At 73.4% G+C, this 55,182-nt stretch carries 49 protein-coding genes and 1 pseudogene (1 of these 50 only partly in view); 25 read left to right on the top strand and 25 right to left on the bottom strand.

Annotated features, from left to right (window positions below; all coding sequences use genetic code 11):
- From ACZ7GJ_RS09695 to ACZ7GJ_RS09675, 5 genes are all read left to right on the top strand, one after another.
- Positions 1-219, top strand: partial view of a LacI family DNA-binding transcriptional regulator gene (locus ACZ7GJ_RS09695; protein ID WP_470750602.1) — the 3' end only. Its footprint begins 825 nt before the window's first position; 219 of the gene's 1,044 nt are visible here — the last part of the coding sequence; the start codon falls outside the window, past its left edge; the stop codon is at positions 217-219.
- Positions 220-365: 146 nt separating this feature from the next.
- Positions 366-1,673: an ABC transporter substrate-binding protein gene (locus tag ACZ7GJ_RS09690; RefSeq protein ID WP_470750601.1), complete on the top strand. Its 1,308-nt coding sequence runs from the start codon at positions 366-368 to the stop codon at positions 1,671-1,673.
- Between the two features lie 126 nt (positions 1,674-1,799).
- Complete coding sequence (locus ACZ7GJ_RS09685) at positions 1,800-2,699, top strand: carbohydrate ABC transporter permease (protein WP_470750789.1); 900 nt, start codon at positions 1,800-1,802, stop codon at positions 2,697-2,699.
- The gene (locus ACZ7GJ_RS09680) at positions 2,696-3,535 is read left to right on the top strand and encodes a carbohydrate ABC transporter permease (protein WP_470750600.1); all 840 of its coding nucleotides are present in this window, start codon (positions 2,696-2,698) and stop codon (positions 3,533-3,535) included. Before ACZ7GJ_RS09685 ends, ACZ7GJ_RS09680 begins: the two co-directional genes overlap by 4 nt.
- Positions 3,536-3,599: 64 nt before the next feature.
- Complete coding sequence (locus tag ACZ7GJ_RS09675; RefSeq protein WP_470750599.1) at positions 3,600-5,015, top strand: GH1 family beta-glucosidase; 1,416 nt, start codon at positions 3,600-3,602, stop codon at positions 5,013-5,015.
- Positions 5,016-5,059: 44 nt separating this feature from the next.
- Here the strand turns inward: ACZ7GJ_RS09675 and ACZ7GJ_RS09670 are convergent, their stop codons facing one another.
- Genes ACZ7GJ_RS09670 through ACZ7GJ_RS09660 form a run of 3 tightly spaced genes read right to left on the bottom strand, consistent with a single transcriptional unit; the run spans position 5,060 to position 7,772 of the window.
- Positions 5,060-5,881: a DUF4097 family beta strand repeat-containing protein gene (locus tag ACZ7GJ_RS09670; protein ID WP_470750598.1), complete on the bottom strand. Its 822-nt coding sequence runs from the start codon at positions 5,879-5,881 to the stop codon at positions 5,060-5,062.
- Complete coding sequence (locus ACZ7GJ_RS09665) at positions 5,878-6,534, bottom strand: response regulator transcription factor (protein WP_470750597.1); 657 nt, start codon at positions 6,532-6,534, stop codon at positions 5,878-5,880. The genes ACZ7GJ_RS09670 and ACZ7GJ_RS09665 overlap by 4 nt, the downstream gene beginning before the upstream one ends.
- Positions 6,522-7,772, bottom strand: coding sequence for a sensor histidine kinase (locus ACZ7GJ_RS09660; RefSeq protein WP_470750596.1), 1,251 nt, complete (start codon positions 7,770-7,772; stop codon positions 6,522-6,524). Before ACZ7GJ_RS09660 ends, ACZ7GJ_RS09665 begins: the two co-directional genes overlap by 13 nt.
- A gap of 177 nt (positions 7,773-7,949) precedes the next feature.
- On the opposite strand from ACZ7GJ_RS09660, the gene ACZ7GJ_RS09655 reads away from it, so the two are divergent.
- Complete coding sequence (locus ACZ7GJ_RS09655; RefSeq protein WP_470750595.1) at positions 7,950-8,363, top strand: hypothetical protein; 414 nt, start codon at positions 7,950-7,952, stop codon at positions 8,361-8,363.
- 94 nt (positions 8,364-8,457) lie between these two features.
- Here the strand turns inward: ACZ7GJ_RS09655 and ACZ7GJ_RS09650 are convergent, their stop codons facing one another.
- The 7 genes from ACZ7GJ_RS09650 to ACZ7GJ_RS09620 form a co-directional block, all read right to left on the bottom strand.
- A complete protein-coding gene (locus ACZ7GJ_RS09650; protein WP_365915888.1) occupies positions 8,458-8,790 on the bottom strand; it encodes a TcmI family type II polyketide cyclase in 333 nt (110 codons plus the stop codon).
- Positions 8,791-8,825: 35 nt separating this feature from the next.
- Entirely contained in the window at positions 8,826-9,305 is a 480-nt protein-coding gene (locus ACZ7GJ_RS09645) for an SRPBCC family protein (protein ID WP_470750594.1), read from the bottom strand.
- A gap of 1 nt (position 9,306) precedes the next feature.
- Positions 9,307-9,561 carry an acyl carrier protein gene (locus ACZ7GJ_RS09640; RefSeq protein ID WP_365915892.1) on the bottom strand — a complete coding sequence of 85 codons (255 nt, stop codon included), beginning with the start codon at positions 9,559-9,561 and terminating at the stop codon, positions 9,307-9,309.
- 30 nt (positions 9,562-9,591) lie between these two features.
- Positions 9,592-10,830 carry a beta-ketoacyl synthase N-terminal-like domain-containing protein gene (locus ACZ7GJ_RS09635; RefSeq protein WP_470750593.1) on the bottom strand — a complete coding sequence of 413 codons (1,239 nt, stop codon included), beginning with the start codon at positions 10,828-10,830 and terminating at the stop codon, positions 9,592-9,594.
- Positions 10,827-12,134: a beta-ketoacyl-[acyl-carrier-protein] synthase family protein gene (locus tag ACZ7GJ_RS09630; protein ID WP_470750592.1), complete on the bottom strand. Its 1,308-nt coding sequence runs from the start codon at positions 12,132-12,134 to the stop codon at positions 10,827-10,829. The genes ACZ7GJ_RS09635 and ACZ7GJ_RS09630 overlap by 4 nt, the downstream gene beginning before the upstream one ends.
- Complete coding sequence (locus ACZ7GJ_RS09625; RefSeq protein WP_470750591.1) at positions 12,095-12,538, bottom strand: cupin domain-containing protein; 444 nt, start codon at positions 12,536-12,538, stop codon at positions 12,095-12,097. Before ACZ7GJ_RS09625 ends, ACZ7GJ_RS09630 begins: the two co-directional genes overlap by 40 nt.
- Before the next feature lie 77 nt (positions 12,539-12,615).
- On the bottom strand, positions 12,616-13,737 hold the full coding sequence (locus tag ACZ7GJ_RS09620) for a SchA/CurD-like domain-containing protein (protein WP_470750590.1): 1,122 nt from the start codon (positions 13,735-13,737) through the stop codon (positions 12,616-12,618).
- Between the two features lie 273 nt (positions 13,738-14,010).
- Here ACZ7GJ_RS09620 and ACZ7GJ_RS09615 point away from each other — a divergent pair, with 273 nt between their 5' ends.
- Positions 14,011-15,645 carry an FAD-dependent oxidoreductase gene (locus tag ACZ7GJ_RS09615; protein ID WP_470750589.1) on the top strand — a complete coding sequence of 545 codons (1,635 nt, stop codon included), beginning with the start codon at positions 14,011-14,013 and terminating at the stop codon, positions 15,643-15,645.
- A gap of 103 nt (positions 15,646-15,748) precedes the next feature.
- On the opposite strand, the gene ACZ7GJ_RS09610 is transcribed toward ACZ7GJ_RS09615, so the two are convergent.
- Positions 15,749-15,979 (bottom strand): acyl-CoA carboxylase epsilon subunit, encoded by a 231-nt coding sequence (locus ACZ7GJ_RS09610; protein WP_470750788.1) that lies wholly within the window; start codon positions 15,977-15,979, stop codon positions 15,749-15,751.
- Positions 15,980-16,259: 280 nt separating this feature from the next.
- Positions 16,260-16,919, bottom strand: a complete 660-nt coding sequence (locus tag ACZ7GJ_RS09605) for a DUF4360 domain-containing protein (RefSeq protein ID WP_470750588.1) — start codon at positions 16,917-16,919, stop codon at positions 16,260-16,262.
- A gap of 218 nt (positions 16,920-17,137) precedes the next feature.
- On the opposite strand from ACZ7GJ_RS09605, the gene ACZ7GJ_RS09600 reads away from it, so the two are divergent.
- On the top strand, positions 17,138-18,958 hold the full coding sequence (locus tag ACZ7GJ_RS09600) for a galactose oxidase-like domain-containing protein (protein WP_470750587.1): 1,821 nt from the start codon (positions 17,138-17,140) through the stop codon (positions 18,956-18,958).
- On the opposite strand, the gene ACZ7GJ_RS09595 is transcribed toward ACZ7GJ_RS09600, so the two are convergent.
- The 3 genes from ACZ7GJ_RS09595 to ACZ7GJ_RS09585 form a co-directional block, all read right to left on the bottom strand.
- Entirely contained in the window at positions 18,939-19,544 is a 606-nt protein-coding gene (locus ACZ7GJ_RS09595) for a HutD/Ves family protein (RefSeq protein WP_470750586.1), read from the bottom strand. The two genes, ACZ7GJ_RS09600 and ACZ7GJ_RS09595, sit on opposite strands and share 20 nt — an antisense overlap.
- 73 nt (positions 19,545-19,617) lie before the next feature.
- On the bottom strand, positions 19,618-20,544 hold the full coding sequence (locus tag ACZ7GJ_RS09590; RefSeq protein WP_470750585.1) for a MerR family transcriptional regulator: 927 nt from the start codon (positions 20,542-20,544) through the stop codon (positions 19,618-19,620).
- A gap of 94 nt (positions 20,545-20,638) precedes the next feature.
- Positions 20,639-22,183 carry an aldehyde dehydrogenase family protein gene (locus ACZ7GJ_RS09585; protein ID WP_470750584.1) on the bottom strand — a complete coding sequence of 515 codons (1,545 nt, stop codon included), beginning with the start codon at positions 22,181-22,183 and terminating at the stop codon, positions 20,639-20,641.
- 283 nt (positions 22,184-22,466) lie between these two features.
- Between ACZ7GJ_RS09585 and ACZ7GJ_RS09580 the strand changes: the two are divergent.
- Positions 22,467-22,910: pseudogene (locus tag ACZ7GJ_RS09580) on the top strand (formate dehydrogenase accessory sulfurtransferase FdhD); the annotation flags it as partial.
- A gap of 112 nt (positions 22,911-23,022) precedes the next feature.
- Here the strand turns inward: ACZ7GJ_RS09580 and ACZ7GJ_RS09575 are convergent.
- On the bottom strand, positions 23,023-24,573 hold the full coding sequence (locus ACZ7GJ_RS09575) for an MFS transporter (protein ID WP_470750583.1): 1,551 nt from the start codon (positions 24,571-24,573) through the stop codon (positions 23,023-23,025).
- Positions 24,574-24,710: 137 nt separating this feature from the next.
- On the opposite strand from ACZ7GJ_RS09575, the gene ACZ7GJ_RS09570 reads away from it, so the two are divergent.
- Positions 24,711-25,151, top strand: coding sequence for a MarR family winged helix-turn-helix transcriptional regulator (locus ACZ7GJ_RS09570; protein ID WP_470750582.1), 441 nt, complete (start codon positions 24,711-24,713; stop codon positions 25,149-25,151).
- A gap of 16 nt (positions 25,152-25,167) precedes the next feature.
- Here the strand turns inward: ACZ7GJ_RS09570 and ACZ7GJ_RS09565 are convergent, their stop codons facing one another.
- Positions 25,168-25,554, bottom strand: a complete 387-nt coding sequence (locus tag ACZ7GJ_RS09565) for a hypothetical protein (protein ID WP_470750581.1) — start codon at positions 25,552-25,554, stop codon at positions 25,168-25,170.
- A 141-nt stretch (positions 25,555-25,695) separates the two neighbouring features.
- Here ACZ7GJ_RS09565 and ACZ7GJ_RS09560 point away from each other — a divergent pair, with 141 nt between their 5' ends.
- The 3 genes from ACZ7GJ_RS09560 to ACZ7GJ_RS09550 all read left to right on the top strand — a co-directional run bounded on the left by ACZ7GJ_RS09560 (position 25,696) and on the right by ACZ7GJ_RS09550 (position 27,721).
- Positions 25,696-25,890, top strand: a complete 195-nt coding sequence (locus ACZ7GJ_RS09560; protein ID WP_470750580.1) for a DUF5302 family protein — start codon at positions 25,696-25,698, stop codon at positions 25,888-25,890.
- Positions 25,891-26,207: 317 nt separating this feature from the next.
- Positions 26,208-26,618, top strand: coding sequence for a rodlin (locus ACZ7GJ_RS09555; protein ID WP_470750579.1), 411 nt, complete (start codon positions 26,208-26,210; stop codon positions 26,616-26,618).
- A 185-nt stretch (positions 26,619-26,803) separates the two neighbouring features.
- Positions 26,804-27,721: a glycoside hydrolase family 19 protein gene (locus ACZ7GJ_RS09550; RefSeq protein WP_470750578.1), complete on the top strand. Its 918-nt coding sequence runs from the start codon at positions 26,804-26,806 to the stop codon at positions 27,719-27,721.
- A gap of 3 nt (positions 27,722-27,724) precedes the next feature.
- Here ACZ7GJ_RS09550 and ACZ7GJ_RS09545 read toward each other — a convergent pair whose 3' ends face one another.
- The 3 genes from ACZ7GJ_RS09545 to ACZ7GJ_RS09535 form a co-directional block, all read right to left on the bottom strand.
- The gene (locus ACZ7GJ_RS09545; RefSeq protein WP_470750577.1) at positions 27,725-30,487 is read right to left on the bottom strand and encodes a helix-turn-helix transcriptional regulator; all 2,763 of its coding nucleotides are present in this window, start codon (positions 30,485-30,487) and stop codon (positions 27,725-27,727) included.
- Positions 30,488-30,709: 222 nt separating this feature from the next.
- Positions 30,710-32,479 carry a S8 family serine peptidase gene (locus tag ACZ7GJ_RS09540; RefSeq protein WP_470750786.1) on the bottom strand — a complete coding sequence of 590 codons (1,770 nt, stop codon included), beginning with the start codon at positions 32,477-32,479 and terminating at the stop codon, positions 30,710-30,712.
- Positions 32,480-32,902: 423 nt separating this feature from the next.
- Positions 32,903-33,652, bottom strand: a complete 750-nt coding sequence (locus ACZ7GJ_RS09535; RefSeq protein WP_470750576.1) for a DUF1838 family protein — start codon at positions 33,650-33,652, stop codon at positions 32,903-32,905.
- Between the two features lie 191 nt (positions 33,653-33,843).
- Between ACZ7GJ_RS09535 and ACZ7GJ_RS09530 the strand changes: the two genes are divergently transcribed.
- The 3 genes from ACZ7GJ_RS09530 to ACZ7GJ_RS09520 all read left to right on the top strand — a co-directional run bounded on the left by ACZ7GJ_RS09530 (position 33,844) and on the right by ACZ7GJ_RS09520 (position 36,238).
- On the top strand, positions 33,844-34,842 hold the full coding sequence (locus tag ACZ7GJ_RS09530) for a DUF1996 domain-containing protein (RefSeq protein ID WP_470750575.1): 999 nt from the start codon (positions 33,844-33,846) through the stop codon (positions 34,840-34,842).
- A gap of 83 nt (positions 34,843-34,925) precedes the next feature.
- Positions 34,926-35,516 (top strand): sigma-70 family RNA polymerase sigma factor, encoded by a 591-nt coding sequence (locus ACZ7GJ_RS09525; protein WP_470750574.1) that lies wholly within the window; start codon positions 34,926-34,928, stop codon positions 35,514-35,516.
- Positions 35,513-36,238 (top strand): anti-sigma factor family protein, encoded by a 726-nt coding sequence (locus ACZ7GJ_RS09520; protein ID WP_470750573.1) that lies wholly within the window; start codon positions 35,513-35,515, stop codon positions 36,236-36,238. Before ACZ7GJ_RS09525 ends, ACZ7GJ_RS09520 begins: the two co-directional genes overlap by 4 nt.
- A gap of 421 nt (positions 36,239-36,659) precedes the next feature.
- Here ACZ7GJ_RS09520 and ACZ7GJ_RS09515 read toward each other — a convergent pair whose 3' ends face one another.
- Positions 36,660-37,391, bottom strand: a complete 732-nt coding sequence (locus tag ACZ7GJ_RS09515) for a DUF7873 family protein (protein ID WP_470750572.1) — start codon at positions 37,389-37,391, stop codon at positions 36,660-36,662.
- 140 nt (positions 37,392-37,531) lie between these two features.
- On the opposite strand from ACZ7GJ_RS09515, the gene ACZ7GJ_RS09510 reads away from it, so the two are divergent.
- From ACZ7GJ_RS09510 to ACZ7GJ_RS09490, 5 genes are all read left to right on the top strand, one after another.
- Complete coding sequence (locus ACZ7GJ_RS09510; protein ID WP_470750571.1) at positions 37,532-40,903, top strand: hypothetical protein; 3,372 nt, start codon at positions 37,532-37,534, stop codon at positions 40,901-40,903.
- Positions 40,904-41,028: 125 nt separating this feature from the next.
- Complete coding sequence (locus tag ACZ7GJ_RS09505) at positions 41,029-41,991, top strand: ATP-grasp domain-containing protein (protein ID WP_470750570.1); 963 nt, start codon at positions 41,029-41,031, stop codon at positions 41,989-41,991.
- Complete coding sequence (locus tag ACZ7GJ_RS09500) at positions 41,988-42,803, top strand: ATP-grasp domain-containing protein (RefSeq protein WP_470750569.1); 816 nt, start codon at positions 41,988-41,990, stop codon at positions 42,801-42,803. Before ACZ7GJ_RS09505 ends, ACZ7GJ_RS09500 begins: the two co-directional genes overlap by 4 nt.
- A gap of 101 nt (positions 42,804-42,904) precedes the next feature.
- A complete protein-coding gene (locus tag ACZ7GJ_RS09495) occupies positions 42,905-43,786 on the top strand; it encodes a DMT family transporter (RefSeq protein ID WP_470750568.1) in 882 nt (293 codons plus the stop codon).
- A 50-nt stretch (positions 43,787-43,836) separates the two neighbouring features.
- Entirely contained in the window at positions 43,837-44,871 is a 1,035-nt protein-coding gene (locus ACZ7GJ_RS09490; protein ID WP_470750567.1) for a zinc-dependent alcohol dehydrogenase family protein, read from the top strand.
- Between the two features lie 115 nt (positions 44,872-44,986).
- Here ACZ7GJ_RS09490 and ACZ7GJ_RS09485 read toward each other — a convergent pair whose 3' ends face one another.
- Positions 44,987-45,463: an ATP-binding protein gene (locus ACZ7GJ_RS09485; RefSeq protein WP_470750566.1), complete on the bottom strand. Its 477-nt coding sequence runs from the start codon at positions 45,461-45,463 to the stop codon at positions 44,987-44,989.
- 240 nt (positions 45,464-45,703) lie between these two features.
- Here ACZ7GJ_RS09485 and ACZ7GJ_RS09480 point away from each other — a divergent pair, with 240 nt between their 5' ends.
- The gene (locus tag ACZ7GJ_RS09480; RefSeq protein WP_470750565.1) at positions 45,704-46,696 is read left to right on the top strand and encodes an alpha/beta hydrolase fold domain-containing protein; all 993 of its coding nucleotides are present in this window, start codon (positions 45,704-45,706) and stop codon (positions 46,694-46,696) included.
- Between the two features lie 114 nt (positions 46,697-46,810).
- Positions 46,811-47,593, top strand: coding sequence for a phosphatase PAP2 family protein (locus ACZ7GJ_RS09475; protein ID WP_470750564.1), 783 nt, complete (start codon positions 46,811-46,813; stop codon positions 47,591-47,593).
- Between the two features lie 51 nt (positions 47,594-47,644).
- On the opposite strand, the gene ACZ7GJ_RS09470 is transcribed toward ACZ7GJ_RS09475, so the two are convergent.
- The 3 genes from ACZ7GJ_RS09470 to ACZ7GJ_RS09460 form a co-directional block, all read right to left on the bottom strand.
- Positions 47,645-48,652 (bottom strand): LacI family DNA-binding transcriptional regulator, encoded by a 1,008-nt coding sequence (locus ACZ7GJ_RS09470; RefSeq protein WP_470750563.1) that lies wholly within the window; start codon positions 48,650-48,652, stop codon positions 47,645-47,647.
- An 83-nt stretch (positions 48,653-48,735) separates the two neighbouring features.
- Entirely contained in the window at positions 48,736-50,298 is a 1,563-nt protein-coding gene (locus tag ACZ7GJ_RS09465; RefSeq protein ID WP_470750562.1) for a carboxylesterase/lipase family protein, read from the bottom strand.
- Between the two features lie 98 nt (positions 50,299-50,396).
- Positions 50,397-51,107, bottom strand: coding sequence for a phosphatase PAP2 family protein (locus ACZ7GJ_RS09460; protein ID WP_470750561.1), 711 nt, complete (start codon positions 51,105-51,107; stop codon positions 50,397-50,399).
- A 1,765-nt stretch (positions 51,108-52,872) separates the two neighbouring features.
- On the opposite strand from ACZ7GJ_RS09460, the gene ACZ7GJ_RS09455 reads away from it, so the two are divergent.
- Positions 52,873-54,135: an MFS transporter gene (locus ACZ7GJ_RS09455; RefSeq protein ID WP_470750560.1), complete on the top strand. Its 1,263-nt coding sequence runs from the start codon at positions 52,873-52,875 to the stop codon at positions 54,133-54,135.
- A 40-nt stretch (positions 54,136-54,175) separates the two neighbouring features.
- Positions 54,176-55,081, top strand: a complete 906-nt coding sequence (gene surE / locus ACZ7GJ_RS09450) for a 5'/3'-nucleotidase SurE (protein WP_470750559.1) — start codon at positions 54,176-54,178, stop codon at positions 55,079-55,081.
- The last annotated feature ends 101 nt before the right edge of the window (positions 55,082-55,182 follow it).

Raw genomic sequence — 55,182 nt, 5'->3', positions numbered from 1 at the left:
GCCGTACCGGACGACGTGGCGCTGGTCGGCTTCGACGACGCCGAGGACGTGGCGGAGACCGCCGATCCGCCGCTGACGACCGTACGCCAGGACATCGAGGGCATGGGCCGCCTGATGGCCCGTCTGCTGCTGCGCACCCTCGACAAGGCGCAGGGCGGGCGCAGCGTACCGGGCTCGGTGATCACCCCGACGTCCCTGGTGCGCCGCGCCTCGGCCTGACTCCGCCGAGGCTGGAGCCCGGCCTTCCGGAGCCCGCCCGGAGCGCGTGCACCTCTTGACGGGGACCCGTCATGGGGTGCACGCTCCAGTCGCGTTCTGAGAGCGCTCTCAAGCACCGAGCGCGCCGATGCCGAGGAGGCCGTTGCATGTCCATACCCCGAGCCGTCGAGAGAGCCGCGATCCGCCTCGGCGCCGTCGCCCTCGCCGGATCCCTCCTGGCCGCCTGCGGAGGCTCCGGTCCGGACGCCGACTCCTCCGACGGCGCGGGCGGCGACATCACCTTGAGCGTCGACCTGTTCGGCGCGTTCGGCTACCAGGAGGCCGGGCTGTACGCCGAGTACGAGCAGCTCCACCCGAACATCAAGATCAAGCAGACCGACACCGAGGACGAACAGGACTACTGGAAGGCGCTCCAGACCCGGCTCGCGGGCGGGGGCGGGCTCTCCGACGTCCAGGGCCTGGAGGTCGGGCGCATCGCCTCGGTCACGCAGAAGCAGTCCGACAAGTTCGTGGACCTCGCCGAGTTCGGCGCCGGCGCGCTCAAGGAGGAGTTCGCCCCCGCCAAGTGGTCGGCCGCGACGACGAAGGACGGCAAGGTGCTGGGTCTCGGCACCGACGTCGGCCCCGAGGCCATGTGCTACCGCAGCGACCTCCTGAAGGCGGCGGGCCTGCCCACCGACCGCGCCGAGCTCGCCGCCCGGTGGTCCACCTGGGACGGATACCTCGAACTCGGCAGGCAGTACAAGGCGAAGGCCCCGGCCGGCAGCGCCTGGCTGGACAGCGTCGGGAGCCTGAACGCGATCATGACCGGCCAGGAGAAGGAGCGGTACTACGACGCCTCGGGCGCGCTGGTCTACGAGAGCAGCCCGGCGGTCAAGGCCGCCTGGGACGCCTCGGCCAAGGCCGCCGCGGACGGGCTCAGCGCCAAGCTGGACCAGTGGTCGCCGCCGTGGAACCAGGCGTTCTCCTCCGGCTCCTTCGCCACCATGCCCTGCCCCGCCTGGATGCTCGGCTACATCAAGGGCCAGGCCGGGGAGGCGGGCAAGGGCAAGTGGGACGTCGCGAAGCTGCCCGGCGGCGCAGGCAACTGGGGCGGCTCCTACCTGGCCGTCCCCCGCGCAGCCAAGCACAAGAAGGAGGCCTACGAGCTGGTCAAGTGGCTCACCGCACCCGAGCAGCAGACCAAGCTCTTCCGCAAGCAGGGCAACTTCCCCTCCAGTACCAAGGCCATCGCGCAGGTGGCGGACGCCAAGGACCCGTACTTCTCGGACGCCCCGATCGGGCAGATCTTCGGCGACGCCGCCGAGCAGGCCCCCGTCCAGGTGCTCGGACTGCACGACAAGGACATCGCCGACCAGATCGCCAACGCGCTCAGCGAGGTCGAGCGCAAGGGCACGCCGCCGGACGCGGCCTGGTCGAACGCGAAGAAGGCCATCAAGAACGCCCTGGGCTGAGCCGCCGTGACCCTGACCGCACAGCCGCTCCGCCGGCGCGGCCGGCGGGGCCAGCGGGGCCAGCGGGGCCAGCGGGGCCAGCGGGGCCAGCGGGGCCAGCGGGGCCAGCGGGGCCAGCGGGGAGCCCTGTCCCCGTACGCCTTCCTCGCGCCGTTCTTCACCCTGTTCGCCGCCTTCGGGCTGTTCCCCCTGATCTACACGGCGTACGTCTCCCTGTACCGCGTCGAGCTCCAGACCCCCGGCGAGCTGGAGTGGCGGGGCTTCGGCAACTACACGGCGCTCTTCACCGACACGTTCTTCTGGACGGCGCTGCGCAACACCTTCACCATCGGGGTGCTCTCCACGGTTCCCCAGCTGCTGATGGCCCTGGGACTCGCCCATGTCCTCAACTACCGCTTGCGGGCACGCACGTTCTTCCGTACGGCGCTGCTGCTTCCGTACGCGACCTCGGTCGCCGCGGCTTCGCTGATCTTCGCGCAGCTCTTCGGGCGGGACTTCGGGCTCGTCAACCACCTCCTCGGACTGGTCGGTTTCGATCCCGTGGACTGGCAGAGCGGCACGGCGGCCTCGCAGATCGCCGTGTCGTCCATCGTCGTGTGGCGCTGGACCGGCTACAACGCGCTGATCTACCTGGCGGGCATGCAGAGCATCCCGGGCGAGCTGTACGAGGCGGCCGAGGTCGACGGGGCCTCGCGCCTGCGGCAGTTCGTCCATGTGACCCTGCCCGGGCTGCGCCCGACGATCGTCTTCACCGTGGTGGTCTCGACGATCGGCGCCACCCAGCTCTTCGGGGAGCCGCTGCTCTTCGAGGGCTCGATGTCCGGGGGCATCTCGCACCAGTACCAGACCCTCGGGCTGTACATGTACGAGCAGGGCTGGGGCTTCTTCCACCTGGGCCGGGCGGCGGCCATCGCCTGGGTGATGTTCCTGCTCATCGTGGCGCTGGTCGGGGTCAACGCCCTGGTCGCACGCCGCCGTTCCGGGTCCCGTGCCCGGACGGACGCTGGGAAGGGGGCGGCCCGATGAGCGCTTCCGTCACCGCCGCCCGGCACCGCGGCGGCAGGCTCACGTACGCCGTACTGGTCTGCGCCGTACTGGTCTCCGCCTTCCCGCTGTACTGGACACTGGTCGCGGCGAGCCGGTCCAACGCCGAGCTGGCGCGGCCGGTGCCCGCCCTGCTGCCCGGTCCACGCCTGCTGGACAACCTCCAGGCCGTCCTGGACGAGGCGGAGATCGGCAAGGCCCTCGTCAACTCCCTCATCGTGTCCACCTCGATCACCGTCGGCACGGTGCTGTGCTCCACCCTCGCCGGGTTCGCGTTCGCCAAACTGCGCTTCCGGGGGCGCGGGGCGCTGCTGAGCGTGGTCGTCGCCTCCATGATGATCCCGCCGCAGCTGGGCGTGATCCCGCTCTTCATGCTCATCGTCGAACTGCACTGGGTGAACCAGCTCCAGGCCGTGGTCCTGCCCGGACTGGTCTCCGCGTTCGGGGTGTTCTTCATGCGCCAGTTCCTGGCGCAGTCGCTCCCGGACGAGTTGATCGAGGCGGCCCGGGTCGACGGTGCCTCGTACGCCCGGATCTTCTGGTCGATCGTCGTTCCGGTGGCCCGGCCGGCCATGGCGGTGCTCGGGCTGCTCACCTTCATGACGGCCTGGAACGACTTCTTCTGGCCGGTCGTCGCCCTCTCCTCGCAAGAGCCCACCGTGCAGGTCGCGTTGCGCCAGCTGGGCGGCGGCTACGTCCACGACCAGTCCGTGATCATGGCGGGCACGCTGCTCGGCACCCTGCCCGTACTGCTGGTGTTCGGGCTGCTCGGCCGCCAGATCGTGGGCGGCATCATGCAGGGCGCGGTCAAGGGATGAAGCGGCTACACGAGCACGGTCGAGCGCGGCCGGGCCTTTCCTCCACCCCATCGGGAGTCTGTCCATGACCACCATCGACGCGTCCCCCGCCACGGGGGCGGCGGCGCGCTTTCCCGCCGGGTTCCGCTGGGGCACGGCGACCGCCGCGTACCAGATCGAGGGCGCGGCCTCGCTGTACGGGCGTACGCCCTCGATCTGGGACACTTTCAGCCGTACGCCCGGCAAGGTCCTCAACGGGGACACCGGGGACACCGCGGCCGACCACTACCACCGGATGGCCGAGGACGTGGGCCTGATGAAGCGGCTCGGCGTGAGTGACTACCGCTTCTCGGTGGCGTGGCCCCGGGTGCAGCCCACCGGGCGCGGGCCTGCCGTCCAGCGCGGTCTGGACTTCTACCGCGAGCTCGTGGACCGCCTGCTCGACGCGGGGATCCGGCCGGTCGCCACCCTCTACCACTGGGACCTGCCACAGGAGTTGGAGGACCTCGGCGGCTGGCCGCTGCGGGAGACCGCCGAACGGTTCGCGGAGTACGCCGGGCACGTGGCCGGGGCGCTCGGGGACCGGGTGGCCGACTGGACCACCTTCAACGAGCCCTGGTGCGCCGCCTTCCTCGGGTACGGGTCCGGCGTGCACGCTCCGGGCCGCACCGATCCGGCGGCCGCGCTGTGCGCCGCGCACCACTTCAACCTGGCCCACGGACTCGGCGTGCAGGCGCTGCGCTCGGTGCTCCCGCGGTCGGCGCGGGTTTCGCTGACCCTCAACCTGCACGTGGTACGGGCGCTGACGGACTCCGCGGCGGACCTGGACGCGGCGCGCCGGATCGACGCGCTGGGCAACAGGATCTTCCTCGACCCGGTCTTCCACGGGCGGCTCCCCGAGGACCTGGTCCGCGACACCGCCGAGGTGACGGACTGGGCGTTCGTACGGGACGGCGACCTGGCCGTGGCGGCCGCGCCGGTGGACTGGCTGGGGGTGAACTACTACTCCCCCACCCTGGTCGCGGCCGCCGACCCGGGCACACCGCCCGCCGGCGACCCGTCGCCGTGGCCGGGCGCGGAGGGGCGCGTACGCTTCGTGCCCGCGCCCGGTCCCCGTACGGCCATGGACTGGCCGGTCGACGCGGACGGCCTGTACGAGCTGCTGACGCGGCTGCGCGACGAGCTGCCCGGCGTGCCGGTGCTGATCACGGAGAACGGGGCGGCGTACGAGGACTACGCCGACCCGGAGGGCGACGTCCACGATCCGCAGCGCATCGCCTACCTGCACGCGCATCTGGCGGCGGTGCACCGGGCCATCGCGGACGGGGCGGACGTGCGCGGGTACTTCCTGTGGTCCCTGCTGGACAACTTCGAATGGGCGTACGGATACAGCAAGCGCTTCGGCATCGTGCACGTCGACTTCGCCTCGCAGCGCCGCACGCTGAAGGACAGCGCACACTGGTACGCCGAAGTCATCGCCCGCGGCGGCCTACCGCGCTGACCCGCGGGGGCATCAGGGGCCCGCTCCGGGCCGGGCCTGGTCCGTTAGGGCGTCAGGTCCGGGTAGCCCGCCGCGACGCGGCCCGCGGCCACCGAGAGGTCCAGGACGCGGGGGGAGGCCGGGTCGGCCAGCTCCTCGGCCACTTGGCAGCGGCCCCAGCCGGTGCGGGTGGCGACCCGGAACCGGGTGGCCTCCGGCACGGTGAGGGCGAGGCGGCCTTCGCCGACCTTGGCGGTCACCCGGTCCGGCGGGGCGACGAAGTCGGCGGCGGCCCGGCCGGAGCCGATGCGCAGGTCGGCCTCGGGCGAGGTGATTGCGGTGGCCTGCAGGGTGCCGGAGCCCACGTGGGCGCGCAGCGGGCCGCGCAGCCCGCTCAGGTTCATCCGGCCGGAGTCGACTTCGGCGTCGACGCTGCCGCCCAGGCCGCTGATGTGCACGCTCCCGGAGCCGGCCGTGACCTTGACCGGGAGGTCGACGGGCACGCTGACCCCGAGCCGCACGGAGCAGCCGAGGCCGGAGGTGACCCACGAGTCCTCGGCGGGGCAGTGCGGGGTGAGCCGCAGGGTGTCGCCGTGCCAGCTCTCCTCGATCGTGGGCGTGTGCAGCGACCAGCTCACCTCGGCGCGGTAGCCGACCTCCTGGTCCGCGCGGGGGGTGACGGTCAGGTTCGCGGCGCCGGCCTCGATCTCCAGGGCGGTCACGAGGCGGCCGCCGCTGCCGCCGCGGAGGGCTCCGCTGCGGGTGGTGCCGTACGCGCTCGCCTGCCAGAGCGCCGGAACGACGACGAGGACCGCGCCGAGCAGGGCGGCCATCGTCCACGCCACGCGGCGCCGGGGGCGGGGACGCTCGGCGGCGGTGGGCGTCACGGCGTACCGTCCAGGAAGCGCAGGACGGCCAGGACGCGGCGGTGGTCGCCGTCGGCCACGGGCAGGTCGAGCTTGGCGAAGATGTTGTTGATGTGCTTGGCCACCGCGCTCTCGCTGACGACGAGTTGCGCGGCGATGCCGGCGTTGGAGCGGCCTTCCGCCATGAGGGCCAGTACGTCGCGTTCGCGCGGGGTGAGGCGTTCGAGCGGGTCCGGTCCGCCGCCGCGGCGCAGCAGGAGCTGGGCGACGACCTGCGGGTCGAGTGCGGTGCCGCCGGCCGCGACGCGGCGCAGGGCGTCGATGAACTCCTCGACGTCAGCGACGCGTTGCTTGAGCAGGTAGCCGATGCCGGAGCCGCTCTGGCCGGCCAGCAGGTCGGCGGCGTAGCGCTCCTCGACGTACTGGGACAGCAGCAGCACCGCCGTCCCGGGGCTCTGCTGCCGGATGACGAGGGCCGCCCGTACGCCTTCGTCGGTGAAGCCGGGCGGCATCCGGACGTCCACGAGGGCGAGCTCGGGGCGGTGTTCCTCGACGGCGGCGAGCAGGGCCTCGGCGTCGCCGGTCTCGGCGGCCACCTCGAACCCGGCCATTTCGAGGACTTTGACGAGTCCGATGCGCAGCAGGACGGAATCCTCGGCGATCACGGCGCGCACGGCAGCTCCACGGTTACGGTGGTCGGGCCCCCGACGGGGCTGTCGATCCTGATGGTTCCGTCGACCGACCCTACGCGCTTGCGCAGGCCGACCAGGCCCGTGCCCCCGCCCGGGTCGGCGCCGCCCACCCCGTCGTCGGTGACGGTGAGGCTCAGCAGCTGCGGTGCGGTCCGGGTGACGTGGACCGAACAGCGTTTCGCGCGGGCGTGTTTGGCGACGTTCGCGAGGGCTTCGGAGACGACGAAGTAGGCGACGGCCTCCACGGTGGGGCCCGGCCTGGTCCCGATGTCCACGGTGAGTTCGACGGGCAGGGGGGCGCGGGCGGCGATGCCGGAGAGCGCGGCGTCGAGGCCACGGTCCTCAAGTACGGCCGGGTGCAGGCCGCGTACCAGGTTGCTGAGTTCCTCGATGGCCTCCTTCGCCTCGCGGTGGGCCTCGTCGATGACGGCCTTGGCTTCCGCCGGCAGGCCCGGAAGGGTGGCGCGGGCGATGCCGAGGTTCATGGCGAGGGCGACGAGGCGCTGTTGGGCGCCGTCGTGCAGGTCCCGCTCGATGCGGCGGCGTTCCAGATCGGCCGCATCGAGTACGCCGGCCCGGCTCTCGGCGAGGTCCTCGACGCGGCGCTCCAGTTCCCGGGCCCGGTTGGGGCCGAGCAGGGCGGCCGCGGCCGCGGCGTCGAGCCGGGCGAACAGGGCGGCGAGCCAGGGCGCGGTGAGCAGCAGCAGGGCGCCGGCGACGGTGACGAGGTCGTGGTCCTGGGTCCAGCCGGGGCCGACGGTGTCCGGGGGGAGGGTCCAGGACCAGGCGTACACGCCGGCGCCGGCCGCGCCCGCGGCCCAGGCGAGTACGAGCAGTCCGCCGGCGGCGGCGGCCAGCGGGCTGACCAGGAAGTGGTAGCCGATCTGGCGCCAGGTCGCCTCGGAGCGCAGCCGTTCGAGGAGTCCGCGCACGCTCGCCCAGGGGTGCTCGCGCACGATCCGGGGCACGTCGAGGCCGAGCAGCGACCAGAAGCGGCTGCGCTGGAGGGTGGTGAGCAGGGGGCACAGTGCGATGACGAGGAGCAGGGGCACCGGGCTGTGTCCGGGCGCCGCGACCAGGAACACGAGGCCGAGCAGGAGGGGCAGGGCGAGCGGGATCGCGGCCGCCGTGAAGGCGGTGTTGCGCCAGGCCCAGACCGACCAGGGGCCGTGCGACGCGATCCATGTGTAAGTACGCCGCAGCGCGCCAGGACTTGCCATGTGCGTACGGTAATCGCACTGGTCGGGGTGGGCGCCATCACCCTGGTGCCCGCAGGGGGGTGTACCCAGCACCACCCTCGTTTCGGACGGTGGAGCTACTGATCTCGAAGCCGCGCGAGGCGAGTCTTGTGGTGTGCCCCGGGGGACGGACCGCCGGGCCGGAAGGAGACCGCCACCATGTCCCTCGTCGCCCCGCAGTACCGGATCCGCCGCAGCCCGGCCGTCCGGCGTCTGCCCGCACTGGCCACCGTACTGACCGGGGCCGGGGTGGCGCTGGTGCCGTGGATGCTGGTGCTGGCGAGGACGGTGCCGCAGACGACGGAGGTGTCCAACTGGGCCACCGCGTGGATCGGCCTGGACGTGATGCTGGCCGCGGGGCTGGCGGGCACCGGGGCGCTGCTGCGCAAGGGGGACCCGAGGGTCTCTCCGGTGGCGGCCGCGACGGCGGCGCTGCTGGTGATGGACGCCTGGTTCGACGTCACGACCTCGGCCGGGAGCGGCGGCCAGGGGACGGCACTGCTGCTGGCGGTCGCGGCGGAGGTGCCGCTGGCGGTGGTGTGCGCGGTGGTCGCGGCGCGGCGCACGCAGTGAGCCGCACCCGCGGACGGCCCCGCCGGGGCGGCGCCGCGGCGTGCGGCGGGCCCCGCACACACCGTGTGCGGGGCCCGTGGCCGGTCGGGCCGGGTCACCCCGTCCGGGGGTTCTCCCAGCGGTAGAACTCCTGGGCCATGGCGTCCTTGGGACTGCGCCAGGTCTCCGGGTCGTGCGGGCTGACGTAGGCCGTGAGCCGGTCGCTGAGGTCCCGGAACTCCGGGTGTCCGGTCACCTTCGCGATGGCCGGGCCCGGGGGCCGGTCGGACTCGATCAGGTGGAGGTACACGTCGCCGAACTGGAACAGGCTCCGGCGGGTCACCCCGACCAGGTGCGGCAGTTCGCCGGCGTCCGAGGCGGCGAACAGTTCGGCGATGTCGGGTGCCGACTGCGGCGCCATGCGGGCGACGATGAGGGCTCGGTGCATCCGGATGTTGCCTTTCGTTGCGGGGGCGGTACGCCCTAGGGGCGGCTGGCGGCGGGGGTGAGGTTCTCGGAGCCCCGCTGCTCGATCTTGTCCCGGATGAGCGCCATCTGGATCTTGGAGTTGCGGTTGATGTTGTCGGTCATCCAGGCGTCGTCGACCGGGGCGTCCGGCTTCATCGCAAAGTCCTGGGTCCACTTCATCCGTGTGCCGCCCGGCACCTCGGAGTACTGCCAGTGGATGTCCATGTGCGCGAAGGGGCCGGTCTCCACCCGCCGGGCGCGGACCGAGAGGCCCTTGCGGTCGACGGTCCGCTCGGACACCCAGCTCCACACCTTGCCGTTCTCGTCGGGGTGCATGGTCAGGCGGAAGCGGGTGGTGTCGCCCTGCTGGTCCAGGATGTCCAGCGAGGCGTACTCACTGAACAGCCGGGGCCAGCCGGGGAGGTCGTTGGTCATGTCCCACACGACGTCCACCGGCGCACCGACGGTGATCTCGTTCTCGGTGTGTCCTGCCATCTCAAGCTCCGGTCATCAGGCTGTTGTTGACGAGGTCGACGAACTCCCGCGGCGTCTTGCAGCGGTCCGCGTCGGTGGGCAGGGCCCGGCCGCGCCGGTTCTCCAGTTCGCCGACGATGCCGAGGAGGCCCAGCGAGTCGAGGCCGTAGTCGTCGAACGCGGACTCCGGCCGGTTGGACATCTCGCCCGGGTCGACGGTGATTCCGGCGGTCTTCATCAGGGCCGCCAGCTCTTCCATGGTCAGTCGGTCGGACATGGTGGCGTCTCACTTCCTACGAGGGGACTGCTACATGGGGGCTGCGGGGCCCTTTCGGATGACGAGCGCGGCATTGGAGCCCATCAGGCCCCGGCTCAGGACGAGCGCGGTGCGCAGCTCCGCGGGGCGGGCGCTGCCGGTCACCACGTCGAGGTCGTGGCACACGTCGAACACGTTCGGCGTGGGCGGGAGGATGCCGTGCTCCAGGGCGAGGACCGCGGCGGCCGTGTCGAGGGCGGGTGCCGCGCAGTACGCCCTGCCGGTACCGGTCTTGGGGGCCGTCACCGGCACCTTCCGCGCGTGCGTGCCGAGGGCTGCGGCGATGGCCGCGGCCTCCGCGCGGTCGGCCTCGGGTGTGCCGAGCGCGTCCGCGAAGACCACGTCGATCTCCTCGGGTGCGCAGTCGGCGTCCCGGAGCGCGCCGCGGATGGCGTGGGCCAGGCCCTCACCGGAGGCGTCGGGGGTGCGCGGTCCGGTGAAGGTCGCGGCGTGGCCGGCCAGCACGGCGCGGACCGTGGCGCCTCGGCCGCGGGCGGCCGCCGCGTCCTCCACGAGGAACATCGCGCCGCCTTCGGCCGGGACGTAGCCGCAGGCCTTCTCGGTGAAGGGCCGGTACGCCCGTTCCGGGTCGTCGTACGTGCTCAGCGACTCGTAGCCGAGCTGGCAGACGATGGAGTAGGGGGCCAGCGGCGCCTCGGTGGCGCCGACCAGCATGGCCCGGCTGCCCTGGCGGATCGCCCGGGCCGCGTGCGCGAAGGCGTCCAGCCCGCCCGCCTCGTCGCTGGCCACGACCCCGCAGGGGCCCTTGAGGCCGCGGCGGATGGAGATCTGGCCGGTGCTCGCGGCGTAGAACCAGGCGATCGACTGGTACGGGCCGACGAAGCGGGGGCCTTGCTCCCACAGCCGTTGCAGCTCGCGCTGCCCGAACTCGCCGCCGCCGGAGCCGGCCGCCGTGACGACACCGACGGAGAAGGGGTCGTTCTCGTAGTCGGCGCGGCCGAGCCGGGCGTCTTCGAGGGCGAGTTCGGCCGCGGCGAGGGCGTGGTGGGTGAACCGGTCGGTCTGGACGAGGTAGCGGTCCTCGATCAGGGTGCCCGGGTCGAAGCCGCGGACCTCTCCCGCGACGCGCAGCGGGAGGTGCTCGCAGCCCTGGCGGGTGACGCGGCCGAGCACGCAGGTCCCCGACTCGGTCGCCTTCCAGAAGGCCTCGGCGCCGATGCCGTTGGGGGCGACGACCCCGATGCCCGTGATGACCGTAGGGCTGTTCACGAGACGGCCTCCTTCGGCTGGGTCATGACGACGGCGGACTGGAACCCGCCGAAACCGCTGCCGACGGAGAGCACGCTGCGCAGTTTGCGACCCCGTGCGGTGCGCGGTACGTAGTCCAGGTCGCACTCGGGGTCGGGGGTCTCGTAGTTGGCCGTCGGCGGCACGACCTGGTGGGTCATCGCCAGGACGCAGGCGGCCAGTTCGATCGCCCCGATGGCGCCGAGGGAGTGCCCCACCATGGATTTGATGGAGGTCATCGGCGTCTTGTAGGCGTGCTCACCCAGGACCCGCTTGACGGCCGCCGTCTCGTGGCGGTCGTTCTGCTTGGTCCCGGAACCGTGGGCGTTGACGTAGTCGATCTCGGTGGCGTCGATCCCGGCCTGGCCGAGGGCGGTTTCTATCGCGCGGGCCATCTCCAGGCCCTCGGCGGTCAGCCCGGTCATGTGGTGGGCGTTGCCGAAGGTGGCGTAGCCGCCGATCTCGCAGTAGACGGTCGCGCCCCGGGCACGGGCGTGCTCCAGCTCTTCGAGGACGAGGACCGCGCCGCCCTCGCCGAGGACGAACCCGTCGCGGTTGGCGTCGAACGGCCGGGAGGCGTGCGCGGGGTCGTCGTTGTTGGGCGAGGTCGCCTTGATGGCGTCGAAGCAGGCCACGGTGATCGGCGACACCGGTGAGTCCGAGGCCCCGGCGATGCACAGGTCCATCCGCCCTTCGGCGATGGAGTGGACGGCGTACCCGATGGCGTCGAGTCCGGAGGTGCAGCCGGTGGAGACGGTCTGCACCGGTCCGCGCGCGCCCGTCTGTTCCGCCACTGCGGAGGCGAGGGTGGCCGGTGTGAAGGCCCGGTGCAGGTGTGCTCCGGCCAGCCGGTGGTCGACGTCCCACCATGCGCCGGACTGGCTGACGGCGACGTAGTCGTGCTCCAGACGGGTGGTGCCGCCCACGGCGGTGCCGAGGGAGACCCCGGTGCGCCAGGCCTCGTCGGTGGTGAGGTCGAGACCCGCGTCGCGTACGGCCTCCCGCGCGGCGACCAGGGCGAACTGGATGTACCGGTCCGCCCGGGCCGCTTCGTCGGAGGTCAGGCCGTGCTCTGCGGGGTCGAAGTCGACCTCCGCGGCTATCCGGGAGCGGAAGCCGGTCGGGTCGAAGAGGGTGATGCCTCGCGTCGCCGTACGGCCGTTGGACAGCAGGTCCCAGAAGGCGGGGACACCTATCCCGCCGGGAGCCACGACGCCGACTCCGGTGACGGCCACCCGCCGCCGGGTCACGAGACCGCTCCCGTGCGGTCCGGCGGCCTCTCCCATGCGGAGCCCTCCGGGTGTACGGCCTCTTCGGTGTCGACGTGGCCCAGTTCCGGGCGCGGGGCGAGCGGGCCGAGGTGGAAGACCATGCGGGCCTCGGTGTCCCCGACGTTGCGGAAGCGGTGGCGCACGTTCAGGGGAACGAGCAGGCCCTGGTCGGTGCGCAGCGGGTGGGACTCGCCGTCGAGGTCCACCTCCAGGTGCCCGCTGACCACGTACACGAACTCCTCGGAGTACGGGTGGTAGTGCTCGGCGATGTGCTCGCCGGGGGCCATGATCGCCAGGCCCATGAACCCGCTGGTACTGCCCACCGAGGTCGGGGTGAGCACGGCCCTCAGGTCTCCGCCGCGCCTGGTGTTGGGCTGCGTCTGGCTGAGGTCCACGATGCGTGGGCGATGTCTGGTCATGGCGGGGTTCCTCCTGGCGGGTGGGAGCCTGGACGGGGCTGGTGGGGGTGGTGGTGTCCGGGGTGGGCCGACGGGGGTCAGCCCTCGGCGGGGGCCCGGCGGTCGGTGATCAGGCTCATGGTGTGGCGGGCCGCGGCTTCCGCCGGCCGCGTGGGCTTGCCGGGCCCGGCGTCGGGCTCGGCCATCAGGCGGGCGAGCACGCCGGCCTTGCGCGGCCCGTGCACCCCGAAGGCGGTCTCGGGGTCGGCACCTTGCGGGCCGCGCACGTCGATCAGGCGTACGACGATGTCGTCGCGCTGGAAGATGCTGCTGCTGACGGTGGCGCTGCCCTGCCGGTGGGCCGCGGCTTCGTCCTGCCGGGCCAGGAACCGGGCGAGCGCCGGACCGCAGCCGGGCTTGGCCGGGTAGAAGAGCGCGTGGCGCCGTACGTCCTCGCCGTCCGCCGCGTCCGCGGCGATGTGGTGCACGGCCGGGAGCGCGGCCCGCATGAAGAACATCCGGGCCGACTCGGGGTCGCCCAGGTCCCGGTCCTGCTCCAGGTACGGGTTGATGGCCTCCTCTACGGCGCGCACCTCGGGCTGCTCCGACACGTGCCGCAGCGCCGCCATCAGGTCGCCGCGGACCTCCACCGTCCGGACGACCCGGTTGCCGTGCATGAACAGCGAGGTGCGGCACAGCCGGGTGTGGTCGTCGACCCGGGCCGCCGGTGAGGCGTAGCTGGAGAGGATGGCCGCGACCTGCTTCTCGCTGCCCGGCTTGACCGTGAAGGTCAGGGCGTGGCGGACGATGCCGGCGCCCAGGCGGGGCGCGCCCTGGAGGCGTGCGGCTCCGGGGCGCACGGCGCCGTCGTAGGCCCGGCCGGTCTCGCGGAGCACCGTGTACTTGAGCGGGCGCATGGCCCGGGCGCAGGCGCCCAGCGGCCGTACCTGCTCGGCGTGGTGCTCGCTGTTGACCCAGGCCAGGTACTGCGGGGCGCTCTCCCACTCGCTGGTGATGAGCCACTGCGAGGGGTTCTCGAAGGACTGGCAGAGCTGGTCGCTGATGTGCCCGGGGACGGCCGCGATGTCGTGCCGAAGCTGTTCGTACGCCTCGAAGAACCGCTGCTGGGCCCCCTCGTGGAGGTCCATCAGCAGGACGACCCGGAGCATGGAGCCGTCGAAGGCCGACTGTGACACCCGTTCGGACAGGGTGGTTGTCATTGCTCACTCCTTCATGAGGGCGTGGAGTTCCATCGCGTACGGACCCTCGTCCGTCATCGGTGGTGACCCGCCCGGCCGGCGGCCGCCTCCGTGGGGAGCGGCAGGCCGGCGTGTCTCAGGGGGAACCGCTGTCGCTCATCGTCATCCGGGTGGCCATCTACCGCTACATCTCCGGATCAAGCGGGTGACAACCGGCGAATCTCCTGGGCCTGGCCGTCGATCGGGGGCATAAAGAGTCCACTCCCCCACACAGAAAACAGGAGCCCTCAGCTGATGGAAGACAACGCCGATGTTCGCGTACCGGTTCTCGTCGTGGGCGGCTCCCTCGTGGGTCTGTCGACCTCGCTGTTCCTGAGCCGCCACGGCGTCAGGCACATGGTCGTCGAGAAGCACTCGGGTACCTCCGACCACCCGCGCGGCCGCGGGATCAACGCCCGCACCATGGAGCTGTTCCGCACGGCCGGGGCGGAGGACGCGATCCGCCGGGCGGCGTCCCTGCTGGAGAACAACATGGGCATCCTCCAGACGGAGTCGCTCATGGGCGACGACCACAAGTGGCTGGTCAAGGCGATCGACCCGTCCGGCGCGCTGAGCCGCTTCAGCCCGACGGGCTGGTGCGTGTGCAGCCAGAACAACATCGAGCCGATCCTGGCCGCGCAGAGCCGTGAGCAGGGTGCCGACGTACGGTTCTCCACCGAGCTGATGAGCTTCGACCAGGACGCCACCGGGGTGAGCGCCCTGGTCAAGAACCGGCAGACGGGCGAGCACATCACCGTGCGCGCCGATTTCCTGATCGCCGCGGATGGCCCGCGCAGCCCCGTACGCGAACAGCTGCGGATCCCCCAGACGGGTAGCGGCGAGCTGTTCCACAACGTGAGCATCACCTTCCGCTCGGAGCGGCTGGTCGAGGCGCTGGGCGACCTGCGGTTCATCGTGTGCTACCTGATGAAGCCGGGCGCCGACGGGGCGCTGCTGCCCGTGGACAACGACACGCAGTGGGTCTTCCACGCGCCGTGGCACCCGGACCGGGGCGAGACCCTGGAGGACTTCACCGAGGAGCGTTGCGTGGAGCAGATCCGCAACGCGATCGGCGTACCGGACCTGGACGTGGAGATCGGAGGCAAGGCCCCCTGGCACGCGGCCGAACGGGTGGCGGTGCGGTACTCGTCCGGGCGGGTGTTCCTGGCAGGGGACGCGGCCCACGAGATGTCCCCGACGGGCGCGTTCGGCTCGAACACCGGCATCCAGGACGCGCACAACCTGGCCTGGAAGATCGCTGCGGTGCTGGACGGCTCGGCGGGCATCGAACTGCTCGACACCTACGAGGCCGAGCGGCTGCCGGTGGCCCTGGCGACCGCCGAGCGGGCCTCGGCCCGTTCGGCGGAGCACAGCCACCCGGGCTACGTGCCTCCGCCCACGATGGGCGGCGGGCCGGGCAGCGGGATGCTCACGACGGCGATGGGCTACTGCTACCCCGCGGGGGCGAGCGTCGGCGGCGACCCCGGCCGGCCGGTCATCCCCGTGGACCTGCGTCTGAAGGGCGACGTCGGCACGCGGGCCCCGCACATGTGGCTGACCAGGTGCCGGGGTGGCGGGCGGATCTCCACCCTGGACCTGTACGAGAGCTCGTTCGTGCTGCTCAGCGGCGAGGGGACGCCGTGGCGGGCAGCGGGCGAGGAGGTGGCGCGGCAGCTTCCGGTGCGGCTGGACTCCTACTCGATCGGTTCCGCCGCGGCCGACCTGGTCCAGGAGGACGGGACCGACTGGGCAGCGGTCCACGAGCTGACGGCCGCGGGGGCGGTGCTCGTACGCCCCGACGGGTTCGTGGCGTGGCGCTCGGAGGGCGCGGTGGCCGATCCCGGTGCCGTACTGATGGACGTCATGTCGCAGGTGCTGCGGCGGGCCTGAGCGGCCGGCCCGGGCCCGGGCCCGGTGGTCCGCCCGTCGGCCGCGCCGTAGCGGCCGACGGGCGGGCGCGTCGAGGGGCGGTCACGTTCGGGCGTGGTCGCGTTCAGGCGCAGGCCCAACAACCCGCCCAGCAGCCCGCGTTCCAGTGCGCGTTCCGGTGCTCGTGCCGGGGGCGGCGGGGCGAGGTCTGCACGCTCCCGGCCGGATCGCCGCCGAGCCGGCGTGCCACGCAGGCGACCACGACCGCGATGGCGACGAGCTCCTCGGGCGCGGCCAGTCCCCGCTCCACACGGAGCAGGCTGGCTATCGGTACGTCGCCGCCATCCTTGAGCATCGACACGGCTCCTCCTACGGGGAGTTCGCACGGGTCCTCGTCGGGTCACAAGGACTCCGGACGCAGCCGACGCTACAAGCGGGCGCCGCCCCCGGCACGCCGGACCGCCGACTCCAAGCGCGGCATCCGCCCAGGTCAGGGGCGTGGTCCGAGAGCCCGGGCAAGCCGCAGCCCGGGCCGCGCCGGGGGCCGGGACATTGGGCCGTCCGAGTGGTGCGGGCCCCGCGGAAACGCCTGACGGCGCCCCCGCAGGGGGGCGCCGTCAGGGTTCGGAGCGACTTCAGCGGGCCGGGCACTTCTTCCAGGAGAAGTGGTAGATGCTGTTGATGCTGCCGTCCGTGGAGTCGAGCGCCATGAAGCTGGTCTTCGCCGGGTCGGAGGTCCCGACCTCGGCGCGCAGCTCGGTGTTGATGTTGAAGTTGCGCTGCGCGCCGCAGGGCGCGAAGACGAGGGCCTCGATGCCCGTGGTGTCGGTGGCCTGCCAGTTGTCGTCGAGCGCACCGTTGAACTTGTGGGTCCGGTACGCGGTCTGGCTCATGCCCTGGAAGTAGTAGCTGGCCTTCTGCGTGCCGACCGCGCCCTCCTGCAGGCTGCCGAAGCCGCGGTAGTCGACCTGGGCCACGGCGTAGGTGTAGCCCTGCGGGACGTTGACGAGCAGGGACAGCAGACAGTTCTTCCGGCCTTCGATCGCGGGGGCGCCCCCGCCGACCTGGGCCACGTACTCGCTGTAGGTGACCGTGAAGGCCGAGTTGTCCTCGGCCACGGCGACGGCGGCACTGCCGGGGCGGCAGCCAGAGCCGTTGATGCTCTTGACGTCCACGGTCACCCTGTCCGAGGGCGCCATGGGGGTGTTGGCCACGGCCGAGGGGGCCAGGCCGAGGCCGAGGAGGGTTCCGGTCACGGCGGCGGCGCTGAAGGCAGCGCGGAGCGATGTGATCACAACGCCATGGATACGGTCCGCGGCGGGCCCGGAGCGTGACCGGGTGCGCCCGCTCACTCCGATGGCCGCGCCGATTCACCGCAGAGACGTATCCGCACCCGCCGGCAATACGCCGAACGGCCCAGACGGCGGGGAGCCGGACCGCGCCATGCGGGTAATTCATCCGCTTTCTTCCTAATATGGGCGGCTCGCAGGAAGGACCTGCGGGGAGGAGCCCCATGCGCCGCCTGCACCGGCCCGCCCTGCTGACCGCAGGCCTGGTCGCCGCCGTCCTGCTCGCCTCGGCCGCCCCGGCCGCCCCGGCGGCGTCCGCCGCCCCCGGCCACGACTCCGGCCGCGACTCCGGCGACGAGGCCGTCGTACTGGGTGAGGACCACGCCCGGGCGCACGCCCGGCTGCGGCTCGCGGTCAAGGGCGCCGGCGGGTACCCGCAGTCGACCCGCACCACGAGCCTGGAGTCGCTGCGCGCCTCCCAGCGCAAGGCCAACTCGGGCTTCGAGGCGGCGCGGTCCGGCCGCTTCACCGACTACTTCCCCTCCCCCGACTTCGGCGTGCACACCGCGCTGCTCCCCACGGGCAAGGTGCTGCTCTTCTCCTTCGAGCGCGTGGAGGCCGACCCCACCAAGGAGACCGGGCCCACCGACCGGATCGGCAGGACGAACGCCGGCCGCGCCTACCTGTGGGACCCCGCCAAGGGCACTGGGGCGCGGGCGTTCAAGAAGGTCACGCCGCCGATCGTGCTGATGCCCGACGGTACGCACGCCCCGCGCCCGGCGCCGTTCTTCTGTGCCGGGCACTCCTTCCTGCCCAACGGCATGGTCGGGGTGTTCGGCGGCAACACCGGCGGCAAGGGCGGCAGCGGAGCGAAGCTCTCCTTCGTGTTCGACCCGTGGACCGAGACCTGGTACCGCAACCGCGACATGGCGGTCGGCCGCTGGTACCCCTCGGTCGTCACCGGCCCGGACGGGCGCCAGATCATCATGTCCGGCCAGTCCGAGCGGGGTACGGGCACGCCCACACCGGTCGTCGAGCGGTTCCCGGCGCTCGGCCGGCCGGTGCCCTGGGGGCGGTACGACATCCCGCTGGACGTCCCGGTGGAGCGCTTCCGCGCCGACGCGCCGTTCCGCAACGACTACCCGCACCTGTTCTCGCTGCGCGACGGCAAGGTCTACGGTCTCGGGCGCGACGCGGACCAGCAGTGGCTCTTCGACCTGGTCGGGCAGACCCGTACGGACCTGCCACGGCGGCCCGCCGACTTCCGCGGCTACGGGTCCGCCGTCCCGCTGCCCGCGGGCCTGCGCGGCCCCGACTCGGTGCTGGTCCTCGGCGGAGACCCGCGCGACCCCCATACGTACCGGCTGTCGGGCGGGAAGTGGACCACCGAGGAGCCGCGGGCCTTCGGGCGGACGCAGGACGACACCCTGATCCTGCCGGACGGCACGCTGCTGACCGTCAACGGAGCGCTCGACACCCGCGATTACGGGTACGGGCCGTTCAACCCGAAGGCCGATCTCAAGTACCGGCAGATCGAACTGCGCGACGGCCAGGGCCACTGGCGGCTCGGGCCGGTGCAGCGGCTGCCCCGGGGGTACCACTCCAACGCCCTGGTCCTGCCGGACGGCCGGATGATGGTGACCGGCGACGAACTCCAGCAGATCGCCAACGATCCCGACATCAAGGACCGGATGGACGGCAGCATCGAGCTCTACGAGCCCGCCTACCTGCACCGGGGCGGCCGGCCGGTCCTCGACCGGGCCCCGGCGGGCGAACTCGCCCACGGCGCCGCCTTCCAGGTCACGAGCTCCACCGCCGCCGCCGTCACCCGTGCCGTGCTGCTGGCGCCGACCACGGTCACCCACTCGGTGAACACCAGCCAGCGCCATCTGGACCTCGCGGTGACCGGGGTCCGCGGCAGCACGATCGGCCTGCGGACACCGGCGACCGCGGCCGACGCCCCTCCCGGGTACTACATGCTGTTCCTGCTCGACGCGAAGGGCGTCCCCAGCACCGCGAAGTGGATCAAGCTGGGCGTCCGCTGACCGCGGGCCGGACGCGGGAGCCGAACCGGACCACCGCCGCACGGCCGGGGGCCCGTACCCGGCAGAGGGCCGCCCCCGTCACCAAGACGGCGTCGTAGCGGCCCAGTTCGACGTCGTGGCCGTCCAAGTGCACGGCACCCTCCAGGGCCACGACCACGAGGGTCTCGCCGGGCGGGAGGGCGAGCAGGAGTTCGCCGCGGACCACGGCGGTGTCGGCCGTCACGGAGTCGCGGCGGTACATCACGTTGAAGTTCACGATCGGGCCGCCGAGCAGCCGGCAGTCCGTCGGCCGGTCGCCGGGGAACCGCTGGGGGTCGTAGCGCCGGTCCACGAGGCGGCGTACCCCGTCGATCGTGAGGTCCATGCCGGCGCCCTCGGCGAGGGTGAGCGTACGGTCGACCCCGGGGAAGGCGGAGAACGGTCCGTCGGCGGTGACGTCGGCGAGGCTGATCCGCCACGCGAAATCGTCCATGCCCGCGCCCTCGGGTCGGGCGGCGATCTCCCTGGTGACTCCCCCGCCGTTCTTCCAGCCGGCCGCCGGCCGGTCGGCCGCCCGCAGGATCCGGACCGTGTCCGCGCCGCTCATTCCGTCCGCCTTCCGGGCCCGGGTACGCCCCGGGCCCGGCCGAGCCTATCCGGGTCGCCCCGCGCCGACGCCCTCAGGCGCGGAGCGCGGCGGTGAACCAGGTGAACACCGGGGCCAGGGCGGGCGGCACCGGCCATCCGTTGATCACTGACAGGAGCTGCCAGTACCGCTCGGCCCGCGGATCGGACGCCACCTCCAGGCGGGCGAGCAGCCAGCGGCGCAGGTCCCCGTCGTCCGCGCGCTCGAAGGCGTGGGCGTAGAGCGCGGTCAGCGAGTCCGCGAAGGGGGCCGCCTCGGCGGAAGCGGGCAGGATGCCCGCGGCCAGGGCCTCCCCGACGCGCGCCCGCACCGCTTCGGTGAGGTCGTGGTGGAGGCCGGTGGTGTCACCGCTGGAGCGGTCGGCCGCCTGGAACTCGGCCATGCGGCGTACGGAGGTCCGGAAGTCGGGGTCCTGGCAGAGTTCGGCGAGCTCCACCCAGGCCTCGACCTGTTCGGAGGTGGGGTCGTCGGGCAGTTCGGGCATGGCCGAGCGCATCATGGCGACGAACTCGGGGTTGGCGTCGAGGTCACCGAAGGTGGCGTCGATGAACTCGTGCACCAGGCGGTGGCGTTCGTCCTCGGAGAGTTTGGCGAGTCGGTGCATCAGAGCGGTCTCCAGGTGGTCGGCGCCCCGCCGGGCGACGGCCCGCAGCACGGCCCGCCGCAGCCGCAGGGTGCGTATCTGCACGTCCAGGGCGTCGGCGTGGGCGGCCGCGACCTCCGGTACGGAGGCCTCCCGGTCCAGCACCCTGCGTACGGCGGCCAGATCGAGGCCGAGGTCGCGCAGGGTGCGGGCCAGGTCGAGGCGGGTCAGCGCGTCGATGTCGTAGAGCCGGTAGCCGGCGGGGCTGCGGTCGGTCGGCGGCACGATCCCCGAGTCGGAGTAGTAGCGGATGGTCTTGACCGTCAGCCCGGTGCGCCGGGCCAGGTCTCCGATCGAGTAGAGCGCGTCGCCGTTCATGTCCGCCACCCTGCCGTCTCCCCCTACGGGAGACTCAAGCCGGGGCGGAAGGCCGGGTCACGGCATGTCCCGGCAGTCACGGCAGTCACGGCAGTCACGGCATCAGCTGGTACTCGGGGAAGTTGCCGGGCAGGCGTTCGCCCTCGGGGCCGTTGGTCACCGCGTGGACCAGCAGCTCCCCGCCGACGAAGGCACCGCGCCAGGAGCCGCCGAAGCCGCCGAAGAGCTCCTCGCGGTCGCCGCGCGAGCGGGGCTTGCCGTGGCCGATCTTGAAGGCGCGGATCTGCGGGGCGAGGCGGGAGAAGGTGGCCGGGTCGTCGGTGGAGAGGGTGGCGCACAGCGCGCCGTTGGAGGCGTTCATGGCGGCCAGCAGCTCTGCCTCGGTGTCCACGAGGACGATGGTGTCCACGGGGCCGAAGGGTTCCGCGTGGTAGAGCGGTGAGGAAGCCGGCGGGCTGAGCAGGGTCAGCGGGGCCACGTAGGCGGAGGTGTCCTGGCCGGGCAGGAACCGGGCCGGGTCGAGGGAGCTGCGGAAGAGCGGTACGGCGCCGCGCTCGACGGCCTCGGCGGCGTGGTCGGTGAGCTCCTTGGCCTTGGCCGCGTTGATGAGGGGGCCGAAGTCCAGTTCGGGCAGGGCGTCGTCGGGGTGCGCGACCGCGAGGGGGTGGCCCGTACGGATGGCGGAAACGGCGGGGAGGTAGGCGGCGAGGAAGGCGTCGAAGGCGGTGCGCTGGACGACGAAGCGGGGGTAGGCGGTGCAGCGCTGCTTGCCGTAGTCGAAGAGCTTGGGGATGACGGCCTTCAGGGCGTCCCAGTCGGTGTGCTCCCAGATGCCCCAGGTGTTGAGGCCCTCTTGTTCGAGGATGTGGCGCTTGCCGAGGTCGGTGACGGCGGTGGCGATGCGCGCGCCGGTGTCCCGGCCGCCGACGAAGGAGACGCAGCCGATCTCCGGCGAACGGACGAGGGCTTCGGAGAGCTCGCTGCCGCTGCCGCTGACCAGGGTCACGGGGATGCCCTCGCGGCGGAGCAGCGCACTGGCGAGGGTGAGGCAGGCGAGGCCGCCGTCGGTCGGGGTCTTCGCGATGACGGCGTTGCCCGCGAGTGCCTGCACGAGCATGGCGTGCACCAGCACCGACATGGGGTAGTTCCAGCTGGCGATGTTGGAGACGGGCCCGTCGAGCGGGGTGCGGCCTTCGAGCATGGCCTCGATGTTCTCCACGTACCAGCGGACACCCTCGATGGCCCGGTCCACATCGGCCTGGGCCAGCCGCCAGGGCTTGCCGATCTCCCAGACCAGGAGGAGGGAGAGCAGTTCGCGGTGCTCGGTCAGGGCGTCGAGGGCGGCGCTGACGCGGGAGCGGCGTTCGGGCAGCGGGATGTGCCGCCAGGCGCGGTGCTGGTCGAGGCTCGCCCGTACGGCCTGTGCGGCCGCGGCGGAGTCGAGGCGCGGCGGGCCCGCGATGGGGCTGCCGTCGACGGGGCTGGTGGCGGGCAGGGCGCGGCCGTCGGAATGCCAGGAGCCGCCCCAGAGGTTCAGGACGCAGTCCTCCTGGAAGGCCTCGGGGGCCACGGCCAGGGCGCGCTGCCAGGCATCGGACCAGGCCGTGCCGGGCTTGAGGGCGAGGGTGGGGTGTGCCATCTGCGGTTCTCCGCTCAGTGGGTGGGCGGGGCATGAGGTGGCTCGCGTACGGCCGCCCGCGCACCGGGCGGCCGTACTGGCGAGGCTATGCGGTCGCGCGGGCCGGCCGTAAGTACGGGCCGGGCGGCAGACACGGTCTCACTTCTGGACTGCGAGTCGCTCGAGGACCAGCCGGGCCGTGCCGGTCGGGGTCGATCCGACGGCCACGCCGGCTGCCTCCAGCGGGTTGTCCTCGACCAGGAGGGCGTCCTCGCGGACGGCGACCTCCCAGAGCCGGCGCAGCAACGTCTACGCCACCTCGTCCTGCGGCCTGTGCGTCGGGCCCGAGGTGCTGGCCGCCCTCCCCGCCCGGTTGCGGTCCGCCCGACGGGTCTTCGACTGCACCGGCGGGCTGCATGCCGCCGCGCTCTTCTCCCCGGAGGGCGAACTGATCGACGTACGCGAGGACGCCGGCCGGCACAACGCCGTGGACAAGATCGCGGGCCGGGCCCTGCAGGCGGACCTGCTCCCGCTGGGCGGGGCCGTCCTGCTGGTGTCCGGGCGGGCCTCCTCCGAGCTGGCGCAGAAGGCGGTGATGGCCGGGATCCCGGTCCTGGCCGCGGTGTCGGCCCCGTCCTCGCCGGCCGTGGACCTGGCCGCCGGGGCGGGGCTGACGCTGGTCGGATTCCTGCGGGGGGATTCCATGAACGTGTACGCGGGCGGGCACCGCGTCGGGCCCACGGCCTGACGACGGCGCCCGCGGCACGGCGGCGGGGGCCCGGTCCGGCGGGGAGCGCCCCCTGCGCCGGCGGGCCTTTCTGCCGCGCGCGCACGCGGGGGCGGGTCGGGCCGGGGTCGGCTCAGACCGCGTCGGCCTTCGCGGACGCGTCGGCCTTCGCGAGCACATCAGCCTTCTCAGGCGCGTCGGCCTGCTCGGGCGCGTCGGCCGCCTTCGCCTGCGGGGACGCTTCGACGACCCGGGGCCCGTGCTGTCCGCGCAGACCGATCCAGCTGATCAGCGCGACCAGGGCGAAGGCCGCGGCGCCGATCGCGAAGGTCAGGGTGAAACCGGACTCGGCGGGCAGGGCCGGAACACCCGGCGGCAGGTGTTCGATCGTCTGCGACGCCAGGATCGTGGTGACGATGGCGCTGCCGATCGCGCTGCCCGTGGAGCGGGAGATGGAGTTGATGCCGTTGGCGATGCCGCTCTGGTGGTGCGGGACGCTGGACATGATCACGGCGGGCATGGCCGCGTAGCCGAAGCTGACGGCCGCACCGACGATGAGGCCGGCGCCGATCACCGAGAAGGTGTGGCTGTGGTCCGCGGCGAGCCAGCCGAAGCCGGCGGCGCCGAGCGCGGCGGCCAGAGCGAGCGCCGCACGGGGGCCGCGGTGGCGCACCAGCTGGCCGCCGACGGGCGAAGCGAGCAGCGAGACGATCGCACCGGGCAGCAGGAACTCGACCGAGGCGCGCAGGATGGAGGCGTCGAAGCCGTACCCGGTGAGCTCGTGGGGCATCTGGACGAGGTAGGAGACGCCCAGGAAGTTCGCGAACATACCGAAGCCGACGAGGATGCCGGCCAGGTTGGCCATGAGGACCGGGCGGTGGACGAACATCCGCATGTCGACGAGCGGCTCGCGCACCTTGCGCTCGACCAGGACCCACACCGCGGTCATCACGACGGCGCCGGCGAAGCTGCCGAGCGTACGGGCCGAGGCCCAGCCCCACTCGTGGCCCTGGGAGATGGGCAGCAGGAGCAGCAGGAGGGCGATGCCGAGGGTCAGCGCGCCGAGGACGTCGGTGCGTCCGCCGGTCTTGTGACGGGTGGCGGGGACCAGGAAGACGACGGCGAGCAGGGCGAGGACCGCGAAGCCCGTCGCCATCCAGAAGGCGTTGCGGTAGTCGGCGTCGGCGCCGGAGGTCAGCAGGCCGGTGGCGACGAGCGCGAGGCCGCTACCGAAGGCGAGGGTGCCGCTGACCAGGGCCATCGCACCGGGGAGCTTCTGCGGGCGGACCTCTTCGCGCAGCACGGAGAGCGCCAGCGGGAAGATCGCGGTGGCGGCTCCCTGCAGGACCCGGCCCAGGATCAGCAGCGGCAGCGAGGACGCCAGCGCGGCGACGACGGAACCCGCGACCATGACGCCGAGTACGGCCACCAGCGTCGGCTTCTTGCCGTGCTGGTCGCCGAACCGGCCGAGCAGCGGGGTGAAGACGGCAGCGGACAGCAGGGTGGCGGTGGTCACCCAGCTGACGTTGGCGGTGGTGGTGCCGAGGTCGTTGCGGATCAGGCCCAGGATCGGGACGGGGAGGGTCTGCATCATCGACACGACCATGGCGGCCAGGCTCAGGGCGAAGACGATGACCGTCTCGTTCCTGGTGCCGGTGTCCGGGGTGGAGGTGGTGGGGCTCATGGCAGGGAGGACCTTCTTAGTGCTTCAGACCACAGATGTTTGATGTCATCAAGTAACTCCACAGACGGTAGTCCTCAATAGTTAAGGTGGTCAAGTAAAAGGTTGATAATGTCAAACACCTTGAGTACTCTTCGAGCATGAGCGCCACCACCCCGTACGCCCCCACCAAACTGGAGCTCCTGGAGCTGCTCGCCGCCATCGGCACGGCCCAGTGGCGCGATTTCGCGGCCGCCGCGGCCCATCACGGCCTCACCTCCACGCAGGCCAGGGTCCTCGCCCAGCTCAACGGGCCGATGCCCATGCGCGGCCTCGCCACCCTGCTGGTGTGCGACGCCTCGAACGTCACGGGCATCGTGGACCGCCTGGAGGCCCGCGACCTGGTGCGCCGCGAGCCGGACCCCGCCGACCGGCGCGTCAAGAACGTCGTGGCGACCGACGCGGGCCGCGAGGTCATCCGCCGGGTGCGCGCCGAGATGCAGGCCACGCACGGCGCCCTCGACATCCTGGACGAGGCCGAGAGCGCGACCCTCTACGCCCTGCTGGAGCGCCTGCGCCCGGCCATGGAGAAGGACGCCTGACCGTACGGAGCGCCCGTCATACGAGTCCGAGTCCGCGCGGCGGGACGAACAGGTGCGCGGCCCGGTGCTCCGCGGCCACCAGGGCGGTACCGGCCGAGAGCCGCGACTTCGCGCTGCGGGCGAGGCGGAGCCGGTGGTCGCCGCAGCGCTCGCACCCCGGGGACCAGTCGGGGAGCAGGTCCAGGTGGTCGGTGGCCATGTGCCGGGCGAGGCGGATCCGGGAGCCGGGCCCGCTGTCCATGGGGTCCCAGTCCACGCCCCGCTCCCCCGTGAGGAACAGTTCCGCCATGGCGTCCTGGATCTCCCGCATCGAACGGTAGAGGCGGGCGCAGGTCGTGCAGCCGAACATCCAGGACGGAGGCACCGGCCAGACGTCCTCGGGACTCAGCTCATCGGCACTCATGGCCGCCACGGTATCGGCGCGGCCCCGCGCACACAGGCGATCCGCCGCACTCGCCCCACGGCCCCTGCGCGGGAAGCCGCTGGCCAGGGGGAACGCCACCTGACAGACTGAAACGGCTTCAGACCACACAGGAGGACATACATGTCAGACGAGACGGACACCCCGAAGGACGAGTCGCCGGCCGAGGAGGCCAAGCGCAAGTTCAAGGAGGCTCTGGAGCGCAACGCCCGCAACGCCCAGTCGCAGCAGTCCCACCAGAGCCGCGCCAAGATCCAGGGCCAGGGTGGCAACGGTCCCGGCGGCAAGAACAAGAAGGTCCGCCGCAAGACCGGCTGACCGCGGTCGCCGGATCGCAGCAGCCGGCCTCGACGGGACCACCGCCCGGACGTTTCACGGGTCGGGTCCGGTCGGGGGCGGCTCCCAGGCCGCACAGCGGCCCGGTCGCACAGCAGGGCAGTCGCGCAGCAGGGCAGTAGCACCGCGGATCGGTCGCACAGTGGGTCAATCGGCCGATGGCCGTGCTCCCCGTGGGAGTGCACCGATCGGCCAGTCGGGTGACGGGCGATAACCCCGGGCGCTCACGGGAGTTGAGCAGCCCGTCCCGCCGAGGGCAGCCATCCCATTGCGACAGTGCGACCGAAGGAATCCCCCACATGTTCAAGAAGTTCATGGCCACCGCAGCCGCCACCGCCGCCGTTCTGGGCGCCGGTGCCGCCGTAGCCGCACCGGCGATGGCGATCGGCAACGACAACGGCATCAACACCGTGAACGGCAACGGCGCCGCGCAGATCTACGGCAACCAGGAGACCGGCGGCGCGATGAGCCCGCAGATGAGCGTCATCCAGGGCTCCCTGAACAAGCTCTGCGCCGGCGTCCCCGCGAAGCTCAACGTCCAGTCGGTGCTGGCCCTGATCAACGTCGGCGTCCAGGACATCAACGTCCTCGCCAACCCGCAGAACCAGCAGTGCACCGAGAACTCCACCCAGGCCAAGGGCGACGACTCGGCCTCGCACATCCTCAGCAACATCCCGGTCCTCTCGGGCAACCTCTCCGCCGGCAGCTGATCTGCCGCACACCGCACCGGCGCCGGTGCGAGGCCTTCGGGCTTCGCACCGGCGTCGCCGCGTTCCGTCCGCACATAAAAGGAGACCCGGGTTGGTCTAGACCTTGACAGGTCCAGACCACTTTCGCTTGAGTGGCGGTAATTGCCTCCCCCCACGGCAATTCCCCCCACTCAAGGAGCAGTTGCATGATGCGTGCACTACGTCGCCGCGCCCTCTCCCTGGCCGCCGCCGCGGCCGTCACCGCCGGTCTCGCCCTGGTCCTTCCCGCCTCGCCCGCCGCCGCGGCCCCGGCCTGCGCCGGCTCCTGGGCCTCCTCGGCCGTGTACACGAACGGGATGAGCGCCTCGTACGGCGGCCACAACTGGCAGGCCAAGTGGTGGACCCAGGGCGAGACGCCCGGCACCACCGGGCAGTGGGGCGTCTGGTCGGACCAGGGCGCCTGCGGCACCGGCGGGGGCCAGGACCCGGATCCCGGTAATCCGTCCGGATTCGTGGTCAGCGAGGCCCAGTTCAACCAGATGTTCCCGAACCGGAACCCCTTCTACACGTACAACGGGCTGGTCGCGGCCCTGTCGGCGTACCCCGGCTTCGCCAACACCGGCGACGACACCGTGAAGCGGCGCGAGGCGGCCGCCTTCCTCGCGAACGTCTCGCACGAGACCGGCGGCCTGGTCCACATAGTTGAGCAGAACACCGCGAACTACCCCCACTACTGCGACGCGGGCCAGCCGTACGGCTGCCCGGCCGGGCAGGCCGCGTACTACGGCCGCGGTCCGATCCAGCTGAGCTGGAACTTCAACTACAAGGCCGCGGGCGACGCGCTCGGCATCAACCTCCTCGCCAACCCCTACCTGGTGGAACAGGATCCGGCCATCGCCATGAAGACGGCGCTCTGGTACTGGAACACGCAGAACGGGCCGGGCACGATGACCGCCCACGCCGCGATGGTCAACGGCGCGGGCTTCGGCGAGACCATCCGCTCCATCAACGGCTCGCTCGAATGCAACGGCGGCAACCCCGCCCAGGTGCAGAGCCGGGTGAACGCGTACCAGAGCTTCACCCAGCTCCTCGGCGTCACGCCCGGGAACAACCTCGGCTGCTGACCGTCACCGGGTGCGGAGCGTGGTGGCCAGCTGGGCCCGGGAGCGCACGTCGAGCTTCTGGTAGATCCTGGTCAGCCTGGCCTCCACGGTCTTGACGCTGACGAAGAGCTTCGCGGCCGCCTCCTGGTTGCTGGCCCCGTCGGCCACGAGCAGCGCCAGGCGGGTCTCCGCCTCCGTCAGGGCGGCCAGCGCGTTCGGGCTGCCCGTCTCGGCGGGGGACGGTTCCCGGGCCAGCTCCGCCCAGGGGTGCGCCCCGGCTTGGGCGAACGCCTCGGCCGCCGCCCGCAGCGCGTCCCGGGCGGGTGCCCGCCGGCGGCGGCGCCGCTCCACGCGGGCGAGCGCGAGGAGCGTACGGGCCCGCTCCAGCGGGAGTTGGAGCTCGGCGAGCCGGCGCTCGGTCTCCTGGAGGAGGCTGACCGCCGACTCGGCCTCGCCCTGCGCCGACAGGCACAGGCCCCGGGCCCGGTCGAGGGCGGCGACCACGCTGGTACGGCCGAGGGCCAGAGCGGTCGCGCGGACCGGAACGAGCAGTTCGGCGGCCTCGTCCGGGGCGTCCGCCGCGACCAGGGCCTCGGCCAGCTCCCCGTGCCAGCGCAGGATCGAGGGGTCCACGACCTGCTGGGCGGCCTCCAGCTCGGCGACCCGGCGCAGCGTGGCCACGGCCTTCGCGGCCTCGCCCGTCGCCAGCTCGACCAGGCCGAGGGCGTGGAGGCTGCGCGAGAGGAAGACCTGGTCGCGTTCCTCCTCCGAGGCCTGGATGCCGCGCCGGGCGTATCCGGCAGCGCGCGCGAAGCTGCCGCCCATGGTCTCGGCCATCGCTGCGACGTACCAGGCGGGGCCGGGCGACAGGCCCGCCTCGATGGTCAGTTCCAGGGCGCGGCGGGCGTGCGCGGAGGCCGCCGTGCACCTGCCCCGGCGCAGTTCGACCTCGGTGAGGCTGCGCAGCACCTCGAAGACGTCCTCGGCCGAGCCGGTGCGCTGGACGGCGGGCAGCAGGACCAGCAGCTGTCTTCGGGCGTCGCCCAGCCGGTCGTCGAAGAGGGCGTGGCGTACGGCGAGGTACTGCGGGGCGTTGCGCATGCCGAGCGGGACCTCGGGGGCGGGCAGCGCCAGGGCCTCGGCGAGGATCTCCTCGGCGTCGGGGTCGCCCAGGATGCGGCCCATCCGGGCCCGTACGGTCAGTGCCATGGCTTCGGCGACCTGGTCGCCTCCTGCGGCGGCCAGGGCCCCGGCCTCGGCGGCGGCGTCACGGGAGCGGACGGGGTCGCCGTCGCTGAGGTTGCGCTTCCAGGCGACCCGCAGCCGTACGGCGGCCTGGAGCGCGGGGTCGCCCTCGGCGTCGGCCGTGGCGTAGGCGAAGGTCTCGTCGAGGTCGGCGAGGGCCTGCCCGGCGGCGTCGATGACGGCGAGCCGGGCCCGGACCCGGTCGGCGGGAGAGGAGTCGCGGGCCAGTACGGCGCGGGTGGCGCGGCGGGCGAGGTCGGCGCGGCCGGCCCAGCCCGCGTCCTCGGCGGCGCCGACGAGCCGGGCCATCTCCTCTCCCTGCAGGTGGGCGGGGGTGCGCTCGGCGGCGAGGAGACCCAGTTCGGCGGCCAGCGCCCGCTGGCCGCGGCGCCGGCAGGCCGCGGCGGCGTCGGCTATCTCGGCGGCGAGCCACTGGTCGGGGGTGTCCACGGCCAGCGCGCGGTGGCGTACGGCCTGGACGGGGTCGGCGACGGCGGCGGCCAGGGCGGCGTGTCCGGCGGCGCGTTCGGGCCAGCCGGCGTCGGCGGCCAGGGCGGTGGGCAGCGCGCCGGCCGAGAAGGCTACGGCGCCGTCCTCGCCCACGGTGACGAGCGCGGCCCGCTCGGCCACGGCGAGTTCGGCCTCGGCGTGCGGGCGCCCGGCCCGGCGCAACAGGGCGGTGGTCGGGCGGGCCGCGAGCGCGGCGAGCAGCAGGGTGCGGCGGGCCTCGACGGGGACCGCGGCGAGGAGCCGTCGGGCGACCTCGCGGGCCTGGCCGGAGACGGGCAGCGCGTCGGCGTGGTGGGCTCCGCCGTCACGGGTCCCGGCGGCTTCGGCGAGGGAGTGGCCGAGGGCGAGGGCGAGGCGCGGGTTGCCTCCGCTGGCCTGGTGGATCCGGCCGGCGAGGCGGGCCGGCAGGCCCCGGCGAACGAGCAGTTCGGCCACCTCGTCGGCGCCGAGCGGGGGGACGCGTATCTCGGGGGTGCCGGGGCCGCAGAGGGGTTCGGCGACGGGGGCCCCGCCCTGGACGCATTCGGCCACCAGGACCCGTACGCCCGGCGGGGTCAGGCGCAGGGCGAAGCGGAGCAGATCGGTGCTCTCGGCGTCGAGCCACTGGGCGTTGTCCAGGACGAGCAGGACGGGGCTGCGGGCGGCGAGGGTGCGCAGGACCTCGACGACGGCGAGGCGCAGTGCGACGTGGTCGCGGCCGGCCCGGGGCGCGTCCGTCTCGCGGCGCAGGAGTGCGATGGCGGTGCGCTGGGGGCCGGAGAGCCGCTCCAGTGCGGCGGCGGGTACGGAGGCGAGGAGGGCGGCGGCCGAGGCCTCCGGGATCCACCGGTCAGCGGCTTCGGGGGCGAGGCGCAGCACGCTGTCCCGGCGGGCTTCGGCGGCGGCCGCGAGGGCGCGCACCACCTCGGTCTTGCCCGCTCCGGCGGGGCCGGTGAGCAGTGCCCGCCCGTGCCCGGTCAGCGCGTGCTCGACCGCCTTGACCAGCTCACCGTGTCCGACGGTCGTGTCAGCGTGCCCCGTCGCCGCCACCACGCACAGCCACCAGCCTCTCGGTCTCCAGCTCCAGTTCCTGTGCCCTTCTTGTGAGACGCGACAATACGAGGTCCGCTGCCCGGCGGGCCCGGATTGTGACGCAGAATTCAGTCGCGCGACAGAAAAACCCGTCGGACCTGCCGATACGAGGTGTATCGGCAGGTCCGCGGGTTCATTTGGTCCGTACTATCGGCCCGTCAGGCCGGGTTGGCTGCGGCCGACTCAGAAGCCGAGGCTCCAGGAGTCGAGGTAGCCGGTGTCGCCGCCCGCGTTGTCGTTGACGCGGAGCTTCCAGGTGCCGTTCGCGACCTCCGAGGAGGCGTTCACGGTGTACTCCTGGTTGATGTTGTCGGCGCTGCCGCCCGCCCGGTTGTGCACCGTGTAGACGGTGCCGTCCGGGGCGAGGAGGTCGACCTTCAGGTCGCCGACGTAGGTGTGCACGATCTTCACGCCCACCTTGAGGGTGGCCGGAGCGTTGCCGGTCACACCGCTGACGGTGATCGGGCTCTCGACGGTGGTGTTGTCACCGATGGAGAAGTCGGCCGTGCTCTCGAAGGACGGCGTGGTCGGCGTCGAGGTCACGGCGGTCACCGTGGCGGCCGCGTCGGCCAGGCCGGTGCCGCAGCCGCCGGTGCAGGTGCCGGCGAGCGGGCGGGCATTGGTCTTGATGGCCGACTCAACCTGCGCCGGGGTGAGCGAGGGCTTGGCGGCGACCAGGAGCGCGGCGAGGCCCGCGACGTGCGGGGCGGCCATGCTGGTGCCCTGGTACGGCTTGTAGATCTCGGCGCCGGGGGTGGTCGTGCCACCGTTCAGCGTGGAGAGGATGCCGTTCTCGGGGGTGGTGACGGTGCCGGGCGTGTCGGTGGCGCGGCGGGTCTCACCGCCCGGGGCGGCGACGTCGATGATGGCGCCGAAGTTGGAGTAGAAGGAGCGGTCGCCGGTGCGGTTGCTGGCGGCCACGTTGATGACGTTGTTGCAGCTGGCGGGCGAGAAGCCGGCCGCGTCGGCGTTGCTGTTGCCGGCGGCGACGACGACGGTCGTACCGCGGGCGACGGCGGCGTTGATGGCGTTCTGGTAGGTCGCGGTGCAGGCACCGGAGCCACCGAGCGACATGTTGATCACCTTGGCGGGGGTGGCGTTCGCCGGGATGCCCGCGACGGAGCCGCCGGAGGCCCAGGTGATGGCGTCGACGATGTCGGAGGTCGCGCCGCCGCACTTGCCGAGCACGCGGACGGGCTGGATCTTCGCGTTGTACGCGATGCCCGCGACGCCCTTGGCGTTGTTGGACGCGGCCGCGATGGTGCCGGCCACGTGGGTGCCGTGCCAGGAGGAGTCGCTGGCCTTGGAGCCGACGCCGCACTCGCCGGCCGCGCTCCAGTCGCCCTGGTCGGCGGGGTTGTTGTCGCGGCCGTTGCCGTCGCGGGCGGCGCTGGAGGTGCTGATGAAGTCGTAGCCCGCGACGATGTTCGGGGCCAGGTCGGAGTGGGCGACGTAGCCGGTGTCGATCACCGCGACCGTGACGCCGCTGCCGGTGGTCTTGTCCCAGGCGGCGGGGACGTTCATGCCGGCGGTGGGCTCGAAGAGGTCCCACTGCTTGGCGTACTCGGTGTCGTTCGGGGTGGCCAGCGCGTAGGCGCGGGAGTCCGGCTCGACGTAGGCGACGTCGGGGTCGGCACGGAACTGGGCCATCACGTCGGCCGCGTCGGCGGCGGCGAGCGGGGTGCCGAGGGTGACGAGGGCGGCGCCGGTGCCGAGGCGGCGCTCGAAGCGGGTCTTGTCGGCGCCCTTCTTGCCCGCCTTCTTGCCCTTTGCGGCGGCGTCGGCGGCGGCCGCGTCGTTGGAGTTGGCCTCGGTCGCCGAGGACTTGTATCCGACGATCAGGTTCTCGACCGGGGCGGTCGCGGCAGCGGCGGTCGCCGCGGCGGGGGCGGGGTCCGCGGTGGCCAGCGCCATGGAGGTGGTGGCGGTTCCGGCGAGCAGGGTGACGGACATCGCCACCACGGATATGAGCCTACGTCTGGATGCGTGCACGGTGTTCCCCTTCGCGGGCCGTTCCCGGGCAGGCCGGAGCGGCCGGTTTGGTGCTGTGTGGGAGGTGTGTCGGCGACCACGGCGCCGGGACGGGCTGGTCGAACCCGCCCCGGCCACCGCTGCTCGCCTCGTTGCCCGGCCGCGACGTCGGAGCGGGGCAACGGCTTTCCGACGAGGGACCCCGCCGTTCTGCTTCGCACCATGTGGGGTTGGCACGGGGGCAGTTCGGGAGGAGAAGATCGCCGGTGGGCAGACAGTAGGCAACACGGGGATGAACTCGATACGGGGAAAACCCTTGTCCGCCCCCTGCGGCACCCCTCTGCTCCCCCGCGGTGGCGCCCCTCCTCCCCTCCGCCGCGGCCCCCGGCCTGCACCTACCGCCGGTTACCGGGGCGGCGGCGAGCCGAGCTTGCGGAAGTACGTCCAGCTCGTCTCGTTCGGCTCGCTCCACTTCTCCGGGGCGTGGGCGAACTCCGGGTGATGGGCGGCGACGTACGCGCGCGTGCGCTCGGGGACCTCGGCGTACGAGGACAGCTTGCGGCCCCGGCAGTGGAAGGCCAGGCCGCCGGGGCGCTGTCCCTGTTCCATCCAGGGGAGCCACGGGGACATCCGCGTCCAGGACATGGTCGAGGGGACGCTGGGCGCGTCGGTGGTGAGGACGGACGCGGGGGCGAAGAACTGGAACAGCTCCAGCGCCCGGTAGGTGTCGTCCGCCGAATTGTCCGGGAATTCGGCGACCGGCAGCGGCGAGGGGTAGGCGAGCGGGACCTCCAGGCTGAAGCAGACCTGGTCGCCGAGCTCGGTCATGGGGACCGGGAACGCCCGCCACCGCTGGTTGGCCGGGTCGTTCCACACGTGGACCACCGGCTTGCCCTGCCAGGTCTCCAGGATCTCCCGGGTCTGCGGCTCCAGGTAGAACGCTGCTTCCCGGGTGAGGAGCTGGTACGTGCCCGGGGGCTCGCCCTCGGGGGCCGCCAGGCGGGCGACGTTGATCCCCTCGAAGCCGAAGAGGCGCTGGTAGGGCTCGCCGGGCCCCCAGGAGTAGACGTCGCCGGTCCACCAGAAGGTCACCTCCTCGCCGTCGAGCGAGGCACGGGTGCGGGCGAGGGCCTGGAGCAGTTCGGCGGGAGTCATACCGCGTACTGTGCGCGGTCGCCGTCCGGGTCGGCAAGGACCGTCATGGCCAACTCGCCGGGCGCCGCGGCGGATTCACGGCGGCCTCCGGTTTTCACAGCGGCCTCCGGTTGCACAGCGGTCACGGCGGGGTGCCCGCTCTGCGGACGCCCGGTTGACGGCTGCGGCGGCCAGCGGCAAACGTGCTCCGCATGGTGAACGAACACCGGCTGCTCACGCTGCTCATCTGCCTGGTGCTGGGCGGCGGCCTCGCCGCCGCCGTGCTGGGGGCTTCGCGGGCCGCCGGCCCGCGGGCGGGGGCGGCTTCGGCGCACCCCGGGCCCGATGACCGCGTGGACATACGCGAGGTCCCGCGCGGCCCGGCCGAGGCCGCGGCGGCCGGGCCGGACGCCTCGGCGGGCTCGGTCTCGGTGGACTGCGGCCGCAACGAGGAGGGCCACTACAACGAGGACAACCTGGTGGTGTCGCCGGGGCTGCGCTCGGGCGCCCACCACACGCACGCGTACGTGGGGAACCTGTCCACGGACGCCATGTCCGACGACGCCTCCCTGGAGGCGGCCGCCACGAGCTGCCGGGGCGGGGACCGCTCGACGTACTACTGGCCGGTGCTGCGCCGGGTGGACCGGCCCGCCGCGCGCCCGCACGAGGGCTCCGCGGGGCACGGCAACACCGGCGAGATCCTGCCCGAGGCCTCGGTCTCCGTGGAGTTCCGCGGCAACCCGGTGGGCAAGGTGGTGGCGATGCCGCGGTTCCTGCGCGGGATGACCGGCGACGCGGTGGCGTACACGGCGGGCAGCGACGCCGACGTACGGGCCCGCTGGGGCTGTTCGGGCTTCCCCGACCGGTCCACCACCCGCTATCCGCGCTGCCCCGAGGGCGACCGGGTCACCCGTACGCTGGTCTTCCCCAGCTGCTGGAACGGCCTCGACACCGCCAGCGCCGGGCACCGCTCCCACCTGCGCTTCCCTGCGGCGAACGGGGTCTGCCCGCAGGGCACCTTCCCGGTGCCCGAGCTGCGCGTCTCCCTCGGCTACGAGGTGCCCCCGGGCGCGCCCCTCGCGCTCGACTCCTTCCCCGAGCAGCGGCACAGCCCGAAGACGGACCACGCGATGTTCGTGAACGTGATGACCGAGGCGCAGATGTCCCGGGTCGTGGACTGCCTCAACCAGGGCCGCACCTGCCGCGCCTGAGTGACGCAGGTCACATGAACCGCCGGGGCCCTCAGCGCGTGTTCCGACCGCACCAGGCAAGCGAGGAAGACGGAGAGGGTGAGATGGCCGGACCACTGTGGCCCCGCACTCGGCGGGGCTCGACCGATGAGGCACTGATCAGGTCGGTGTACGAGGAGCACGGCCACGCCCTGCTCGCCTACGCCACCCGGCTGACCGGGGACCGGGCCGCGGCCGAGGACGTCGTACAGGAGACCCTGATCCGGGCCTGGCGGCATTCCGAGGTCCTGGTCAACGGCAAGGGCTCGGTGCGCGGCTGGCTGCTCACGGTGGCCCGCAACATCGTCACCGACCGGTACCGCGCCAAGGCCGCCCGGCCGCCGGAGGTCTCCGGTTCTCCGGCCACTCCTCCGGTGGAGGCGGACCACGCCGACTCCGTGGTCGACACGATGACCGTGCTGGGCGCGCTGGACCAGCTGTCCCCGGAACACCGGGACGTACTGACGGAGTTGTACTACCGCCAGCACAGCGTCGCCGAGGCCGCGGACAGCCTCGGCATCCCCGCGGGCACCGTGAAATCGCGCTCGCACTACGCGCTCAAGGCGCTGCGCCAGGTCTTCAGGGACGGCGCCGGCGCGAACCGACCGGGCAGGCCTCCCCAGCAGGCCGCCGGAATGCAGGAGGTGGTGGCATGAACGGGCAGCGGCACGAGGAGGTACTGCTCGGCCCGTACGTTCTGGGCGTCCTCGACGACGCCGACGTCCACCGGGTCGAGGAGCACGTGGCGGGCTGCGTCCAGTGCCGGGAGGAGGTGACCGCGTTGCGCGAGATGGAGGCCGCGCTCGGCGAGGTGCCCGCGGAGGCGTTCCTCGACGGGCCGCCGCAGGGCGGGGACCTGCTGCTCCAGCGCACGCTGCGGCAGGTGCGGGGCGAGGTGGCCGGTGAGCGGCGCCGCCGCCGGGGTGTGGCCGTGCTGGCCGCCGCGGCCTCGTTGGCGGCCGTGTTCTGGGCCGGGGCGCAGGTGGGCGGAGGCGACGGCGGACCGGTGGCCCTGCCCCCGCAGCCGTCCCCGACGGTGTCGGCGCTGCCGAGCACCCCTCCGGCCGGGACCCGGGTGGCCTCGGCCACGGATCCGGGCACGCGGGCGCGGATGACCGTACAGGTGACTCCGGCCGCGAAGTGGGTACGGGTGCACGCGGCGGTGACCGGGGTGCCGCCGGGCGAGCGGTGCCGGCTGGTGGTGGTGTCCCGGGACGGTACGCGCACCATCGCGGGCGGCTGGGTCGTGGGCGGCCAGGAGAACGGCGAGTCCAAGGGCGCGGCGCTGGACGGCACGGCGGCGGTGGACCCGGCGAACGTGCAGGCGGTCCTCGTCGAGAACGAGGCGGGCCGGCAGTTCGTGTCCGTACCCGTGTAGGCCGGGGGCGGGCGCCAGGCCGGCCGGAACGTGACAGGGCCCGGGAGCATGTCCAGCTCCCGGGCCCCTGCTTGCCACCCAATTGCGCACACCGGCGGCTTTTAAGAGTCGCGGATCAGTGTGAGACCGACGTGTTCTGCCTTTGAACTACCGCGCCACGAGGAGAGGCGCAGGAGGGACTTGAACCCTCATCCGTCGGTGTTCGTCCACGCTCGGTCGATCCGGTGCTCGGCGGCGAATACTGAGACTGGAGCGAGAATCTGAGTTTTACGGGGCCGCCTCTGCCAGGCTTGGGCCACCCCGGCTCGTAGTGCCGGGGGAGGGATTCGAACCCCCAACTGACACCCCTTGGTCAGCTTCAACATCAGTTTCAGCTTGCGCTCTCGCGCACCCCCCGCTCGCACAGGGGGCGATCATGGGGCTACCTGAACAGGTAGCCGAACACCGCGTCGCCGATCCGCTGGTCGGTGACCTCGGTGTTGTTGGCCTCCTCGCGGGCGAACTTGACGGCCTGCTGGAGCTTCTCCACGCGGTCGAGCAGTTCGTTGACCCGCCGGGCGGGCAGTGCGCCGGAGAACTTCACCGTCGTCCAGTACCCGACCGGGACGTCCTCGTAGTACACCTCGACCTGCGCCGGGTGCTTCTCCGTGGCCTCGGCCTTGACGTGGTTGCGCGGCACCTTCTTGGTCCGGATGGTCCGTACCGGCTCCGTCTTCCAGGAGTCCGTGGACGGGTCCAGGTTCCAGGACTCGGAGGCGTCCAGCACGGGCAGCTTGCGCACGAAGGTGTGCATGTCCGTGAGCTGCTTCTCCAGGAAGAGCAGGTACGGCACGGGCACCTGCGCCAGCAGGACCGTCCCGTCCACGACGACGTCCGCGGCGGCGCTGCGGTTCGCCCAGTCCTTCGTCGCCGTCACGTCGAACAGCCGCGTCAGCGTCCCCGCGGTGGCCCGCAGCACGTCCTCGGCCTTGACCTGCACCCGGGTGGACTCGGGCGGCAGCTGCTCGCCCTCCTCGTCCTTGGGCTGGTAGGTCCGGGAGATGCCCGCCAGCAGCGCGGGCTTCTGGACGTCGTGGTGAGCCTGGGTGAGCTCCTGGAGGGACTTGGACTTTACGCCCTTTTCCACTGCGATGATCTGATTCAGCTTCGGCACCCGGTGAACGTAACAGCCGCCGGATCGCCACCACATCCGAATTAACTCCCGGCTCGCGGCAGGCGCTGTCCCCGGTGCGGGTCGGCCCTCCGCCAGGAAATTCGTTTCGCCACCGGCGCCCCACCTCGCACACTGACCGGATGCCCCGCACAGCCGCACAGTTGCTCACCGCGCTCGACCCCCTGCACCACCAGGCCCGACTGCGCCTCACGGCCACCACCGCCCGGGACCTCGCGGCCACCGGCGAACTGGCCTCCGTACTGGCCGACCTGGCGGGCCGCGGCCGTTACGAGCGGCGCCTCGCGGCCCTGGCGGCACTGGCCGGGCGGCAGGCGGAGCACCTGGCGGCGCGGCTCGCCGACCCGGACCCGGTCGTGCGGTCCTACGCTCTGCGGGCCGCCCGGACGCTGCCGCTGCCCGACGGGGCGATCGAGGCCGTGTACGCGGACGCCTCCGCCGAGGTGCGGTGGCAACTGGCCCGCGTCATCCGGGCCGGGGAGCGCACCGCCCTCGCCGAGCGGCTCGTGCTGCGGCTGGCCGAGGAGTGGGGGGAGCGCGAGGCCGCGGCCCTGCTCCCCTCCTGCTCGCAGGAGTTCACCGCCCGGACGCTGCCGCGGCTCGCGGACTCCGTCACCGACTGGGCGCGCCTCGGCCGGCGCCACCCCGGGCCGGTGCTCGACCACGCGGCCGCCGAGCTCGCCGCGCTGCCGGCCGGGTTGCGGGGCGCCTGGTGGGGGCAGCACGCCGAGGGCGTGGCCGCGGCCGCCACCGCCGCGCCGGACCGGGTGCTCCGACTGCTGGAGCGGTACGGTCCGGGCCGGCTGCCCGCCGTCCTGCGGGACCGGCTCGGCGATCTCGCCGCCGCCGACGCCGAGGGCGTCGTACGGTGGCTGATCGCCCCCGAGCGGGAGAGGCCGCGGTACGAACCCACCGCGCCCGCCTCCCTGCTGCGCCCGCTCGTACGGGCGTGGCCGCCGTCGCTGCACCTCCTCGGGCGCCACTGGCTGAGGCGGCCGGAAAATCTGACCGCCCTGCTGAAGGCGGTGCCGCCGGCCCGCCGCCCGGCGTTCTACGACGCCGTAGTCGCGGACACCCCCGAATCGGGCAGGTACACCTCGGACGACGCGCTCGCGCTGCTCCCCCGCGAGCACCGGGACGCCCTGACCCGGATCGAGGTCGAGCGCGGGCGCGCCGAGGGGTGGTGGCTGCCCGATCTCCTGGACACCATCGCCCGGCTGCCCGTCGCCGAGGCCCGCCCCGAACTCCTGGCGGCGTCCGGGCACCGCGACCCCTTCGTGCGGGGGAGCGCCTGGACCCAGCTCCTCGCCAACGCGGGCCACGCCGCCGATGCCGGCGCGCTCGCGGAGGCGCTCGGACTGCTGGCGGAGCGGACCCGCAACGACCAGGACCCGGTCCGGTCCGCCGCGCTCGCCGAACTGGCCTCGCTGCCCGCCTCCCTGCTGGACTCCCCCGCCGTCCCGGCCCACCTCGACCGGATCACGCTGGCCGCGCTGGAGGCCCCCGACTGCTCCGAGGACGCGCGCACCGCGCTGCTGCGCCTCGTCCTCGCCGTCCTGAACGAGCCCGCCCCGCGCCCCGGCCTGCTGGACTGGGCGCTGGGCACCCTGAACCGGCTCGTCGCCCACACCGGCGCGCCCGCGCTCGCCCCGCTCGGCCACGCCCTGCGGCCCGGTCGGGAGCGGCAGGTCCTGGAGGCGCTGCGCCCCTGGCTCGACAGCGCCGCGCGGAAGGGCGAGTTCGACCTGCTCCTGACCCTCGACGGATTCCTCGGCGGCGCCGCCCGGCGGCTTCCCGCGCTCCAGCGGCTCCTCGGCGAAGCCCTGGACCGCTGCGACGACGCGGCCTACCCGGCGCTCGCGGACGGCTGGCTGGCCGACCCCGCGACGCGCTCTGAGCGGGTCGCGGAACTGCTGGCCCGCGAGCCGTCCGCGGCCGCGCTGGCACCCGTACGGGAGGTGCTGTGCGCGCAACGCACCGATCTGCTGGACACCCTGCTCGGCGAACGGCCGCCGTACGGCCGGTTCCTGCGGGAGGGCTCCGCCCGGCCGCTGCCGGACTTCGCCCGGGCCGACCGGTGGCTCCCGCGCCAGCAGGAGGCGGCGGCGCGGCTGGCGGAGGCGGCGCTGCTCGACCGGTCCGCCCCGCTGGCCGACCGGGCCGGGCTGGTGCGGGACGCGGCGCGGATCCCCGACCACGGCCTGGCCCTCGTACGACGCCTGGCGAACTCGGAGGAGGCCCTGCTGGCCGATGCGGCGCTGGCGGCCACCGCCCGGACCGGGGAGCCGGCCGCCGTCCTCGGCGAACTCCTCGCGCACGCGGGCGGCGACCGCGCGCGGGTCGCGGTGTACGCCGCCGGGCGGGCGGCGCGCGCCACGGCCCCGTCCGAACTGGCGGCCCGCCTGGAGGCCCTGCTCGCGGAGGGCCGGGGCGGCGCGAAGGTGACCAGCCGCAAGGAGGCCGCCCGGCTGGCCGCGCGCTTCCTGCCCCCGCGCCGGGCGGCCGTACTGCTGGCCCGGATCGGCCTGAGCCGGGAGAGCCATCCCGACCTGGTGGCCGTCATCGTGGAACTCGCCATCGGGCTGGTCGCGACCGGTGAGGTCTGGGAGCTGCTCGCCGCGGCCACGGAAGTGGACGAGACCCGGATCACGGTGGTCCATGCCGACCCGCTCGACGTGGCCCGGGAGCACCGGCCGCGCTACGGACGGCTCGTGGCGGGGGTGTTCACGGCCGACACCGGGGTCGAGTTCGCGTCCCTGTCCATCCTGACCCTGTCGGACTGGGCCGCGTACGCGCCCGAGGTCGCGGACGTCGTCCGGGTGGCCGTGTGCGACCTGTCGAGGTCCGACGGCTGGCGGTACGCCTCGCTGGCCCTGGGCCGGCTCGCCGACTCGGGGCTGCCCCACCCGGTCGGCGGCATCGCCCCCGGGAGCCACTTCGACCGGGCCTTCGAGGAACTGCTGGCCGCCGTCCGCGCCGGGGCCGGCCCGGAGGCCGAGGCGGACCGCGACCGGCCGGCCCTGCGCAGGCTGCACCACCTCGTAACCCAGAGCGCCGGGACGCCGACCGGCGTACGGGACGTGCTGGCACCGCGGCTGGCCGACGAGCCTTCGCTGATCGGGGCCCGCGTCGATCTCATCGCCCGTACGGTCGATCTGAGCGCGCGGGCCGCCGCCCTGCGAACGGCGCTGTGGGAGCTGGCGGCCGCCCACGAGGGACGGCCGGGTCTGGCGCACGCCACGGCCCTCTCGCTGGGACAGCGGCACGCCTACGGTGACCCCCTGCCGGAGCCCGGGACCGTACTGGAGGCCGTACGCGAGCTCGCGGCGGACGGCGGGTACGCGCACGGGCTGTTCGCGGTCGCGCTCACCGAGGCCGTCGGCCGGCGTCACAGCTGGCCGGCGCAGTGGCGGGAGCTGCTGCGGGAGTTGCGGCGCCACCCCCAGCTGGAGGTACGGGACGCGGCGGTGTCGGCGACGACGCACCACGAGTGACCTGACGTCACGCAGACGACTCCACCCGTCGCGGACCGATCATCACATTGCGGTCCATGACATCCTGTGACGTCACAACTCGCCGGACGGGATCGGCGGACGTCCGGGGAAAATGGGGAAGGTCGATGAGGCTCTGCTTCCTGGTGGAGGAGCACTACCGCCACGACGGCATGCCGAACGAGGTGGTCCGGCAACTGCTGGCATGGGGCCACCGGGTCGACGTGGTGCGGCCCGGCGGCTCGCTGCTGCGCATGGCCGAGGTGGTGGACGCGGGCACCCATGACGCCTGGGTGCTCAAGACCGTCTCCGGCGGCCCCGGTCTGACCCTGCTCGAAGCGGCCGCGGCGGCCGGGACGACCACGGTCAACGACGCCCGCTCGATCCGGGGCGTACGGGACAAGGCACTGGCCGCGGCCATCGGGCGCGGCCGGGGACTTCCGCTGCCCCCGACGTACGCGGCCGCCCGGCCGGAACTGCTAGCGGAGATACCCGACTCGGAGTACCCGCTGGTCGTCAAACCCGCCGACGGCAGCTCGGGGCGCGGCGTGCACCTGGTGTCCTCGCCCGAGCGGCTGCTCGCGATGCTCCCCGAACTGTCCGGTGAGGGGATGCTGATCGCCCAGCCCTACGTCCCCAACCCGGGCAGCGACATCAAGGTGTACGCGGTCGGCGGGGAACTCTTCGCCACCGAGCGCTGCTCCCCGCTGCACCCGGACTCCACGGTCCGGGAGCGCCGGGTGCCGCTGTCGGCCGAGGTGGCGGCCATCGCCGCGCAGGTGGGGGCGGTGTACGGGCTGGACCTGTACGGAGTGGACGTGCTGCTGGGGCCCGACGGGCCGGTGGTGGTGGACGTGAACGACTTCCCGAGCTTCCGTCAGGTACCGGACGCGGCGGCGCGGGTGGCCCGGGCGGTGCTGGAACTGGCGCGGACCGGTGGCTCTGGGGTCACGGGCGGCGCGGGGGTCGCGGGCGGCGCGGCGGGATCGGTGTCCGTGAGCGGCGCGGACCCGGCGTTCCTCCCCCGGCAGCAGGGGCTGCCGTCGGCCGTCCCGCTCCAGGTCGCGGCGGGGTCGGGGGACTGCGCATGAGGATCGGCCTGATCACCGACAACCCCGGGCACCCGCTCCTGGCGGCGGCCACCGCGCTGCTCACCCCCGAGCACCGGGTGGAGGTGGTGGATCCGGGCGCGCCGGACGGGGCCGGGCCGCACGGAGCCGGGTCGGACGTAGCCAGGCCGGCACCGGCCGACGTGTACCTGCTGAAGTCGCACACCCCGCGGGCGCTGGACCTCGCGCGGGAGTTGGAGCGGCGAGGGGCGCCGGTGGTGAACTCGGCCGCCGCGACCACGCTGTGCCAGGACCGGACGGAGATGGCGGAACTCGCCGTGCTGGCCGGGCTGCCGTTCGCGGCCACCCGTACCTTCGACGCCCTGGGCGTCTGGGCCGCGGGGGCCTCGCTCCGCTCCCCCGTGGTCGTCAAGAGCCGCCACAACCGCCGCCGGGACCTGGTCGCCCGCGCCGACGACACCGCGGGGCTGCGGACGTTGGCGGACGCCTGGCCGGACGAACCGGTGGTGGTCCAGCCGTACGCCCCCAACAGCGGCTGGGACCACAAACTCTGGGCGATCGGTGACCGCGTCTTCGCCGCCCTGCGCCGCTCCGAGCTCTCCCCCGAGGGCCGCGGCCCGACCCTGCCCCTCCCGCGGCCCCCGGCGGGCTGGGCCGAGCTGACGCTCAGGGTCGGCGAGGTGTTCGCCCTGGACGTCTACGGCGTGGACATCATCGCCACCGCCGACGGCGCCCCCCTGATCGTCGACATCAACGCCTTCCCCGGCATCCGCGACCAGTCCGGCGCCCCCGAGGCCCTGGCGGAGCTGGCCCTGCGCCGGGCCAAGGGGTAGCGGCCCGCAGCGGACGCCCACCGCTGCCCCGGCCCGGCCCGGACGGGCTAACGCGCGGTGTCGCCGCGGCGCGGGGCGGGCGCCGCGGGGAGGATCGGGGGATGGGCGTCCTCGTGCCGGTCCTCCTCGCGGTCTTCGCTGCGCTCAGCAACGCCCTGGCCACCGTGCTCCAGCGGCGGGCCGCGCTCACCGTGCCGCAGAGCGACCGGTTCCGGCCCGGGCTGATCCTCGACCTGCTGAGGCGGCCGGTGTGGGTCGCCGGGATCGTGGCCGTGATCGCCGCCGGGGCAGGGCAGGCCGCCGCGCTGGCGACCGGACCGCTGGCCCTCGTACAGCCGTTGTTCGTACTGGAGCTGCCGCTCGCCCTGCTGATCGCCTCGCTGATCTCGCGGCGGCGCCTGCCGGTGGCGCTGTGGCGGGCGGTGGCCGCAGTGGTGCTGGGACTCGGGGTGGCGATGGCCGCCGCGTCGCCGTCCGGGAACCGTACGCACGTCCCGCTCGACCGGTGGCTGCCGGCGCTGGCCGCGTCGGTGGCAGCGGTGGTGCTGCTGGCGGCAGCCGCGCTGCGGCGTCCGCCGGGCAGGGCCCGGGCCGGCTGCTTCGGCGCTGCCACCGCCCTCTGCTACGCGCTCACCGCCGCCCTGATGAAGTCGGCCGTGCTCGTCCTCACCGACCACGGGATCGGGGCGTTCCTGACCACCTGGCAGACGTACGCCTTCGCCGCCACGGGCATCTGCGCCCTGCTGATGCTCGAACACGCCATGCAGGGCGGCCCGCTGGTCGCCTCACAGCCCGCGCTGACCTTGGGCGACGCGACGGTCAGCGTGGCGCTCGGCGTGCTGCTGTACGAGGAGGAGCTGCGCGCGGGCTGGTGGCTCGTGCCCCAACTGCTGGGCGTGGCCCTGATCTGCGCCGGCGTCCTGTCCCTGGCCCGGATCCCGCCCGACGAGGAGAGCGGGACGCTACCGGCGGGTCCGGTGTGAGGGTTAGCGTGCGGGAGGTCGGGCGGGCGTTCGGGCGGAGGGTGAGCGGCATGCGTGCGGTGGTCTTCGAGCGGTACGGGGAAAAGGCCGAGGTCCGGGAGGTGGCGGACCCGAGTCCGGCACCCGGCGGCGTCGTGGTGCGGGTCGAGGCGACCGGGCTGTGCCGCAGCGACTGGCACGGGTGGATGGGGCATGATCCGGACATCGTGCTGCCGCACGTCCCGGGTCACGAACTGGCCGGTGTGGTCGAGGCGGTGGGCTCCGGGGTCACCGGTTGGCGGCCCGGCGACCGGGTCACCGTACCGTTCGTCTGCGCGTGCGGCCGCTGCGCGGACTGCGCGGCCGGACAGCACCAGGTGTGCGCCCGCCAGACGCAGCCCGGTTTCACGCACTGGGGGTCCTTCGCCGAGTACGTGGCCCTGGAGCAGGCCGATGTGAACCTGGTCGCGGTGCCCGAGGAGTTGTCGTACGCGACGGCGGCGGGGCTGGGGTGCCGGTTCGCGACGGCCTTCCGGGCCGTGGTCGCGCAGGGGCGGGCGGCGCCGGGCGAGTGGGTCTGCGTGTACGGCTGCGGCGGCGTCGGCCTCTCCGCCGTGATGATCGCGGCGGCGGCCGGGGCCCGGGTGGTCGCCGTCGACACGGCGCCGGCGGCGCTGGACCTGGCGCGCGGGTTCGGCGCGGCGCACTGCGTGGACGGCGCGGCGGGTGATCCGGTGGCCGCGGTACGGGAGTTGACCGGCGGGGGCGCGCACCTGTCGCTCGACGCCCTGGGGTCGCCGGTGACAGCGGCGGCCTCGGTGGCCGGGCTGCGCAGGCGCGGACGCCACGTACAGGTCGGGCTGCTGCCCGCAGCGGGCGGGACGACGGTGCTGCCCATGGAACGGGTGATCGGCTGGGAGCTGGAGGTCCTCGGCAGCCACGGGATGGCGGCGCACGCGTACCCGCCGATGATGGAACTGGTCCGCTCGGGGGCGCTGCGGCCGGACCTGCTGGTCACCGCAACGATCCCGCTGGAGGCGGCGCCCGCGGCCCTGGCCTCGATGGGCACGGCCCCGGGCGGCGGCGTGACGATCATCCGCCCCTGACCCCGGTCACCCGATCCGCTTCGCCCGATCCCCGGTCACCTGGCCCCCCCGGTCGCCCGATCCCCGGGCGACCGCGCCGCGTTGCTCCGCGTCGTCGTCCGCCGGGGTGGCCCGGTCAGGCCACGGGTACGCGCACACGGACGGTCGTTCCGGACGAGTCCGCCATGACGGCGAGCCGGCCGCCCACCTCGGCCGCGAGCAGTTGCACCATCAGCAGGCCGCGTCCGGTCTCGGCGTCCGGGTCCACCTCCGCGGCGGGATCGGGCAGCCGCGGCAGCCCAGGAGCCCGGTCGGCGACCTCCAGTTGCAGCCAGCCCCCGCTCAGCCGTGCGCTGACGCGCATCCTGCCGGGGGCGGCGGCCGCGTGCAGGACCACATTGGCGACGAGCTCGCTGACGGCCAGCAGCATGACGTCGGCGGTGTCGGCGGCGACCTCCCACCCTTCCAGCAGGGCGCGGATACGGGACCTGAGCAGCGGAACCGTGGCCGCGGTGGGCTCGGCGGCCCAGCGGACGAAGTGCAGGGGCGGCTCGGCAGGGGCGGCCGGGGAGATCGAGGCGGCCATCGGGGTACGGGTGGCGGCGGTGTACATGGCGTGCTCCCAGAGGGGGGAGGGCGACGCACCGACTGATGTCTCGTGTAACTGACGAGGAACCCGGATCGCCGATGGGCTTGTGGTCAGCGGAAATGCGTCGCTAGAGTTGTGATTACACGTGTAACACGTTAAGCCTCCCCCAGTGCCCCGCGCAAGCATTTCGGACAAACGTTACGAAGCCCGGACCCGCACCGGACCCGCCGGCCACTGGGGCCGCGCCGAATTGGAAGGGCCGCAATGACGCAATCTCCTCCCACCTCCACGCCCGACGTGGCGAGCCTCCCCGACATGGCGGGCCTCCCCGGCGCGGCCGACATGTCGTGGCCGCCGCCGCCCTACCGGCCCCCCGTACCGTCCGTGACGGACGAGCACGGCGTGCGCCGCTTCGACGGCATCACGTACGCCACCACACCCGGCTACCGCCCCCGGCTGCTCGACGTGCAGCTGCCCGCCGGCGACGGCCCCTTCCCGGCGGTCGTCTGGATCCACGGCGGCGGCTGGCTGGACGGCGACCGGCGCTACCCGCCGCCGACCGTGCCCGTGGAGCTGCTGCACGGGTCCGTCCTGGCCGCCGGGCTCGCGCTCGTCTCCATCGACTACCGGCACAGCCTGGAAGCGCCCTTCCCGGCCCAGCTGCACGACGTGAAGGCCGCGATCCGCTACGTCCGCGCGTACGCCGACGCCCTCGGCATCGACCCGGACCGGATCGGCGTCTGGGGCGAGTCCGCGGGTGGCCACCTGGCCGCGCTCGCGGGTGTCGTCGGCCCCGGCACGGCGGACGCCGCGTCGCTGGAAGGCACACAGGGCGTGGCTTCCGGCGCGACCGGAGTGCAGGCCGTCGTGGACTGGTACGGCGTCTCCGACCTGGTCGCCATCGCCGACCACCCCATGCCGCCGATGCCGTCCGAGGTCGAGTTCCCCGACCCGTACGAGGCCCTGCTCGGCGGCACCGAGGCCGAGCGGCCCGCGCTGGCACGGGCCGCGAGCCCGGTCACGTACGCCGAGGGGCCGGGGCTGCCGCCGTTCCTGCTGATCCACGGCACGAACGACGGGCTGGTCCCCTACAGCCAGAGCGAGCTCCTCGCCGAGGCACTGGGCCGCGCCGGCGGCGAGGTCACCCTGCGCCCCGTCGACGGGGCCGACCACATATTCCTCGGCTCCCCCGACATCGTGCGCATCGTCGGGGAGAGCGTCGAGTTCCTCGCCCGCCACCTGGGCGCGAAGGCCTGACCCGGGACCCGTCCCGTTCCACCGTGGGGGCGCGGCCCGGCCCCGCCCCCACGGGTACGTCGATCACCACGAGCCGCGTCCGCGCGTGCGGGCGCGGCGCCCCGAGAGGCACTCATGTCCAGGAATCCCGTCACCTCCCCTGTTCCCGCACCCGCACCGAGACCGCCCGCCGGGCGGCGTCCCGGCGTGCTCCTGCTCGGGCTCCTGCTGCTCGCGGCGGCCGGGGTGGCGGCCCTCTCCGTCCGGCCGGACACCGCGAACCCGCCCTTCCAGGGCTTCGACGACCGCTGGCTGTCGTGGATGGGCGGTCCGCACGAGGGGCTCCCGTCCGTGGTGGCCGCGGGCCTGAACTGGTTCGGCGGCCCGCTCGGGGCCGTCGTACCGCTCGCTCTGCTGGTGTTCCTGCTCGTGCGCCGGCGCTGGGTGTCGGCCGGGTTCCTGCTCGGCGTCTACCTGCTCGGCAACATGCTCGTCGTCCAGGGGCTCAAGCACCTGGTGGACCGGCCGCGTCCGGCGAATCCGCTGGTCCGCGTCGACCACGGCTCCTTCCCGTCGGGCCACGCGGCCGGGGCGGCGCTGCTCGTCGTGGTCATCGGTGCGCTGCTGGTGCCGGCCGCCCGGCGTCGGGCCTGGTGGGCGGGGGGCGCGGTCTTCACGCTGGCCATGATGTGGAGCCGTACGTGGCTGCACGCGCACTGGCTCAGCGACACCGCCGCCGGGGCGGCCGCGGGAGCGGGGGCGGGGCTGCTCGCGTGGTGGCTCTTCGGCCCCGCACTGGCTCGGGAAGGGGACCGGCGGCGCGACCGGCGCCGGGACCGGCACCGCACGGTGGAGGTGCGGGCGGGACGCGACCGTCGGGGGGCGGCCGCGGACACGCCGGAGCCCGCACGGCACTGAAGGCTGGGGGCGAGGGGCCGAGGGGCTGGGGGCCGTGGGTTCCCCGGCCCCTCAGGACGTACCGCGGTGGACCAGGACGGTCTCGGTCGGCGGTACCGGCTCCGCCGTGCCGGACTCGACCAGGTCGTGGAGGGCTCCCGCGATCAGCGCGGCCGACGGCAGGTCCAGCCGGACCGTGGTGAGCGGGGGCTGCTGCAGGGCGGACAGGATCAGGTCGTCACAGCCGACGATGGCCACCTCGTCCGGTACGCCGATGCCCTCGGCCAGTAGCGCGTACTGCAGGAGGGCGGCGTACTCGTCGTTGTAGGCGAAGACGGCGTCGAGCCCCAGGCCCGCCCAGCGCCGGGCGAGGTCGGTCGCGGACTCCCGCGTATAGGCGAGCTCCACCGGCGTGACGGTGGCCATGTGCCGCGCCGCGACCGATTCGGCGCCGGCGAGGCGGGGTTCGGCGAGCGTGGCGAGGCCGCGCTCCTGTGGCATGACCACGCCGATCCGGGTCCGCCCGCGGGCGATGAGGTGCTCGGCCGCGGTCGCGCCGATCTTCGCGTGGTCGAAGCCGATGGTGTGGACGTCCGGTACGGGGCGGGCGGCGAAGGCCAGCATCGCGCGTACGCCGGCGCGGCGCAGCAGCTCGGCGGCCTGGGCGGTGAAGTGGTCGCCGTCCAGGGCGACCACGGCCGCCGGGCGCAGCTCGGCCCAGGCGCGGGCGGCGTCGAGCGGGTCGGCGAAGCGGCCCGCGTGGAGGACGGCCGTGTAGCCGAGGCGCTCCAGCTCGGTGTTCAGGTCGTCCACCCAGTCGCTGACGAGGCGGCCGAGCGCGGTGACCGACGCGGGCATCAGGACGAGGTTGCTGCGGCCCGCGCGCAGGGAGCGGGCAGCGGCGTGCGGGACGTAGCCGAGCTGTGCGGCCGCATCGAGGACCCGGGCACGGGTACCGGCGCTGACGCGGTGGCCCTGGGTGTCGTTGAGGACGAAGGACACGGTGGCGCGTGACACCCCGGCCAGCCGGGCCACATCGGCGCTGGTGATCGTCGCGGGGGTGCGTGTCTGCCTGGGCATCTGGTCCTCGTCTCCCTGTGGCCGACCGGCGCCTGTCAACCACAGGTTACACGAGTTAGATCACTTGGTCGGATCGCCGCTGGTCAGACGCTCCGCTCGTGCAGGAGGCGTGAGGGGCCCGCGAGGTCGCCGAGGGTGCCCACGACGGAGTCGAAGCGCATCGTGGTGCGCGTGTCCGCCGCGTACGGATCCCACTGCGGCATGGCCGGGTGGTTCGGGTCGCCGGTGCGGACGAAGGCGATCCAGGCCTCGTGCATCGTGTGCGCGAGGCCGTCGCGGGTCGCGGGGTCGAGGCCGGCCAGGAACGGGGCGTGCGACCACTGGTCGAAGTTGGCGAACGCGAAGGGCAGTTCGAGGCAGTGTGCGGCGCCGAGCCGACCGCCCAGGGCGGGGGTGGGGAGATCGAACTGGTAGGCCCAGACGGGGTGGTCCGTCCCCGCCCTCCCCTCCGCGAGCCGGACGGCGGGGACACGGAAGAGCTCGTCGGTGATGAGGTCCATGAGGACGTCGGCCGGACGCGCGCCGGGCCGGGTGCGCTCGTAGGCGGCGTACACGTCGGGCGCGGCCCCGGCTCCGAAGGTGTCGGCGATCCGGTCGGTCACCTGCTCCCGGGTGGCGTCTGCATGGCCCGGGTCCAGGGCGAAGCCGAAGTTCGCCTCCTCGCGGGTCCAGCCGATCATCACCTCGATACCGGCGGCGGCGCCGTGCAGCAGGGATTCCACGGGATGCCGGGGCACGGCCGCCCCGTCGATCACGGGCAGGAACGGCGTCGGCCAGTAGCCCCAGCGCATGGTCCGCGCGAAGAGCCCGCCGGTGGCGCCGATCAGCGCGGGCCAGGGCAGGGCGCGGAGTTCTTCGACGGTCTTGACCCCGGCGACGTCGAGGTAGGCGGCGGTGCGCTCGCGGCAGGCCTCGGGGTCGGGGAGGTCCAGGCCGAAGGGCGGGCTCTGCAGGATCACGCGCCGGATCAGCCCCTGGGCCTGCGGGTGGCCGGCGAGGGCGGCGGTGGACATCGCACCGCCCGACTGTCCGGCGACGGTGATGGCGTCCGGGTCTCCGCCGAAGGCGGCGATGTTCTCCTTCACCCACCGCAGGGCGGCGAGCTGGTCGGTGAGCCAGTGGTTGCAGCCCCCGTCCTCGGGGTCGAGGCAGAGGTAACCGAGGGCGCCGATGCGGTAGTTGACACTCACGACGACGAGGTCGCCGTCGCGCGCGAAGGTCTTGCCGGAGTAGTTCGGCAGCGATCCGGACCCCGAGACGAAGCCTCCCCCGTGGATCCAGACGAGCACCGGGCGGCGGGCCGCGTCGGGCGCGGGCGTCCAGATGTTCAGGGTCAGGCAGTCCTCGTCGAACGGCGGCGATCCGTGTCCGCCGAGGACGGGGTCGCCGCCGTCCATGTACATCTGCGGTGCGCTGGGGCCGTCGGAGGTCGCGTCCCGCGTACCGCTCCAGCCGGGGTGCGCCTGCGCGGGCCGCCAGCGGAGCTCGCCGACCGGGGGCAGGGCGTACGGGACGGCCCGGAACACGCAGACCCCGCCCTCGACGGCACCGCGCAGCCGGCCCGCCGGCAGGTCCACGAGCGTGGGGTCCGGTCCTGAGGTGCGCTCTGCGATGCGTCCTGGGGTGCGTCCTGGGGTGCGAGCCATCGGGAATCCTTCCTGGTCGGCGCGCCGGGCACGCGCTGACCCCATCGAGAGTATTGCGTAAATTCATCGACCGTCAACAACTCACAATACTCGCGGCGCTAGAGCCACAGGCTGTTCGTCGCCGCCCGTTCCGCCTCGGTATCCAGTAGACGCGCGAACAGCCGCCACAGCAGCAGACAAGTACCGGCGCCCGCGAGCGCTCCGGCGAAGGTGTCGCTGAGCCACTGGGCATGCAGCCAGGTGCGGCTCCACATCATGGCGAGCACGTACGCGCCGCCAGGGATCCACCACCAGCGGCGGGCACGCGGCGGGAAGAGCACCACCGCGGCCGCGATCACCAGGGTGACGGCGCTGAAAACCTGTCCCGAGGGGAACGAACCGTCATTGACCAGGACCCACGGGTGCGGCGGTCGGGGCCGGTCGACGAACTGCTTGAGCGGCAGGACCACCAGCATGTTGGCGAGGATGGCGGCGGAGAAGACGAACAGCGCCGACCGCCAGCGCCCGTAGACGCAGAGGCAGCCGATCAGCACGAGCGGCAACACGGTGCCGAGCGGGCCGCCGAGCCGGTCGAGGACCGTGGCGAAGCCGGCGGCGGCGCCGTGCGGGGATCCGATCACCCAGGCCGCCCAGCGGTCGTCGACCCCCTGGAGGAACGGGGCCCAGCCGCCGGCGAGCAGCAGCCCGGCCACCAAGGGAACGACCAGCAGCCCGACCCCACAGCCCGCGGCCCACCGCGGCGGCGGCGCCGGAACCCGGGGCAGCCGGAGCGGGGGCGAAGGCGGCGTGACGGATGACGTGGAGAACATGGCGGGCCTTTCACGAAGACCTCCCGATCGGCGCAAACACCGGGGAAGCGACGGACAAACGAAACACGCAGCGCCCAAACCCGAAGCGCAAACCCGCAGACGGACCCCACAGGGGGCCACCGGCCGGCCAACCCGAAGGCGGTGGAACGCGGAGCGGTAGAACCCCCGAAGCGGTGGAGCGCGGAGCGGTAGAACCCCCGGGGCGTGGAGCGCGGAGCGGTGGAGCCCCGGGGGGGGGAGCCTGAGCGGGGAACCCGAAGGCGTGGAACGCCAGGGGCCCTGAGCAGGGAATCCGAGCGGCGGAGCGCCGGGCGGCGGAACTCGGAGCGGGGAACGCCGAGCGTGCGAACCGGAGCTAGGGAACGAGGGAACGAGGGAAGCGTCGGGCAGGGGAACACACGGAACGGACACACACCGAGCAACAGGCCCCGGAGCACGGAACACCGAGCAGCCGGACCCGGAGCGAGGGAACGCCGACGAAGGAATGCCGGGAGGCGGACCACCAAGCGAGGGAAACGCCGGGGTAGGAGAACACGGACCGAAGGGATGTTGGCAAGGGACGCGGAACACGGGTAGCGGAGCAGCGGAACACCAAGCGGACGAACCCGGCGCGAGGGAACACCGAACGAAGGAATGCCGGGAGGCGGACCCCCGAGCAAGGGAAACGCCAGGTGGGAGAGCACGGAACGAAGGAACGTCGACAAGGGCACGGAACAGAGGTACGCCGAGTAGCGGACCCCGAGCGAGGTACGTCGGGCGGGCGAACCCTGAGCCAGGGAACGCGGAACGGAGCAACCCTGGGCAGGGGAACCGGAGCTGGGGGAACACCGGGCGGGGATCTCGGAGCGGAGGAACGTCGGACGGGGGAACACGCAGCGGGGTACGCCGAGCAACGGAAGGCGGAGCGGGGGAACATCGGGCGGCCGCGGGCAGACGGTCACCCAGCAGCCTCGGGGGCGAGCGTGAGCCCACCTACCGCGCCGTGGGGGTGACCGGCAGCGCGCCGGGATCACGGGCGCCGAAGCCGCAGCGGTGGACGGCATCACCCGCAGGCGGCCCACGCGGCAGGATGGCGCCGCGACCGCCGCACCGGTGCGCAGCAGGATGGCGCCGGGACCGGAGCACTGCGGATCGGCGCCGAGCCACCCGACGCCCCAACCGCCCAACGCGCAAACCGCGCCGCACACCCCGGGCCGAGCCACCCGAAACGCCCGAGCCGCCCGGCGCAAACCGCACCGCACAGCCTGGGCCGAGCAACCGCCCGGCGCAGCCGAACGGCACGGCCGGACCGAACCCGTTACGCGGCGGCCCGGCGCCCGGGGCACCGGCCCGTACGGCGACGCCGGCGCCAGCGCCACCCGCACACACTCCCCGGCGGTAGCCGGTCGGCACGGAGTATGGCGGAATCGTGACCGCCGCCACAAGGGCAAGAGGGTTTTCAGACGCGATCGCCCTGGTCAGTGGCCTCAACCCGATAGTTACACGTGCCGCACCAGCCGCTCACCACTCGGTCACGATCTGCGCATCGACCCGCCGTGAACTCTGGCGGAGCCCAGAAATGGGTGCTACACAGTGTCCAGCGCCACTGGTGACACGTGTAACAACATCACGTCGGCCATGGCCCTGCGCGACATCCCTGGCGACTCCGCTGCCCACATCAGCCCGCACGGCGTCGCCCCCCTCCCCCATCCCCTTCCCCTTCCCCTTCCCCATCCCCATCCCCATCCCCCTGCGCTCTCCCCGCTCCGTCCCCCGAGGAGTCGTCATGGCCACGAACGAGATCACCGACCCGGCCGCCCCGCCGGCCGCACAACCGCCCCGCTCCCAGCGCGGGCTCCTGCCCCTGCTGCTCGTCGCCAACTCCGCCATGCTGGCGGTGTACATGGGCGTCGGATCCGTCCTCCTGCCCACCCAGATCGCCGCCATCGCCCCGGACGACAAGGTCGCCCTGCTCGGCCTGATCGGCGGCATCAGCGCGATCTTCGCCACCGCCTTCAACCCGATCGCCGGCGCCCTCTCCGACCGCACCGGCCGCCGCAACCCCTGGATCCTCGGCGGCGCCTTCGCCTCGCTCGCCGGCCTGGCCTTCCTCGGCAACGTCGCCACCGCCCTGCTCGTGGGCATCGGATGGTGCCTGATCCAGGCCACCATGAACATCTACCAGGCCGCCGTCACCGCGATCGTCCCGGACCGCATCCCCGCCGACCGGCGCGGCACCGCATCCGCCCTGGTCGGGCTGGGTCTGCCGATCGGCGGCACCGTCGGCGTGCTCGTCGCCTCGCAGACCGTCGACCACCTGCGGACCGGCTACCTCGTCTTCGGGGCGATCGTCTCCGCCTCCGCGCTGCTGCTGACGCTCTTCTGCCGCGACCTCCCCCGCACCGAGCCGGCCGAGGCCCAGGCCGAGGCCGCCCGCCCCAAGGGCGCCCAGCTGGCCGCGTTCCTGTCCTCCCTCGCCCACCACGACTTCCGCTGGGCCTTCATAGGCCGCGCCCTGATGGTTCTCGGCTACTTCTCCGTCGTCGGCTACCAGCTGTACATCCTCGACGACCACATCGCCCTGCCCGCCGGCCTCACCCCGCCCGCCGCGATCGCCATTCTCACCCCGGTGTCGATGGTCGCGATGGCCGTCTCCACCGTCGTCGGCGGCCTGCTCTCCGACCGCTGGAACCGCCGCAAGGTGTTCGTGGGCGTCTCGGCCGCCCTGGCCGGCCTCGTCATGGCGGTGCCGGTGATCAGCCCGACCTGGACCGGCATGCTCGTCTTCAGCGCGCTCAACGGCCTCGCCTTCGGCTGCTTCATGGCGGTGGACACCGCGCTCGTCACCCTGGTCCTCCCCCGGGCCGAGGACGCCGCCCGCGACATGGGCGTCCTCAACATCGCGAACGCCGGGCCGCAGATCATCGCCCCGTTCGTCGCCTCCGCAATCGTCACCGGGCTGGGCGGATACACCCCGCTCTTCCTGGCCGGCGGCGCACTCTCGCTGATCGGAGCGCTCGCCATCCTCCCGATCCGCAGCGTGCGCTGATCTCCACCCCGTCCCGTACCTCCCCTTCAAGGAGCAACCTGTGAGACACAAGCGAGTTCTGCCGCTGGCCGCGCTGATGCTGTGCACGCCGGCCCTCGCCGGTACGGCACCGGCCGCCGCCGCCCCGCAGACCGCACCCCCGGCGCCGCTGCGGATCCTGCTCACCAACGACGACGGCTACAACGCCCCCGGGATCCGCAAGGCCTTCGCGCGCCTGACCGCCGCCGGGCACGACGTGACGATCGTCGCCCCGCTCACCAACCAGAGCGGCGCCGGCACGAAGATGGCGAGCGCCCCCACCGTCACCGTCCGCCACCCCGAGCCGAAGGTGTGGGCCGTGGACGGCACCCCCGGTGACTCGGTCTCCTTCGGCCTGGCCGAGGTGTTCGAGGGCAACGCCCCCGACCTCGTCGTCTCGGGCACCAACTTCGGGCCGAACCTGGCCTCCCTCGCCACCCACTCCGGTACGGTCGGCGGCGCCGTCGCCGGGCTGGAGTACGGGGTGCCCGCCATCGCGCTGAGCACCGGCGGGATGGCCGTCCCCGATCCGGTCGCCACGGTCAACGCCATGGACCCCACGCTCGACTTCGCGGTCAAGCTGATCGACCAGCTCCGGGCGCGCGCCCGTTCGGGCCCGCTGCTGCCCAAGGGCGTCGGCCTCAACGTCAACCACCCGGTCGTCGGCGCCGACGGCAAGGGCACGGCGCGCGGCGTCGCGACGACGTTCCAGGACCCCCAGGCACCGCTGCGCGCGGACTACACCGACTCGGGCGACGGCACGTGGAAGGTGAACGTCCAGCTCCGCACCCAGCCGGCCGCGAAGGGTGGTGACATCGCGGCGGTGAGCGCCGACCGGATCGCCGTCAGCCCGATGAACGCCGACTGGAACACGGGGCCGGCCGATCTCGCGGTGACCTCGGCGCTGCTGTCCGGGCTGCGGCCGTAGCCTCCCCGACCGGCAGGGGGGGGGGGGGGGGGGGGGGGGGGGGGGGGGGGGGGGGGGGGGGGGAAGGGGGGGGGGGAGGGGGGGGGGGGGCGGGGAGGGAA

This window comes from Streptomyces sp. NPDC037242 (assembly GCF_055604165.1).
This window is presented reverse-complemented; position numbering and strand designations above follow the sequence as displayed.

Bases quoted from the DNA above. Each gene is read 5' to 3' on its own strand.
- ACZ7GJ_RS09455 (WP_470750560.1), top strand. From the start codon at position 52,873: ATGGCCACGAACGAGATCACCGACCCGGCCGCCCCGCCGGCCGCACAA.
- ACZ7GJ_RS09480 (WP_470750565.1), top strand. From the start codon at position 45,704: ATGACGCAATCTCCTCCCACCTCCACGCCCGACGTGGCGAGCCTCCCC.
- ACZ7GJ_RS09535 (WP_470750576.1), bottom strand. From the start codon at position 33,652: ATGACTCCCGCCGAACTGCTCCAGGCCCTCGCCCGCACCCGTGCCTCG.
- ACZ7GJ_RS09640 (WP_365915892.1), bottom strand. From the start codon at position 9,561: ATGTCCGACCGACTGACCATGGAAGAGCTGGCGGCCCTGATGAAGACC.
- ACZ7GJ_RS09645 (WP_470750594.1), bottom strand. From the start codon at position 9,305: ATGGCAGGACACACCGAGAACGAGATCACCGTCGGTGCGCCGGTGGAC.
- ACZ7GJ_RS09660 (WP_470750596.1), bottom strand. From the start codon at position 7,772: ATGGCAAGTCCTGGCGCGCTGCGGCGTACTTACACATGGATCGCGTCG.
- ACZ7GJ_RS09540 (WP_470750786.1), bottom strand. From the start codon at position 32,479: ATGTCCGTCACCCTGCTCGCCGGAACCGCCACCACCTCCATGGCGCTG.
- ACZ7GJ_RS09600 (WP_470750587.1), top strand. From the start codon at position 17,138: ATGCGCCGCCTGCACCGGCCCGCCCTGCTGACCGCAGGCCTGGTCGCC.
- ACZ7GJ_RS09495 (WP_470750568.1), top strand. From the start codon at position 42,905: ATGGGCGTCCTCGTGCCGGTCCTCCTCGCGGTCTTCGCTGCGCTCAGC.
- ACZ7GJ_RS09565 (WP_470750581.1), bottom strand. From the start codon at position 25,554: ATGAGTGCCGATGAGCTGAGTCCCGAGGACGTCTGGCCGGTGCCTCCG.
- ACZ7GJ_RS09485 (WP_470750566.1), bottom strand. From the start codon at position 45,463: ATGTACACCGCCGCCACCCGTACCCCGATGGCCGCCTCGATCTCCCCG.
- ACZ7GJ_RS09585 (WP_470750584.1), bottom strand. From the start codon at position 22,183: ATGGCACACCCCACCCTCGCCCTCAAGCCCGGCACGGCCTGGTCCGAT.
- ACZ7GJ_RS09560 (WP_470750580.1), top strand. From the start codon at position 25,696: ATGTCAGACGAGACGGACACCCCGAAGGACGAGTCGCCGGCCGAGGAG.
- ACZ7GJ_RS09595 (WP_470750586.1), bottom strand. From the start codon at position 19,544: ATGAGCGGCGCGGACACGGTCCGGATCCTGCGGGCGGCCGACCGGCCG.
- ACZ7GJ_RS09655 (WP_470750595.1), top strand. From the start codon at position 7,950: ATGTCCCTCGTCGCCCCGCAGTACCGGATCCGCCGCAGCCCGGCCGTC.
- ACZ7GJ_RS09675 (WP_470750599.1), top strand. From the start codon at position 3,600: ATGACCACCATCGACGCGTCCCCCGCCACGGGGGCGGCGGCGCGCTTT.
- ACZ7GJ_RS09590 (WP_470750585.1), bottom strand. From the start codon at position 20,544: ATGAACGGCGACGCGCTCTACTCGATCGGAGACCTGGCCCGGCGCACC.
- ACZ7GJ_RS09475 (WP_470750564.1), top strand. From the start codon at position 46,811: ATGTCCAGGAATCCCGTCACCTCCCCTGTTCCCGCACCCGCACCGAGA.
- ACZ7GJ_RS09550 (WP_470750578.1), top strand. From the start codon at position 26,804: ATGATGCGTGCACTACGTCGCCGCGCCCTCTCCCTGGCCGCCGCCGCG.
- ACZ7GJ_RS09650 (WP_365915888.1), bottom strand. From the start codon at position 8,790: ATGCACCGAGCCCTCATCGTCGCCCGCATGGCGCCGCAGTCGGCACCC.
- ACZ7GJ_RS09490 (WP_470750567.1), top strand. From the start codon at position 43,837: ATGCGTGCGGTGGTCTTCGAGCGGTACGGGGAAAAGGCCGAGGTCCGG.
- ACZ7GJ_RS09680 (WP_470750600.1), top strand. From the start codon at position 2,696: ATGAGCGCTTCCGTCACCGCCGCCCGGCACCGCGGCGGCAGGCTCACG.
- ACZ7GJ_RS09630 (WP_470750592.1), bottom strand. From the start codon at position 12,134: ATGGGAGAGGCCGCCGGACCGCACGGGAGCGGTCTCGTGACCCGGCGG.
- ACZ7GJ_RS09470 (WP_470750563.1), bottom strand. From the start codon at position 48,652: ATGCCCAGGCAGACACGCACCCCCGCGACGATCACCAGCGCCGATGTG.
- ACZ7GJ_RS09505 (WP_470750570.1), top strand. From the start codon at position 41,029: ATGAGGCTCTGCTTCCTGGTGGAGGAGCACTACCGCCACGACGGCATG.
- ACZ7GJ_RS09465 (WP_470750562.1), bottom strand. From the start codon at position 50,298: ATGGCTCGCACCCCAGGACGCACCCCAGGACGCATCGCAGAGCGCACC.
- ACZ7GJ_RS09460 (WP_470750561.1), bottom strand. From the start codon at position 51,107: ATGTTCTCCACGTCATCCGTCACGCCGCCTTCGCCCCCGCTCCGGCTG.
- ACZ7GJ_RS09555 (WP_470750579.1), top strand. From the start codon at position 26,208: ATGTTCAAGAAGTTCATGGCCACCGCAGCCGCCACCGCCGCCGTTCTG.
- ACZ7GJ_RS09530 (WP_470750575.1), top strand. From the start codon at position 33,844: ATGGTGAACGAACACCGGCTGCTCACGCTGCTCATCTGCCTGGTGCTG.
- ACZ7GJ_RS09625 (WP_470750591.1), bottom strand. From the start codon at position 12,538: ATGACCAGACATCGCCCACGCATCGTGGACCTCAGCCAGACGCAGCCC.
- ACZ7GJ_RS09510 (WP_470750571.1), top strand. From the start codon at position 37,532: ATGCCCCGCACAGCCGCACAGTTGCTCACCGCGCTCGACCCCCTGCAC.
- ACZ7GJ_RS09500 (WP_470750569.1), top strand. From the start codon at position 41,988: ATGAGGATCGGCCTGATCACCGACAACCCCGGGCACCCGCTCCTGGCG.
- ACZ7GJ_RS09620 (WP_470750590.1), bottom strand. From the start codon at position 13,737: ATGACAACCACCCTGTCCGAACGGGTGTCACAGTCGGCCTTCGACGGC.
- ACZ7GJ_RS09610 (WP_470750788.1), bottom strand. From the start codon at position 15,979: ATGCTCAAGGATGGCGGCGACGTACCGATAGCCAGCCTGCTCCGTGTG.
- ACZ7GJ_RS09570 (WP_470750582.1), top strand. From the start codon at position 24,711: ATGAGCGCCACCACCCCGTACGCCCCCACCAAACTGGAGCTCCTGGAG.
- ACZ7GJ_RS09575 (WP_470750583.1), bottom strand. From the start codon at position 24,573: ATGAGCCCCACCACCTCCACCCCGGACACCGGCACCAGGAACGAGACG.
- ACZ7GJ_RS09520 (WP_470750573.1), top strand. From the start codon at position 35,513: ATGAACGGGCAGCGGCACGAGGAGGTACTGCTCGGCCCGTACGTTCTG.
- ACZ7GJ_RS09615 (WP_470750589.1), top strand. From the start codon at position 14,011: ATGGAAGACAACGCCGATGTTCGCGTACCGGTTCTCGTCGTGGGCGGC.
- ACZ7GJ_RS09690 (WP_470750601.1), top strand. From the start codon at position 366: ATGTCCATACCCCGAGCCGTCGAGAGAGCCGCGATCCGCCTCGGCGCC.
- ACZ7GJ_RS09525 (WP_470750574.1), top strand. From the start codon at position 34,926: ATGGCCGGACCACTGTGGCCCCGCACTCGGCGGGGCTCGACCGATGAG.